Raw genomic sequence first — 56,563 nt, 5'->3', positions numbered from 1 at the left:
GGGGGATGGCCGCAAGTTCACCGAGCTGTTCAACGTGGACCGGCTGACCGGGGCGGGCATGCTGGACTCGTCCGCGGTGGTGATCTCCACGATCCAGCGGCTGTACGGGGCGCTGTGTGGGCGGGAGCTGCCGGACGCCGACATCGACGACGAGGCGTACGACAGCTACCACCTGGACGAACCGGCGCAGGTCGCCTACAACCCGGCCATCCCGCCGGAAGCCTTCGACCTGATCATTGTGGACGAATGCCACCGGTCGATCTACGGCAAGTGGCGGGCGGTGCTGGAATACTTCGACGCGTTCATGGTCGGGCTGACCGCCACGCCGGTGAAGCAGACCCTCGGCTTCTTCCAGCAGAACCTGGTGTCGGAGTACACCTACGAGCAGGCCGTCACCGACGGGGTCAACGTCGACTTCGACGTCTACCGGATCCGCACCGAGATCACCGACGGCGGGTCGATCATCGAGGCCGGGACGGTGGTGCCGCTGCGTGACCGGCGCACCCGCGCCGAGCGCTACCAGGAGCTGGAGGAGGACTTCAGCTACGCCGGCAAGGACGTCGGCCGGTCGGTGATCTCCGAGGGACAGCTGAGACTGGTGCTGGAAACCTTCCGGGAGCGGCTGTTCACCGAGATATTCCCTGGCCGGTCGACCGTACCCAAGACGTTGATCTTCGCCGTGGACGACAACCACGCCGAGGAGATCGTCAAGATGGTCCGACTCGTCTTCGACCGGAGCAACGACTTCGCCACCAAGATCACGTACGCGTCGAAGCGCACCGGCGACAACCCCGACGACCTGATCCAGGCGCTGCGCAACAGCCCCGAGCTACGCATCGCCGTCACCGTCGACATGATCGCCACCGGCACCGACGTCCGGCCGCTGGAATGCCTGCTGTTCCTGCGCCCGGTGCGCACGGCCACTTACTTCGAGCAGATGAAAGGCCGGGGTGCCCGCACCATCGACCCCGCCGACTTCCAGGCCGTCACCCCGGACGCCCAGGTCAAGGACCGGTTCGTCCTCGTCGACGCGGTCGGCGTCACCGAGCAGGAGCTGGACGAGGCGGTGCCGCTGCACCGGCGCACCGAAGCGCAGATCTCGCTGAAGGAGCTGCTCGGCAAGGCCGGCACCCTCACCGCCAACCAACACGAGGTCGCCACCCTCGCCGCCCGGCTGGCCCGACTCGACCGGCAACTCAAACCGGAGGAACGCGCCGAGCTGACCGACCTCGCCGACGGCCAACCCCTGGCCGCGATCGCCCGCCGGCTCGCCGACGCCGTCGCCCCCGAATCGCTCATCCCCGCGCACGCCGCCGGCCCCGACGCGGTACGCGACCTGCTCGCCGAAGCCCTCCGGCCGCTGGCCGCCGCACCGGAGCTGCGGCACCGCATCCTGGAGATCCGCCGCGCCCACGACATCACCATCGACGAGGTCAACACCGACCGGCTGATCTCCGCAGCCGGGGTGCCGGCCGCCGAACGCGCCCAGAAGGTCGTCCGCAGCTGGCACGCCTACCTGAAGGAGCACCGCGACGAGATCACCGCGTTGCAGATCTTCTTCGACGGCAAAGGTCGGGTCGACTTCGACCAGCTAAAGGACCTGGCGGCGCGGATCTCCCGACCTCCGCAGGCGTGGACCCCGGCCCGGCTGTGGGAGGCGTACGAGATGCTCGGCCGCACTGCCGAAGCGCCCGGCGACCGGGGCGTCACCGACCTGATCACCCTGGTCCGCTACGAGCTGGGCCTCGACCAGGAGCTGCGCCCCTACCGGTCGGTCGTCGAGGAACGCTTCCACGGCTGGTTGCTGCGCCAGGAGCAGGCCGGCACCGCCTTCACCCCCGAACAACTCTGGTGGCTGGAAAGGATCAAGAACGTGATAGCGGCAAGCGTTGCCGTCACTCCCGACGACCTGGACGGTGCCCCGTTCACCGAACGCGGCGGCATCGACGGCTACCTCAGCGCCTTCGGCAACGACCGTGCTCAACCCCTCCTCACCGAACTCAACCGGGAACTGACCGCATGAGCGACCTCCCCTCAGGCTGGGAGTTGGCACCTCTCTCGGAACTAGTTGCCATCAACCAACGGCGCTTCGACGCCGAGCCAGACGACGATGAGCACATCTCGTTCGTTCCGATGGCGTCCGTCGAGGCTGAGTCTGGGCGATTGGACGCTTCGCAGACCGCTCCCTACGGCGAACTGAAGCAGCGATCCTTGACGCGGTTTCAGGAAGGCGATGTCCTCTTCGCCAAAGTGACTCCGTGTATGGAGAACGGCAAGATTGCGGTCGCACGTGGTCTGGCATCTGGTCGGGGGATGGGGAGCACCGAGCTGTTTTCGCTGCGATCCCACGGTGCAATCGACCCTGACCATCTTGCTTACTACCTCTTGCAGGACTCGGTCCGGCGGGACGCTGCACGTGCGATGACCGGTGCCGTAGGGCTCAGGCGAGTTCCGCGCGGCTACCTGGAAGATCTCGCGATCCCGGTCCCACCGCTCGCCGAGCAGCGCCGCATCGCCGAGGCTCTGGATACGCACCTGTCTTCGCTCCAGGCAGGTGTGCAGCAGCTTGCCCGTACAGCTCGGCGGGTGAGCCGGTTCCGGGACCAAGTGATGTTGCTTGTCAGCACAGGACAGTTGGAACGTGGCCGGGCGGCTGGCCAGGCCGCGTTGGAACCTGACGGCGTTGACGATGGGGAACTGCCCGATCTTCCCGACTCCTGGTCGTGGCACCGTTTACACGAGATCGCCGACGTCACTGGTGGTGTGACCAAGGACAGCAAGAAGCAGTCGGATCCTGACTACGTCGAGGTTCCATACCTGCGGGTGGCGAACGTGCAACGTGCGCAGCTCGACTTGACCGAGGTAGCCCGGATCAGGGTTCCTGAGAAGAAGGCGCAGCAGCTCCGCCTGCTTCCGGGGGATGTACTCCTCAACGAGGGCGGCGACCGAGACAAGCTGGGGCGCGGGTGGATCTGGGAGGGGCAGATCCCCGACTGCATCCACCAGAACCACGTGTTTCGTGCACGGATTCGGGACCAGGCGCTGCACCCGAAGCTGCTTGCCTGGCACGCGAACGGGTTCGGCAGAAGGTGGTTCGAGGTCAACGGACTGCAGAGCGTGAACCTTGCCTCGATCAGCCTCGGGAAGATGAAGAAGTTCCCGGTACCGGTGCCGCCGGTGGAGGAGCAAGGCGAGTTGGTGCGGCAGGCCGAGACGTACCTCTCCCTGCTGGATCAGTTGGAAACCGCAATTTCCGACGGGCTGCGTAAGGCGAGCACGCTGAGAACTTCGTTGCTGGCGGAGGCGTTTGCGGGGCGGTTGGTGGAGCAGGATCCGGCGGATGAGCCGGCGTCGGAGCTGCTGGCGAGGATTCGGGCGCAACGGGTGGTGGTGCCGAAGCAGCGGGGTCGGCGTACGGCCAAGGAGCTGGCAGCGCCCGCGACCAGGGCGATTGGGACCGATTTTCAGCAGGGAGAGTTGCCGCTGTGAGCAACGTGGATTCGCGCCGGCTGGTGCAGAAGCTGTGGAACTACTGCGACGTGCTGCGCGACGACGGGGTTTCCACGATCGACTACGTGGAGCAGCTGACGTACCTGCTGTTCTTGAAGATGGCCGACGAGCGGGCGCGCCGACCGCTCAAGCCGGAGCAGATCGTGCCGGCGGAGCTGAGCTGGCAGACGCTGCTTGACAGCGACGGAGTCCGGCTGGAAGTGCAGTACCGCAACATCCTGAGCGGGCTCGGGCAGGAGTCCGGCACGCTCGGCACGATCTTCCGCAAGGCGCAGAACAAGATCCAGGACCCGGCGAAGCTCAAGAAGCTGATCGTCGACCTGATCGACAAGGAGCAGTGGTCGCAGGCCGGCGTCGACGTCAAGGGCGACGCGTACGAGGAGTTGCTGGCCAAGGGCGCGGAGGATGCCAAGTCGGGAGCCGGGCAGTACTTCACCCCGCGTGCGCTGATCGAGGCGATCGTCGACTGCGTGCAGCCGACCCCGGGCGACACGATCACCGACCCGGCGTGCGGCACCGGTGGGTTCCTGCTTTCGGCGTACGACCATATCCAGCGGCACCACGGCGACAGCCTGACCCGGGACCAGGCCCGGCACCTGGCCAACGGCGGGATCACCGGCACCGAGCTGGTCGACGGCACCGCGCGGCTTGCGGCCATGAACATGCTGCTGCACGGCATCGGTACGCCGAGCGGCCCGTCGCTGATCGACGTCCGCGACTCGCTCGGGCGGGAGCCGTCGAGCAAGGTCAGCCTGGTGCTGGCCAACCCGCCGTTCGGGCGTAGCTCGTCGATCCGCATGATCGGCGAGGACGGGCGGGCGAGCCGCGAGGAGCGGGAGATCGAGCGCGCCGACTTCTGGGCTACGACGTCGAACAAGCAGCTCAACTTCGTGCAGCACATCGCCTCGATGCTGGAAATCGACGGGCGGGCCGCGGTGGTGCTGCCCGACAACGTGCTCTTCGAAGGCGGGGCGGGGGAGACGATCCGGCGGCGGCTGCTCAAGCAGTACGACCTGCACACCATGCTGCGGCTGCCGACCGGCATCTTCTACGCCGGTGGGGTCAAGGCCAACGTGCTGTTCTTCGAGCGCAAGCGCGCCCGTGAGGAGCCGTGGACCAGCAAACTCTGGGTGTACGACTTCCGGACCAACCAGCACTTCACGCTCAAGCAGAACCCGCTGCGCCGGGAGCATCTGCAGGAGTTCGTCGACTGCTACCTGCCGGGCAAGGACCGGGCCGAGCGGGTGGAGAGCGAGCGGTTCCGCGCGTACGACTACGACGAGCTGCTGAGCCGGGACAAGGTCAACCTGGACATCACCTGGTTGAAGGACGCCTCGCTGGAGGACGCCGACGCGCTGCTGCCACCCGAGGTCATCGCCCAGGAGATCGTCGAAGACCTCCAAGCCGCCCTACGCGAGTTCGCCGCGATCGCGGAAGCCCTCACGGGAAGCACTTATCCGAGGGTCGCGTCCCCTCCTGACTGATCAAGGATGGCATTTTCGATCATGAGTCAGCCTCCTTCAGCTCGTGAACCACCCTCCGATTCTTGCTATTGAGTCGCGCAACCGGCTAAAATTCGGCAAAGTTGAGAATTGCGAAGATATCCCGAGTTCCGAGTCTGGCCTGAGGTATTTAAAATTGTCGTCTAAGTCGGTTCCGTTTGGTTCGGCTCGGCCAGCTGTATGAGTGGTCAGTCTTGCCGCTTAATGTTGATCAGATTAGATCTCGCGCCAGTCTTCTAGCAGAAATGCTGATGCTGTGTAGTCGCAATTTCGTTTGGAGGTTATCTTCAGTGAAGATGAATATTTTTCGGATTCCCGAAGCTAACGTGGCTGCTTTGGAAGGGAAGCTTAGTTCGGTTGGATTGAGGGTAATTCATCAAGGTGAGCTAGAAGGCTGGGAGGGAAAGTTCTATTTTTCGAAGGATGAAGGGCCGAGTTCGATACCCTGGGTTGAAACGTTCAGCGAATTTTTCATGGATGAAGGGCGGCCCGCCAATCTGATCTACTTTGCGGTCTACTTCTTTCGGAAGGGGCGAGAATGTTTCGTTCTGAGTTACGGCAAGAGTCACTTCTACGTGCGTCAGTACTGTGATCATGACTTCGGTATTGAGATGGCTAAGAGGCTGGGAAATAAGCGAGATGTGAAGCAAACTTCTTCGAAACGATTCGCAGGGCGGAAGCGGAAGGAAATCAAGAGCTATACGACCAACTCACCTCTCAGTGTAGAGAGCGGTGAGTCGGTTGATTATCTCAGGATAACCATCGACCCAGGGATGCAAGACAAGTTTGGTCGTTCCGGCAAGTTTGGATCCTCCATGCTTATCGGAGCACCGGTTACTAAGGACAGACTCGGACTTCTTCTGGACGAGATTGTAGCGGTTATGGGGCGAGAGGAGAAATTTCAACTCCCTCGCACGAGTGTTATTCGAGATGGTGACGAAGTTGCAAAGTACGATAAGAAGCTGTTGGATGCAATTTTTGGGAACGGGGGATACGCCGAGTTCTCGTGTGATACGCATGATATCGTGGGTGTCGATTTCGTGTTCTCGGGGAGCGAGCGTTATTCCTTCTCTCTGAGGGGAAGGAGGGTGGCCGAGCTCGGGGAGCGAGAATTGGACCTGGCTACTTTGCAAGAATACGTGCTAGTCGAGCGGATTCCTGTCAGCGAGATTTTCGATGTTCGGATCCAGGTCGAGAACGAAGGGCAGAGAACTTACTCAAAAGGCCTGCGTGACGCGTTGGAGTTCGTTGTCGACGATGAGAACGTGATGCTATCTCAGGGCCGCTGGGTTCGCTTTAACGAGGATTATATCCATCAGCTTAACTCATCAATTGATGAAATCACGGTTGAGTCGACAGAAACTGATCTGCTTGAAATCGACATGAAAGAGTGTTGCTTCAACGCGGCAGAGTATATAAATAGTTACGGATATGCTAGTGCTGACAGGGACTTTACGAAAATTGGTGTTTCGACAGGTACTCCCGTTGAGGCGTGGGATTTATACCGAGATGGAACTGTTTACGCGGTCAAGTTTGGAACGCCGCAAAAACTTGGCTACGCCTGTGATCAAGCAAGCAATGTGCTGGAGATCTTGCGCAATAAGGCTAATACCAAAGCTCTTGATCAAAAATTTGTAAGCTACTGCCTCTGGTTCGCCTTCTCGGTCAGTCGTACCCCTGCTCGTGTATCAGATACGGGATCGATAATTTTGAAACAAAAGATCGATGCGTGGGCGCGGCGCTGTCGCGACCTTGAGGTCGAGCCAAAGATAAAAATTTCTAAGGGTGCGGCTCTTCTGGAGTGAGGAGTTGATTGCCTATGGTCGCGGAGTGGTTGCGGGGAGTGGTCGCGGGGGTGTTTGGGTCGGTTGGAAGGTTGAAGGGCTCCTTCTCGTAGGTTGATGGGTGGTCTAGATCCACAACCGAAGAAGGAGCCCGGGTGTCAGGGTACGTGGTGGCGGGGGCGTTCGACCGGTCGCGGGAGTGTTTCGAGGAGTTGGTGGAGGGGTTGGCCGGCTCGGACAGTGACGGGTTGACGCACGCCGAGTTGGAGGACCGCCTCGCGGTGCGGGGTCGTGAGCTGCTGCGGTTGTTGTTGCAGGACCATGTGGATCTGCGGGCGGCGCGGGAGGTGCGCCGGGAACGGGTGGTCGGTGCCGATGAGGTGGTCCGTTCCCGGGTGGAGGTGGGGCATGGTCGGGGGCTGGGCACGGTGTTCGGTGCGGTGACGGTGACCAGGATGGCGTACCGGGCGTCGGGAGTGGCCAACCTGTATCCGGCGGACGCGGTGTTGAACCTGCCGGTGGAGAGGCATTCGCACGGGCTGCGCCGGTTGGCGGCGGTGGAGTCGGTACGGGGATCGTTCGACGACGCGGTCGCCGCGATCGACCGGTCGTGCGGGGTGGGTGTGGGGAAACGGCAGGTGCAGGAGTTGGCGGTGGCCGCCGCTGTGGACGTGGCCGCGTTCTACGACACCCGATCGCACCGGCCGGTCGGCGATGGCTGGCTGCTGGTGCTGTCGTTCGACGGTAAGGGTGTCGTGATGATCCCGTCCGCGTTACGGGACGCCACCGCGAAGGCCGCCGCCCGGACAGGCCGTAGGTTGACCACCCGGCTGTCGCCGGGAGAGAAACGTGGCCGTAAACGGATGGCGGAGTTGGCGGTGGTCTACGACGCGGCGCCGGTGCCGCGTACCCCGTCCGAGATCATCACCGGTGACGACGGCCGGCGTCGGCGGGGTCCGGTCGCCCAGGCCAGGTGGTTGACGGCGTCCGTGGTCGACGACATCGCCCCGGTCGTCGCCGCCGGGTTCGACGAGGCGTGTCGCCGTGACCCGCGGCAGGCGCGGACCTGGGTCGTGCTCGTTGACGGTAACCGTGCCCAGATCGACGCGGTCCGGGCCGAGGCGGACCGCCGCCAGGTGAAGGTCCACATCGTGCTGGACTTCGTCCACGTGCTCGAGTACGTGTGGAAAGCGGCGTGGGCGTTCTTCTACACCGGTGACCCCGCCGCCGAGGCGTGGGTCGGCGAGCAGGCGGTCAAGATCCTGTCCGGCAAGGCCGGGCAGGTCGCGGCCGGGATCCGTCGGCGGGCCACCCGGTACGGATACTCGGCCAGGGAACGCGCCGGCGCCGACGAGTGCGCCGACTACCTGACCCGCCACCAGCCCTACCTGGACTACCACACCGCGTTGGCTGCGGGGTGGCCGATCGCCACCGGCGTGATCGAGGGCGCCTGCCGGCATCTGGTCAAGGACCGCATGGACATCACCGGCGCCCGCTGGGGACTGGACACCGCCGAAGCCATCCTCAAGCTACGCGCCGTATCCGCCAACGGCGACTTCAACGCCTACTGGGCCTTCCACCTGCAACAAGAACACCAACGCATACACCAGAACAGATACCAGCAACAACGGGAGGGCTACACCCTCGCCGGATGACCAGCCATCACTCCAAAAGAGCCGCACCCAATTTCTAAGAAGATTTCGGGAGGCTCGGGAAGTTGTCCGCATGGTTCTTCGGCGTCCTGATCGTTCGTCAACCCCGCGAGCGGTCAACCGGCTAATCGCGGTGGGTGCCGGGCGGCCAGATGACAGTCACCGGGATCCCGCGCGCCTCGGCGTAGGCGACGACGTCGGCGGTGCCGCCGTAGCTTCGGGCGGGCATGCCGTCCCAAACGGCGAAGAGCCGATCCGATTGGTCGACCATCAACTCGCTTGCGGCCATGTGGGCAGTCGAGTCGGAGATGCGGTAGTCGCAGCGGTGGAGGGTCACGGCCTGACTGATTAACCTGTCGTATGTGGCGTGGGCATGCTCGGGCAGTCCGTCGCGGTACTCCTGGGCGGGGACGACGACTTCAAGCTGACCGCCGTGCCGGAGCACCGCCTCGGCAAAGAGTTGATCGGCTCCGTCGGCGAGGCAGGTTAGGCCGACGATTTTCTCCTTGACTTCGGACAGCCTCATGTTCAAGGTTTCGGTGACCTTGGCTGTGACTTCGTCGTTCAGTCCGCGATGTCCGGTGATGGCAATCCGCAACTTAGCGATCCTCCTGGTATCTTCCGTAGAGTCGTTCGTCCAGATCGAGCGTCAGTTTTCCGGCCCGTCCTCCGAGGGCTTCGCGGAACCGTGAGACTGATTGGAGGATCTTCTCTGACTCGTACTTCTTGCCTGCGTCGAAAGCCTCACAGGCGATGTTGCATGCCTCGTCGAGGCGTCCAGACTTCGCCAGGATCTGGGCTCGTAGGACGTCTGATAGGGCTTTGGTCTTCGGACTCTGGGCTGGACCGCTGGCTGCTATAGAGAGCGCCCGGCTGGCCAGGCTTGGTTGATCCAGCTTGCTTGCGACTTGCGCTCGAAACGATGCCAGCTTTTGGTGATCGAAGCGGAAGATCCAAGGCCAGACAGGTTCATCATTCCGGGCCTTCGCTAGGCGATCCTCGGCGTGGTTCAAGAGGTGAAGCGACTTTTTGTCGCCAGCCTCAGCGAGCGCGAGTGATTCGATCGCGTCCATCCAGACCGTAGAGATAGCGGGCGCTGAACGGGGAAGGGCGCGGCGAGCGGATGCGACAATCTGGACGGCTTCGCGTGCGTCGCCGCAGTTTGCCGCGAACTGGCCCAGACTGGCCCGCATGTATGCAAGGAGCAGCGGGTGTCCAGACCGATCTGCCGCGTGGACCGCGAGTTGGTAGTGGCGGCGGGCGCTGGCTCGGTCGTCGACATCCACGTACAGCCAGGCGGTCAGCCCGGCGGTTTCGCTGAGCACTGAGTAAAGCTGGCGGGTGTGCACAGGTGAGCGTTCGTTCCGCGATGCGAGTTGGCGGATTAGCGCGAGGTGTGCGCTCACCGGCGGAAGCAGGCTACGCGCAGGCATGCGCTGCTCCAGCCTGCGGTAGGTGGTCGAGGGGATGGTCAGTAGTTGCTCGTCGTCGCGTGATTCGAGGGGAACGCCTCCAGCAGCTGTGCCGACCAGGGCAACCCCCGTGGCTGCTGCGGCTGCGGCGACGAATTGGCGGCGGTTCGTGTCACTCTCCTGTTCATCCAGCAAGCCGGCCAGAGATCGAGGTATCCCCAGGCCGTCGCAAAGTGCACGCACGGTGCGAAGCCCCGGATCTCGGCTCCGTCCGGTGAGCAGGCGGGAAACGTGTGGCTGCGATATGCCAACGGCTTGCGCGATCTCCGTCTGCGACACCCGAGTTTCGGTCGTGACGACCTGAAGGAGGGTAGCCCAGTCGCCGGCCTTCAACGCCTGGCGTACATCCGTTCGCTCCAGGATCTCGGGTGGCAGCTTGATCATTTGCTCATGCCTGCGCAGCTCGGCGCTGGTTCATGCCCTTGCATCTGTCCCTCCTGCTGTGCTGCGAGTCCGTCCGCTAGGGAAGCGAACCGGACTTCCTCTACTATGCCGCTTCCGTGTCGCAGGCGTATGCCTGAAGGTATAGATCTTGATTCCTATGCCGCTGCGAGTGGCGCTGACTATCTGTGATCGCCAAGCTGCGTGTCGTCGCGATCCGCGACAGGGACAACTCAGACGCTCATGAGCACGCCGATTGGCCACGGCCGTACCGGCGTGGTGGGGAGGATCAAGCGTGTTGACCTTGGTAGGAGTCGTGTTGGCGGCGCTGGGCGGGTTGTGCGTCGGCTTTTTCACGTTCCGGTTGAAGCAGCGGTGGTGTCCGGTGTGTGGGGCGAAGTTGCGGTGTCCGGAGTGTGCGCCTCGGCATTCGATGCGGTTCAGCCCGACCGGTCCGGCGGGCGTGCCCGGTGCGGCCGGTGCCGGTCGGTCCGGGGCTGTCGGTCGGGCAGCGGTGGACGCGGCCCAGGCGAACCGGGGCCGGTGGTCGCGGTGAGGGCAGAGTTGCGGGAGCTGGCCGCCGCCGGTGGTGGGGTGCTGGTCGTTCGGCATGACGGGCAACCTGGGGTCGGCCGGGTCGGCGGTGCTGCGTACCGCTGCGATGTTGCCGGCGCGGACCCGGCGGCCGACAGCGGTGGCGGTGGTGGTCATGTGGCGGTGCGGCCGTCTTGGTCGTGTGCCGGCTGCGGCGAGGCGTGGCCGTGTCTGGTGGCGCGGGTCGAGTTGGCGGGGGTGTTCGGGCCGGTCGCGTTGGCGATGTACGCGGTGGAGCGGATGACCGAGGCGGCGTTCGACCTGCCCGACGTGACGGCGGCCGAGTTGTTCGACCGGTTCCTGGTGTGGACGTGGCGGCCATGCTGACCGTACGGGCGGCGACGGCCGCTGACGTGGAGCCGTTGGGGGAGTTGTTGGCACAGGCGTGTGTGGTGGATCCGGTGGTGGCGTGGCTGATCGGCGATCACGCGTTGCGCTACCTGACGATGCATCAGTTCTTCACCGCCGAGTTGGAGTTCGGCGTACGGCACGGGATCGTCGACGTGGTCGGGCACTGTGACGGGGTGGCGATCTGGTATCCGCACCCGTTCGACCGGCTGCTCGGTGCGGAGCATCAGCGGCGCAGGCTACGGGCCTGCGGTGACCGCCACGGCCCGTACGCGCACTACACCTTTACCGCTGGCCGGGTGGAGGCGACCGGTCGGCATCATCATCTGGCGTTCCTGGCGGCGGCACCTTGGCTGAGACGGCAGGGCATCGGGTCGGCGCTGCTGGGTGCACATCATGCCCGGCTGGACCGGATCGGCATGCCGGCGGTGGTCGAGGCGAGCAGTCCACGGTCCCAGGCGTTCTACCTGCGCAACGGCTACCGGATAGTCCGGGTGGCCCACCTGCCGGCGGGTGGGCCGCCGCTGTGGGCGATGCGTCGGGGCGGCGCACCACCCGACCAACCACCTATGACCGCAGCGCTGCGCGTCGGCTGAACCGGAGCCGATCTGCAGTCGAAGGCCGGCGATCGGCAGCGTTGCGTCGAGGCGCGGTCAGCCTACGAGCTGGAGATGCCGGGACAGTTCGTCCAGCTCAGGCTGTCGCCCTGCGGGTACCCGCGCCTTGAGCTCCGCCGTGAGGTCGCGAGCCAGACGGTGATAGCGAATCCACTCGGGCGTCAGGCGGCGTGTCTGATGCAGTGCCGCGATTGCAGGCACGTCGTTGCCTATTTCCGTTTGTGCTTGCGCCAGGGCGAGGAGGTAGCGGGACTCCCAGGTGACCGGAACGCGGCTACCGGCGGCTTCCACCCTGGCGGCGAGTCGGACGGCGGTCTCGAAGTCGCCAAGCTCGGTGGCATTGATGACCGCACTCTGCGCGACCAGCCGTGGCCCGAAGACACTCCATCGATCGACTCTGTCCTGGCCGAGTCGCACCGCTGCGGCGCGGGCGAAGTCGAGTAGCTCGGTGGCGGTGTCGGCGCGGTCGTCCCGTGCGGCGGCACCTGCGGCGTTGACCAGAAGTCCGCCCCAGACGGTGAGTTCGGTCGGGGTAGCTCGGGTTATTCGCGGCTCGTGGGTTTCGGCTGCTCGGGTAGCGGCGGTGAGGCTGTCGCGGTATCGACCCTGCCGGCGCAGGATCCATGCGGCCCAGTACACGGCGGAGGCCCTGGTGACCGGGTCGCCGCACTGTTCCGACGCGGCAACCGCACGCTCAGTGCTGAGCCAGGCAAGGTCCTCGTGACCGAGCATGACAGTGACCCCGGCGGCGAGCTCGAAGACGGTCGCCAGCAGCGAGCAGGCATGTTCCTGTTCGCCGCCCGAGGACTCTTTCGCTGCGTGACGGGCTTCGGCGACGAGCTCGGGGAGCAGCCGGCCGAGGATGCTGTACTCACCGCGCTGCCAGATGTGCCAGGCGCTGTCGACGGAGGCGGCGAGCCGGGTGAGATCGATGTCGGCGTCGCTTTCGGCGAGAGCTGGACCAGCTCGTACTCCGATCACCTGCACCTGTCGGCCGACCTGACCGATGCCGGCGTCCGGCTGTGGCACTGCCCTGACCCCCGCCTCGGCGCGGTCCACCTCAAGTGGGGTGCCGTTGGCCGCTACTCCCTGCACCCCGACGATCTGGCCACCACGTTGCCGATTCTCGACCGGCCGTTGAGCGACCTCGTCACGCTCGCCGCCCAACCTCGGAAAGACACCGGTTGCCGTGTACCGGATTCGGTGTTCCACCAGGAGATGATCGGCAGCTTCTTCGCCTTCTTCGCCGGCCGTAGCCTGCCCGGCGCGACTACGTGGGCGCTGCGCTGTTGGCACGACTTCGTCACAAACGCAGTGGTGTACTCGGCAGCCGTCGCCGAGACCCCGTCGGCCGAGCAGCGGGTCACCGCCTGGCGGGACGGCCTGGCCCGTGGCGCCAGGGTCGCCGCAAGCGGGCGATTGCGTCCGGCACGCACCGCTTCCGAAGTGGCGACAGTGCTCGATCAGGTATGCGCCGAGGTCGGGCAGCCAATGATCACCTTCGACCGGTGAACGCCGCGCTTACCTGCGGACGGTGTCCCGTCCACCAGCTCAGCAACCCCTCAGCCGAACGGAACAGGTGATCACAGGAGGTGTCGGCGTGCTCGTAACGACGACGCAACTGCCAGGTGCCGCACACCCGCTCCCACCACAGCCGATGGACCGCGTCGGCCAACGCCTCATCCGACAGCTCCCGCCGGGACCGGTATCCCGAGACGAAGGCTCCCACCCGCGCCAGATCCAGCCCCTGCGCGTCGCCGAAACCGAACAACAGGGTCGCCGAGCGCACTACTTCCGCCGCAAGCGGGCGTGGCTTGAGCCGATCCCAATCCAGGACCGCGCTCACCTTGTCACCGTCGAACAGTACGTTCAGATGTTGAAAGTCCCCGTGTACCCAGCCGCACGGGCCGACCTCGACCTCGTCGTCCGGACGCAGGTGCCCGACCTGCGCCAGCACCTGCGTACGCAGCCGCAGCCGATCCAGGACGAATTCGTCCATCGCATCCCGGTCCGACCGGGCAGATGCTGCCGACATGTACCGGTCGATCTTGTCCTTGGTCGTCGCCGGCTCAGTCACCGGCTCGCACATCGTTTCCGGCGCTGCCGGCATGATCTGCGCCAGATCGACATGCAGCTCGGCCAGCAGGGCACCCAGCGACTCGACCTCGATCAGCGACAGCTCCAACCCCTCGCGGTGCGTGCCCTGCGCCCAGGCCGTCACCGCGTAGACATCCCCGTCGTACTCCAGCAGCGTGTCACCGCCCGGCACGGTCAGTGGTGCCGGGACGGGCCGGCCGCGTTCGGCCAGTACCCGCGTCGCCGCATGCTGCCGTCGGGCAGCTACCGCGTCGATGTCACGTACCTGCTTCACCGCGAACATTCCGCGGTCTGTGGTCACCCGCCAGTTGCGGTTCATCAGGCCCGCGTCGATCACTTCTATGTCCTGGACCGTGCCGAGATCGAAGGCCGCCGTCACAGCACCGAGCGCACGCGCATCACCGGCCCTAGCTGCTGAGTCCCTCGGCTGCGTCGCCACGGTCTGTTCTTACCGCCAAGCGGAACCCGAACCCAGGAGGCACGCCGTGACAGCCGTCACCCGCACCGGCCCCCGAGACGACGAACTCGTCATCGTCGCAGTCGAAGGACTGTGCTACTCGGGCAAGAGCACTCTCATCCACCATTTGGCGCCCAGACTTGATGCGATCGTCGCCCCCGAGTACACCGAGCTCGCCTCGCTGCCGTCGTGGCCACCCGCCGACAATGCCGAGGTCAGCGCTGCGTTGCGCCGGTTCCTCGACATCGAAGAACAACGCGCCCGTGAGATCCGGGCCCGGACGACGAGCCGCAAGCACCAGAGCGGCCCCGGCCATCGCGAGGTCATCGTCCTGCTGGACCGCAGCCCTCTGACGCTCATTGCTCATGAGTACGGCATGCAGGCACTCGGAGTCCCAGCCGACCCAGACGGCGCGGCGACCCTTTACGCCGACGCCGCAAGCGCCGAACGAATCCTCGTGCCGGCCGCCTACCTGTACTTGTCCGTCCCTGACGCGATCAGCGACGGTCGCCGCGCCAGCCGTGGGCCGATCGCCGCACACCTCGACGACCCTGTTGTCCGCGCCCGGATAGACGAAACCTGCCGTTCGTGGCTACGCCTGATTCCGTCCCGAAGGCAGATGATCCTCGACGGGACCATGACGCCCTCGCTGCTGGCCACCGCCGCCGCCTCGTTCATCACCGACCTCGCTGGGCCGTCGGTGCCTTCTTGGCGGCTCCTTGTCGACGCTGGAGCACAGGCATGAACAGCGTCGCTGCCTACCTCCGCACCCTGTGCCCCGGCTTCGCGCCTACTGCTGCCCCGACCTGCACAGGCACCTCACTCCTGCAACGTGGATTGCTGCATGGTCGCCCCGTGATCGCCAAATATCCCATCGACCCTCGCTCATGGTGGCGCGACCGTTGCCGACACGAAATCGGCATTTATCAGGCCTGGCAACGCATCGGCCAACCACCGGTTCTGGTTCCGTATCTCGTTGCGGCTGACCTACACCTGCCGTTGCTCGTCCTCACCGAACTGCCCGGTAGCCCTCTGCGGCCCGAGCGATATCCGCCGGCCGACACCGTCAGCATGGCGACCACGCAGCGCATGCTCGCCGCACTCACCGCGCTGCACCGGTGGCGACCGACCGCACCGTGCGACATCCCGGACGACACTGACTACCCTGCTCAGCTCGCCCCGTTCGCTGGCGACGTCCTTGAAACAAATACCATCCGCGAGCTCATCCAGCTACACGACCTGGCGAGGACGCAGGTCGAGGTCAGCCACGGGGACGCGCATCTCGGCAACACGAGTCTCATCGGTCGGCAGATCGCGCTGCTTGACTTCGAGTTCACCGCTTGGCGGCCGGCTGGTTACGACCACGCCAAGCTGTACCTCTTCCTCTCCGAGAACCCCGCAGCCCGCCACGCCGTCAAGCGTGACGTCGACTCCGCACCGGCAGCGCAGGCCGGTTTCTGGATCTCAGTGGCCCTTGCCGCCTGCCGCGAAATGACGTCCCATCGCCAACACGCTGACCTGCCGGATCGGGAGCAACGTCTCTACCAGATCGCTACCGATCTCCGGCTCGCGGTCACCGAATGCCGCCGCATACGCGCCCAAATTCAGTAACCCGGAGGAACCGGTGAACCTGCCCCTGCACCCGGTGTCTGACTGCTACGGCTACGACCGAGGAACCCCCGTCGACCGCATCTACATCGATGCCTTCCTCGCCCACCACCGCACATTGATCCACGGTGATGCCGCCGAGGTCAAGGGGCTCTTCGAAGTTGAGCGGGGTTCGCGGTTGACGGCGACCCTGGCGTAGAGGGCTCGCAGCCCTTCGGTGATCATCTGAGTGTCTAGATCGGATGGTCACAAGCGGAGAGCTGCGAGCATGGTCAACGATACGACCCGGCTGCTGGGCCTGGACGGCCTGGTGGTGGATCGGGTCAGGTTGGACCCCGACGGTGTCCCGGTGGTTGCTCTGTCTACCGCCGATGAGCAGGCACAATGCTGCCCGGACTGCGGTGTGCGGGCCCGGCGGGTCAAGGACTGGGTGACGACCCGGCCGAGGGACCTGCCCGTGGCGGGCCGTGCGACGCGGCTACGGTGGCGTAAACGCCGCTGGCATTGCGACCACGGCGGATGTCGGCGCCGGACGTTCACCGAGCAGGTGGCGCAGGTCCCAGCCCGGCATCGGGTGACCGCCCGGTTGCGGCAGGCCGCCGGGGCGGCGGTCGCCGACGGCGCCCGCACGGTCGTACAGTCCGCCCGTGACCATGACCTGTCCTGGCCGGTGGTCGCGGCGGCGTTCACCGCCCACGCGGGCGTGGTGCTGCCCGACGAACCGGAACCGGTGGAGGTCCTCGGGATCGACGAGACCCGCCGGGGCCGGCCGAAGTGGGTCTTCGACCAGGTCAGCCAGGCGTGGCAGAGCAGTGTGGACCGGTGGCACGTCGGGATGTGTGACCTGTCCGGCGGTCAGGGACTACTGGGCCAGGTCGAGGGCCGCACCGCCCAGGTGGTCATCGACTGGCTCGGCCACCGCAGCCAGACGTGGCGCGATCAGGTCCGGTACGTCGCGATCGACATGTGCACGATCTTCAAGTCCGCGGTCCGTGAGGCGCTGCCGCACGCGATCCTCGTCGTCGATCACTTCCACGTCGTGCAACTCGCCCACCAGGCCCTCAACGAGGTCCGCCGCCGGGTCACCGTGCAGGTCCGGGGCCGCCGGGGCCGCGCCGGTGACCGCGAATGGGACCTGCGTAACCGGCTGACCCGCTCCGCGAGGCGGATGCGCGCGGAACGCGTCGACAAGCTCTGCGACGAGATCGCCGGGCTACCCGCCGGCATCAGCGTGCCGGTCCTCGCCGCGTGGAACGCCAAGGAAGACCTCCTCGACCTGCTGGCCCTGGCCCGCACCCACCCGGACCGGGAAAACGTCGCTCGACTGCTGCACCGCTTCTACCAACGCTGCGCCGACAGCGGTCTACCCGAACTCGCCCGCCTCGCGACCACGATCGAGATCTGGTGGCCCCAGATCCTCGCGTTCCTGCACACCGGCATCACCAACGCCGGCTCCGAAGGCACCAACCGAGTCATCAAAACCGTCGCCCGCGACGCCTACGGCTTCCGCAACCCGATCAACCAACGCCTACGAACCCGCTGCGCGACCACCCGGAAAAGCCGCGGACACCTCAACCCCGCTTAACTTCGAAGAGCCGGTCAAGGACGACACCTACCTGCGCAGGTATGGTGACGGCCAGCTTGCTTCCACCGCGATCATCGACATCGACCCCAGTAATCCCCGGGCCACCATCCAAGCCGATCTCACTGTTGTCGGCAGCCTGCAAAGAGCCACCTTCGACTGTCTGATCCTGACCCAGACCCTCCAACTACTGTCCGACCCCTCCGCCGCGCTCCTCACCTGCCGTGACGCGTTGCGCCCCGGCGGGACCCTCCTGATTACCGTTCCCTGCCTCGCCCGGATCAGCCCCAGCGGTGGCCCGGCGGACCGGTGGCGGTGCACACCCGCTGGCCTCCGCCAACTGCTCACCGGCTGGCCCGGGCCCATCCAAGTCCACGGCTATGGCAACCTCCGCACCTGCCTTGCAGCGCTTCTCGGCGAAGCCGCCGAGGAACTCACCGAAACCGAGCGCAATCATCATGATCTTCGGTTTCCACTGCTCGCCGCTGCGGCAGCCCGCCGAACCGGGATCCAGGGGGAATCGTGACGACTGACATCGGACTTCGTCGCGGATGTCCTCATCCGCCCGGTCCCGTGATTTTCGACTGCGACGGCACGCTCGTCGCCACCGAGGGCTTATGGGATGGCGCCTACACCATATTGTTCGACCGCTATCAGACAATGTTGAGCCGACCAGATCGACACCGACTCGTCGGACTCACCCTTGGTGACCTCGGCCGCGAAATCAGCCGCCTGATCGGGCAGCCTCACCGGCATCGGGAACTCGCCACTGAAGTCCTCGACCTCGTCAGCAATAACCTCGGTCGCGGCGTAGCCGCAATGCCGGGCGCGGTCGAACTGGTCACCGCTCTCGCCCGCACTCGACCCATCGGCGTCGCCTCCAACACCCTGCGGAGCGCCGTCGTGGAGTACCTCACCCAGATCGGGATAGGCCGCCTGGTTGACGTTGTGGTCTGTAGCGACGATGTCGCCGCACCCAAGCCCGCACCCGACGTCTACCTAACGGCCTGCGCGCGGCTCGGCTTCAACCCTGGAGCTGCGGTCGCCATCGAGGATTCTGCTGCTGGTGCGCACGCCGCCCACACCGCTGGCCTCTACGTGATCGGTGTACCGTCCCAACCGGATCTGCTGCTGCCGGCCGCAGATGTTGTCTACCCGAGCCTGAACGATCCTGGGTTACGCCAAATCCTCACTGCCGGCGGGTCGATAGTGCGGCGTACGGCGATGTGATCGGTGCGAAGCCGTCGACCGGGCGTGCCGCTTCGTCGGCTCCCTGCCGTAATAGGCTCCTGACACCACCCCGAACAACTCCCGTCCGTACGGAAGGAATCCGGTGTCCTCAACTCCGGCAACGCCCACGCCACGGGTGGTGGTGTACGGCCTCGGCGGCACCATCGCCATGACCAGCAGCACCGGCGGCGGTGCGGTCAGTCCCACCCTGACCGCCCAGCAACTCGTCGACGCCGTACCCGGACTCGCCGACGCCTCAATCGCGGTCGACGTCGTCGACTTCCGCCGCCGACCCGGCGCGAGCCTCACCGTCGCCGACCTCACCGACCTGCACGCCGCCGCGACGCACGCCCTGGCCGGCGGCGCGACCGGTGTCGTCGTCACCCAGGGCACCGACACAATCGAGGAAACCGCCTACCTGCTCGACCTGCTCCACCACCGCCCCGAACCGATCGTGGTCACCGGCGCGATGCGAAACCCCACCCTCGCCGGCGCCGACGGCCCCGCGAACATCCTCGCCGCCATCCGCACCGCCGCCTCCCCGGCGGTGCGGGACCAGGGCTGCCTCGTCGCCTTCGCCGACGAGATTCACGCCGCACGATGGGTGACCAAGACCCACTCCACCAGCGGCGCCACCTTCCGGTCCCTGGACACCGGACCCCTCGGCTACGTCCTCGAAGGCACCGTACGGATGCTCAACCGGGTGCCGCACCGGCTGACCATCCCTGCCCCGCGCCGGACGGACACCGCCACTGTCGCCCTGCACACCGTCACCCTCGACGACGACCCCACGCTCCTCGACGCCATCGGCCGGCACTGCAACGGCCTCGTCATCGCCGGATTCGGCGTCGGCCACGTCCCCGAACCCCTCGTCGACACCCTCACCACCCTCGCCGGACGAATCCCCGTCCTCCTCGCCTCCCGCACCCCCGCCGGACCCACCCTCACCCACACCTACGGCTTCCCCGGCTCCGAGCAGGACCTCATCGGTCGCGGTCTCATCCCCGCAGGCTGGCTCCACCCCTACAAGGCCCGCGTCCTGCTCCGCGCACTCCTCGCCGTCGACACGAAACCACACGACATCGCGCGCGGTCACCACCGCCGGTGGACTCACCGAACCCACCACCTGGCCCTGGACCACCACCAGCGACGACCGGTTGGGAACGAGCCGTACGGATGCGTAGCCACGACCTGACCCCCGGCCGCATGATCGGCGTCGTCCTCGACCACGGCGACGACTTCTTCACCGCCCTCACCGACGCCTGCCGCACCCACGACATCCGACAGGGCTACATCCCGATGTTCATCGCCGGCCTTAGCCAGGCGAAACTCGTCGGCACCTGCCAACGCCTCGACAACCCCGCCGCCCCTGTCTGGTCACACGTCGACCTCACCAACATCGAAGCCCTCGGCGGCGGCACCATCGCCTGGGACGACACCACCGGGACCATCACACCCCACATCCACATAACGGTCGGGCTCAAGGAACACAGCGCCACCGCCTACACCAGCCACCTCCTCGACGCGACCGTCCAGTTCCTCACCGAAATGCTCATCATCGAAATCACCGCACCGACCATGCACCGGCTACCGAACCCCGACCTGTACGACGTACCGCAACTGCACTTCGGACCAACGAGGCACGGAAGCTGATTGCGCCGATCCGGCGGCTCCGTCGACCAACCACCCATGACCGCGGCGCTGCGCGTCGGCTGAGTCGGACGCTGGCCTGCGGGCACGTTGTCGCAGGCCAGCGGGTCACGAAGCGAGAGGGAACTCCGCACGGGTGCTGGTGCCGGTGATCTTGATGTCCAGCTCGCCCTCCAGTGCTCCGGCCAGGCGATGCAGCAGCGGGAGCGTCGGCGTGACCGCGCCGCCTTCGAGCCGCGAGATCACGGTCTGCGTGGTGCCAGCCCGAGCGGCGAGCTCGGCTTGGCTCAGGCCGAGCGCGACCCGGCGGTCGTAGACGGCCTGACCGAGGGCGATGCGGGCACCGGCCTCGACGTACTCAGGACTTGCCCGGTGCTCGTCCGGAACAGTCCACCTGGTGTGGTATCCCTCCATGGCCTCATCCTCTCCCGATCGTAGGAATGCGTCGCTGGCTGATGCAGATGCGTACAACCAACGGCGGATCTGTTGATCAAGGGCGATGCGCCGATCCGGCGACCTGGTCGACGGGTGGACTTGACGTGTAATGCTGACGCCGGTCGGGACGTTGAGGGGGTGGAATGAGCGACATCCGGTTCACCGAGGGAATCCTGAACTTCACCCAGGCCGCACGGCACCTGCGGGTGCCGCAGCAGACATTCCACCGCTGGGCGAAGGGCTACCCCCGGGGTGGGCCGCTGCTGCACATCGCGGACCCTCAGTCGAGTCCGCTGCCGGTCACCTTCATCGCCCTGGCCGAGGCGCACGTGCTGGAGGCGCTGCGTACAGCCGGCGTGCGTCCGCAACGGATCCGTCCCGCGCTCGAAGCCCTGCAGCAGGAGTTCGGCCGCGAGTACGTTCTCGTCGCGCCTGAGCTGGCCACCGACGGAGTCGACGTCCTGTGGGACTTCAACAGGAGCCTGGCCGATCACGGGCTCATCGTGGGCGGCACCAACCAGCACGTGATCCGGGAGATCGTCGCCGATCACATGCAGTACATCGCCTTCGGTGGCGATGGCTTCCCGGAGCGGCTGCAACTGTCCGCCTGGCTTCCGTCGAAGGTCGAGGTCGACGTGCGCCGGGCCTTCGGACAGCCCATCTTCGCCGGCACCGGGACGAGAGTGGCGGACGTCGCAGGCATGATCAAGGCAGGTGAGAGCGCTGAAACGGTCGCGGACGAGTTCGGCCTCTTCATCAGCGACGTCCGTACCTCCGCCCACATCCTCCTGGGCGTCGCCGCCTGAGTTCATCGTCACCCGGTTGCCGCCGAGCCTTGCCAGCCGCGCCGACGCCCGGTGGTAGTCGGCGAAGCGCTTCATCGAGGTGAGGCTGAGATACCTAACGTCCGCGTTTTAAGGTGTCTCAGCCTCACCTCGATGGTGGCGGATGAGAAGCGGGGGCGATGCGGGCACCGGCCTCGATGCACTCGGTGCTACCGGGTGCAGAGTTGGCCCGGTCACAGCCCTAGCTCGGCGCGAAGATCTGACAGCGAGATGGGCTTCTCGCCCGCGTCGATGCGGGCCAGTGCCTCGCGGGCGACCGCGACATCGGCGGCTTCCTCGGTGTGCTCGGTCGCCTCGGCCAGGTAGGCAGGGACGATGTCGGAGAGTTGATCCCGGGCGGCCGAGATGCTCAGCTCCTGATCGGGCTTGATCGGTTCTGCGGTCACGTACAAAACGTACGTCTTGTACGAGCCGGACGTTGTCCAATTGGGAAACTGCCTGATTCCAGTGAGTATGAGCAGCTGGGCTCTTGGCGCCGTGGCTCTCTCGGCGGGCGTTGTGGCGCTGGCGCGCCGCGTTGTCGATCCGGTGACGCTTGTGCGACGCTGCGCAGTCAGTGTTCGACGGCAGGTGGAGGCGTGGTGCGTGAGGTCGAGGTCAAGTACCGCGTCCAGGACCGGGAAGCGCTGCTCGTCGCGCTCACGGCCCGCGGCATCGAGCCGGGTCCGCCGGTCGTGCAGGACGACCAGGCGTACGCCCCGATCACCTGGTCGTACGGTGACAGCAAGACCGGCGTCCCCTTCGTACGGTTGCGGACCGTCGACGGCCGGCACACCTTCACCCTGAAACGCCCCGCCGACAACGCGCTGGCCTGCGACGAGTACGAGACGGCGGTAACCGACCGCGAGCAGATGCACGCCGCCATCCTGGCGATGGGCTTCCGCCCGACCGTACGGATCGCGAAAATACGCCGTACCGCCGATTTGCCCGACGGTGAGCTGTGCGTCGACGACGTCGCCGGGATCGGCACCTTCCTCGAACTGGAACGCATCGTCGGTGACGGCGTGCCCGGCGCGGCGGTGCAGGCCGAATTGGCGGCGTTCGTCGCCGCGCTCGGCGTCGCGGCGTCCCGCACCGACGAGACGTACGACTCGCTGGTCCGCACGGCCCTCGCCTCAGCCTGATCGCTGTGCTGACGACCAGGTGAGGCAGGCCGGTCGTTGGCCGGTCGACACGTACTCGACAACGGCCTGTCTCGCGGTGTCGACGCCGACCCGGGCCAGCCAGGCGGGCACGTCGACGGTCCCGCTGTCCGGCGACTCCAGCACCGCGATCGGCACGGTCGGATCGAGCTGTACGCCGTAGGAGCCGTCCGACCAGCGTAGGGCAGCTCGTCCGACGTCAATGTCCACATCGATGCGTAACTGCGGCGGTGCGTCCGCCGGTCCGAACCAGATTGTCTGGCCACACCCGCCGTGCGGCATGATCGATGACGCCTGCTCGTCGAACCACTCACCGGCGTCATCCGGGCCGGCCAGCGGCTCCCGATGTCCGTGGTAGTCGGTCATGACGAACTTCATCGGATTATCCTCTCGCCCGTGCCCACGTAAGTCCGTTTCCACCAGGTTTTTCCCTGGTCCCGTGTCGTGTAGACCGTGAGCTCGGAGCCTGCGGGAATGATGGATGGCAGGATCTTGTCGCAGGACCATTCATGATCCTGGTCGCGTTGATTGCTTCCACACACGGTGTTGTCGAGCACGAGATCCCCCTTGGCGGTGCCGTCGCGCCGCATCATCGCGGCTACTTTGGACTCGACGTGTTGATAGAAGGTGACGGGCGGGCCCCGCAGCGGATCGGATATCAGGTCCGCTGCAACGCTTTTGTCCCGTCCGCCGGACTCGACCTGGTTGCCCGCGTAGATGCCAGAGGTGGGACGGTTCGCGCCTTCCGGGCGCGGCAGGAACGTCGATCCTGCCTCCGCGACATGTCGGGGGAGGGTTTCCGGAGGTGACCACCAGGCACCCGCCGGAGCGGGTGTCGGAGAGCTTCCGGATTCGATCGAGGATCCGTTGATCCTGGCCGCGTAGCTGCTGAGGTGCTCGCGGGACCTGGACAGGTGCTCCAGCGCGGCGGCGAGGTGCTGTTGTGCACGATGGGCCGCTGCGATTGCGGCGAGTATATGTGGATGGCTGCTTCCTCGGGCGGACCTGCGCAACCCGTCGGTCAGCCGGGCGGTTCTTGTCGCCAGGTCGGCAACTGAGCGCGTCGGTAGTCGCAGCGCCGCTCGTTGAAGGGCGGAGATGACCTTGTCGAGCGCCAACTATGCCCCCATGGCCCGGAGATAGTTTCTGCACTCGCCGGCCGCCGTGTCCAGTTCGACTCGTACGGACTCGAGTTCGTCGATCGCGGCCCGAAGCTCCGCCAAGGCTGCCAAGGCGTCTGGCGCCTGCGCTCCTTGTAGCGTCAGGGTCAGCGCAGTCATGACACCTCGTACCTCCTCGCCGATGCGGCTGGCGGTCGATCGGGTCAGTTCCTCGGCTGCTTGTCTAATGATCTTCGCAACATCCTCTACCGACATAACATGTCCCTGGCTCGGCTTTGGTTGCTGGTGTTGGCTACTTGCGGGCAGTGATGGTAGATCCACGGTAGCTTCTGTTGAAGCTTGTAAATGATCTACCTGGCCCAATGACAGAATTCTGACTACGATTCCCTGGTAACCGTGGAAGTTGCGAGATCATTTCTTGATCCGTGGACTGAGTCGATCAAGAGTCGAGTCGATGATCTTTGCGGATACAACGCATGCTCTCGACGGCCGTCGCTGTCGGCGATGCGCCGGGGCGGCGCATCACCCGGCCCACCACCCATGCGATCCTCGGTCCGTGATGGAGGCGGCGCGGCGCGATCTGGATCTGATGCGGGACTCTCCGGCGGCCTGGCCGCAGCTGCGGTACGAGCCGGCCACCGGTGCCGACGGCTTCGAGTACGACCGCCACGCGGCTCGGCGGGCGGGCCTGCTGTGGGCGATGCAGTACGACAGGCGGGCCGATGATCTGCCGTTGCTGCGCCTGCTGGCCGAGCAGGAGGCGGTGTGTCGCCGCAGCGCACCGTTTCAAGGGCTCACCGAGGAGACCGAACTCGCCGGATTCCTGCTCGCCGAGCACGCTCGGGTCGAGGACGTCTGGCTGCACTGGCAGATCAAGCGGGCCAACTTCGACACCTGGTGCGGCTACGACGTGGAGCACCTGGTCGCCGCCGGGGTGCAGGCTACTGTCGACTTTGTCCGCGTCAGTGCGCACCCGGACCGGGCGGACGTGCTGGAACGCCTGCTCGACGACGACGGCCAGCCGTGCGTCTCCGAGGACGACGTCGACGAGTGGGCAGAGAACGAGCGGTCGCGCTTCCCGGCCGACCTGGCCACCGAGGACCCACTCCGGTGGGTGGAGCGGGCCAAGCTGATCGGCGACACCGCGCTTGCCCGCCGGTGGTTGGACGAGTGGGCGGCCGGCCGTGAGCGGGACAAGTCGACCCTGGGCGTGCTGAGGTACGAGCTGGCGGACCTGGGGGCGTTCGCGCTGGCGGCGCAGGCCCAGCGGGAGAGCCTGCGGTACGCCGACACCGACTGGGAGCGGGCATCAGCGTGGCAGTCCCTGGCCGAGTTGGAGCGCCTGGCCGGTGACCACCGGGCCGCCTGGCAGGCGCTGGGTGAGTGCCGCCGGGCCTTGGCGGATGTGTCCGGCTGGACGGAGGTCGGCCTGGGCCGGATGTACGTCGAGCAGCTGTTCCTGCTGGCCTGCTCCGCTGACGACGAGTTGGCCGGGGTGGTGTTCGCCGAAGCCGACCGGCAGGCCGGCGACGTCCCGCGACTGCCGCTGGTGGTGCTGCGGGCCGCCGCCGACGCCGCCGACAAGGTCGGTGACCAGGCCAGGGCGGAGCACTACCGGCGGCTGCGCGACGCCGAGCAACAGCGGATCGACGTCGAACGCGGCCGAGCGACCCCCTGACCGCTTCCGGTCGGCCATTGCGGGCGGTCTGTTCCGGGCGGTCTGTTCCGGGCGGTCAGCTCAGGTAGCGGTCGAACCAGCCGAGGATGACGTCGTCCGGCCGGGTGAGTACGTCGTCGCGTACCTGGTAGAGCAGCGTCGGAACGGTGACGCTACGAGCGGCCTGGACCGGCGACATCTCGTCGAGCCGGAACCCGGTGTGGACCCGGACCCGCTGTTCCAACTCGTCGATGTACCGAGCCGGAATGCCGGCTGCGGCCAGCGACTGCTCCATGGTGACCCGTGGCGACAGCGGCTGCGGCGCGACCATGGCCCGGACGCCCTCGAACGCTGCCGGTTCAGCCTGCATCGCGAAGATCGTGGCGTTCGCGCCCATGCACCGGCTGAACAGCCCGATGGCCATGTGCGTCAGGTCCGCTCGGCTGCGGACGTACGCCAGCGAGCCCAGCACGTCGCGGGCCTCGTAGACACCGGCGGAGATGACGCCGCCGTTGGCCGCACCGCTCTGTCCGAGGTTGCGCAGGTCGTACGCGAGCACGTTGTACCCGGCGTCATGCAGGATCTTGTAGTCCGGGATGAAGTCGACCTCGTTGTCGTTTCCGGTCGCCGCCCACATCGATTTCCACGGCTCAAGGTGCGCGGGCAGGCCGGAACGGCTGAACCACAGGGGGTGGTTGGCGATGATCAGCTTGTCCGAGCCTGCGGCGGGGATGTACCAGCCCTCCAGCGGCACGCCGTCCTTCGACGGGAACGTGACCTCCTGAAAGTCGAGTCCGGCCTCGGTCGGGCTGTGCCAGACCGGCGACCGCAGGGTGGTGCCGAAGGCAGCGGCGTAGCCGCCGATGAACTGCTCGATCTGCTCCGCCGTGGGGCGGTCGGAGCGGTCGGAGTGGTCGGTGCGTCGGTGTCCGTCATGACGACGACTCTCCGCGCTGCTGGCAGGTGCAGGAAGGCCGACCGATTCATGGTCACCCCGACCGTAGGAGTTCCACACCTACCCTCTCCTGCGGTCACCGCACCTACGCTGGGGAAATGCGCAACGACAACCCGCTCGGCGACTTTCTGCGCGCCCGTCGGGAGCACACCGCGCCCGGCGGCCTCGGTCTGCCGGCTGGCGGCCGTCGTCGGGTGCCGGGCCTGCGGCGCGACGAGGTGGCGGTGCTCGCCGGCATGAGCACCGACTACTACGTACGCCTGGAGCAGGGCCGCGAACGGCACCCGTCGGCCGAGGTGATCAACGCCCTGGGGCGGGTCTTCGGCCTGGACGCTGACGCCCTCGCGCATCTGCACCAACTCGCCCGACCGCAGCACCGGGCCTCGGAATCCGACCACGTCGGTCCCGGCCTCATCGCGCTGCTGCAACGCTGGCACGACACACCGGCGATCGTGCAGAACCGGTACGGCGATGTGCTCGCCTGCACCGGCCTGGCGTTGGCGATCCATCCGAGCCTGACACGCGACCGGAATCTCGTGAGACTACTTTTTCTCGACCCCGCCGAACGGGCGCTCTTCCCCGACTGGGAGGAGCAGGCACGTCAAGGCGTGGCGTGGCTGCGGGCCGACGCCGACCCCGGTAGCCCGCGCCTCGCGGCCCTGATGGGCGAGCTGACGCTCAAGAGCCCGGACTTCGTCCGGCTCTGGGCCCGGCACGACGTCCGCGTCAAGTCCGCCGGCCGCAAGAGGTTCGCGCATCCGGTCGTGGGGGAGTTCGCCGTGAACTTCGAGACGTTCCAGGTCAACGGGAAGGCTGGACAGACGCTCACCGTCTACCACGCGGCACCTGGAACGAGCGACGCTGATGCGCTCACCCTGCTCGCCAGCCACGCGGCCACCGCGTCCACCGACCGCGTCGACGCGCCGCGCGATGTCGTTGTCGTCGACCGCCCGAGGTAACGAATCTGGCGCGGACCGGCCGGTCCTGAGCGGGTGCCCGCTACAGCCGCTCGATCCTGACCGGTGCCCGCTACGGTTGGCCGCCGGTGCCGGTCTGCCAGAAGACCTGCCGGGTGGACCCGGACCGCAGCACCAGGTTCCCGTCGTCGCGCAGCACCAACTCCGGGCTGGGGCCAGCTCCGACGGAATTCGACGCCCACACCGCCGCCGCGTCAGCGGCTGAGCTGTCGTAGACGACGAGGTTGCCGTCGGGCTGCATCCTGGTCTCCCACACGCTCCTGCCGCCGACCACGATCTGGTGTGTGCCGGACGACCAGAGCACGCTGTTGCCGGGCCCGTACAGGACCAGGTTGCCGTCCTGCTGCTGCATCAGGTGGTAGACCTCGTTCGGCGAGGACAGGTACCGCAGGGCGGTGAGCCGGTAGCCGGCCGGCATGGTGCCGGCGTACGACAGGGTGCTGTTCTGTTCGGACAGGCCCGCCAGCATCATCACCGTCGAGCCGTCCCTGCGGGTCAGATGGAAGTGGCCCTGGTTGGTGACCATCACCCTGGTCGCGTCGGAATCCTTGGTGTTCGATGCCCAGGCGACGCCCCCGTCGGGGCGGTAGATGACGAGGTTGCCGTCGCCCTGCATGACGACCCGGCTGCCGGGCTGGCCATCGGTGTTGCTGGCCCACCAGTCGTACGGGCCTTGGCAGATGTCGGGTCGGGGCGCCCCGCAGGGCGACGGACCGTAGGCGACGAGGTTGCCGTCGGTCTGCATCAGCAGGCCGAACCGGCCGTCGGGGGAGAGGATGTACTCGCCTGGGTACATGGTCGTGTTCGCGTTGAGCTGGGTGCCGATCCTGGTCGCGCCGACGAACGCGCCGGTCCGGACCGCGCCGGTGGCGGGTTGCGCCGAGACGGCGGGCGACGCCGTCGCGGCGTCGGCCTGCCGGTCCGGGCCTGCCGGTGACGCCGCCGGCTCGCCGGTCAGCGCCACCGCCCCCGGCGTCTCGATCTCGTCGGACCGGTTCGCGAAGGCCACGGCCGTAGCGATCGTCAGCACCACGGCGACCGTGCCGAGCAGCAGCGCCGGCCGCCGAGGTCGGGTCGGCGGCACGTTGTCGCCCGGGCCGGGCCGCGACACCCCGCCGGCGCCCGTGGTCGCGGCACTGTCGATGCCGACATCGCCGCTGCGCTCACCCGTCGGGGCGCCGGTGACGACGACTGCCGGATCGACATCCGCCCACGGGTCGACCGGATTACCCTGCGACATTGACATCTCCTGACGGACCAGCGACAAGGTACGGGTCGTCCGGAATCCGGACGCGGCGCACCGGGGCCAGGCCACGGTGCCCGGCGCAAACAAGGCACCAGTGGGAAATCCTGCCAATTCGTGCAGGCCGTTGACCAGTCGCGACCGGCGAATCTAGGCAGTCGCCAGGTCTGACTCACCGCCGCCGAACCGTCCGGGACGGCGGCGAGCCGCACCTCCCGGTGCGTCGAGGGTGTCGAGGGCACAACGCGCTCCTTCGCAAGGATGCTGGCGGCAGCAGGGATGCTGACGGCAGACCGTAGACCTTGACCTGCGCGTCAGGGTCAAGCGAAGGCACCCCGGGGCAACTGCGCAATTTCTGCGAAGACTCGACATGATCGACTGGGGAAGATGAGCGAACTTCGCGTACGGCACCGAGCCGGGCGACGTGTTGCTTCCCGGAGGTACGCGTGTACCAGCCGATCCTGGATCCCCTCGCCGACTCGCTGGCGCTGAGCGCCCTCGTCGCCGCACTGCCGATCGTCACCCTGTTCCTGCTGCTCGGCGTGTTCCGGGTACCGGCCTGGTTGGCCGCGCTCGGTGCGCTCGCCGTCGCCCTGCTGGTGTCGATCGTGGCGTACTCGATGCCGACCGGGCAGGCGCTGCTGACCGCGAGCCAGGGAGCGACGTTCGCGCTGTTCCCGCTCGTGTGGACGTTCGGCACCGCGATCTGGATCTACCGGATGACCGTGACGAGCGGACACTTCGATGTGCTCCGGCGTTCATTCGCCCGGGTCAGCGACGACTAGCGGGTGCAGGCGATGGTGATCGCGTTCTGCTTCGGATCGGTGCTGGAAGGGCTGGCCGGACAGGGCACCCCGGTCGCGATCACCACGGTGATGCTGCTGGCGCTGGGCTTCGGCCCGATGAAGGCGGCCACCGTGGCGTTGGTGGCCAACACCGTGCCGGCCGCGTTCGGGCCGCTCGGCCTGCCGATCACCACGCTGGCCGGGGTCACCGACCTGCCAGCGGACGAACTCGGGGCGATGGCCGGGCGTCAGGTCCCGGTGATCGCGCTGCTGATACCGATGCTGGTCGTCGGAATGGTCGGCGGTCGCCGAGCGCTGCGCAGAACCTGGTACGTGGCGCTCGCCTGCGGAATGTCGTTCGCGCTGGCTCAGTTCCTCACCTCGAACTTCTTCTCGGTGGCTTTGGCCGACATCGTCGCCGGGCTGGTCAGCGCCGTGGTCGTGGCCGTGGTCGCGCGGGTGTGGCCGCCGCGGCGTGACGACGACCAGGCGGCCGACTCCGGGTCCGCAGAAGACGTCGTGGAGCGGCCGGATGCGCCGGTCGAGGTCTGGCGGGCGTACGCCCCGTACCTGGTGATTGTGGCGATCTTCGGCCTGTCGCAGGTGCCGGCGGTCGCAGGCGCGCTCAACTCGGTCACCGTGCTGTTCGACTGGCCGGGTCTGCACCTGCTGAACGTGTCCGGCGAGCCGTCGTCGTTGCCGGTCTTCCGGTTCAACTGGCTCTCCTCGACCGGCACCCTGCTGGTGCTGGCCGGTCTGATCACGATGGCGATCCTGCGGGTCACCCCGCGCGTCGCGCTCGTCGCGTACGGGCAGACATTGGCGTCGCTGCGTTGGGCGATCCTCACCGTCTGTGGGTTGCTGGCACTGGCGTTCGTGATGAACGGCAGCGGGCAGACCGCGACGCTCGGCACCTGGATGGCCGGCGCCGGCGGCCTGTTCGCGCTGCTCTCGCCGGTCCTCGGCTGGCTGGGCGTGGCGCTCACCGGCTCGGACACGTCGTCCAACTCGCTGTTCGGCGCGCTCCAGGTCACCGCCGCGCAGCGCGCCGGCCTGGACCCGGTGCTGCTGGCCGCCGCCAACGCCTCCGGCGGCGTGATCGGCAAGATGATCTCGTTGCAGAATCTGACGATCGCGGCGAGCGCGGTCGGGCTCAGCGGCCGGGAGGGTGATCTGTTCCGCCGGATGTTCGGCTGGAGCGTGCTGTTGATCTGCGCGATGGCGTTGCTGGTCGGCTTGCAGACGACCCCGGTGCTCAGCTGGATGGTGCCGTAGCGGCATGGTCCCGGACGCCGGGCCCACTGCGCGATCATTGCTGACCGATCCCGGCGTCGTGGGGCAGCCTGAGCACCGGCCGGCCGAGCATCGGCAGCAGGCTGGCCAACATCCCGACGGCGCACACCCACAGCGCGGTCCGTTCCCCGACGGCCTGGACCAGGAAGCCGCCGAACAACCCGCCGACCGGCATCATGCCCCACATCAGGAACCGCATGGCGGAGTTCATCCGCCCGTGCAGTTCCGGCGGGCAGATGGCCTGACGGTAGGTGATCTGCGCGACGTTCTGGATGGCGCTGCCACCGATGTAGGCGGCGTACCCGATCGGGTAGAGCGCCACCAGCCAGCCCTGACCCACCAGCGGCATGAGCAGCAGCAGCGGGAACGTCACGGCGAACGGCAGCCACAGCGTACGGGCGATGCCGAACGTCGCGACGAAGCGGTTGGCGAACACGCTGCCGACCACCCCGCCGACCGCGACGGCCCCGGTCACCAGGCCGTACGCCGCCGGCGACAGGCCGAGGGTGTTCACCAGCAGCAACGGCTGGACGGTGAGCAGCGCGTACTCGAACAGCAGGGCGATCATGCCGTGCAGCACGACCAGCCGGAGGATCGGTTGACCGGCGACGTACCGCACCCCGATGGTGAGCTCCCGGCCCAGTCGTGGCCGCCCACCGGGCCGGTGGACCTGCGGCTCCCGTGGCCGGATCCGGGCGAGCAGCCAGGCGGAGGCCAGGTGGCAGACCGCGTTGAACGCCAGCGCGCCCGAGGCGGTGATGACCTGGACCAGCGCTCCGCCCAGGGGCGGCCCGGCCAGTTGACTGCCGTTGCCGGCCACCTCCAGTTTGCTGAAGCCGGCCAGCAGCCGGTCCTTGCCCACCAGGTACGTGACGTAGCCCTGCTGCGCCACGTCGAAGAAGACGTTGCCGACCCCGATCACCAGGGCGACCACGTACAGCTGCTCCAGGCTCAGCGCCCCGAACGCCGCTGTCACCGGCACCGACAGCAGCACCAGCGCGCGGACCAGGTCGGCGGCCACCAGCACCGACCGCTGCCGTAGCCGGTCCACCCAGACCCCGGCCGGCAGCGCTACGACGAGGAAGGCGAGCGTGCTCGCCGCCACCAGGAGCCCCACCTGCTGGGCGGAGGCATCCAGCACGAGCACCGCGAGCAGCGGCAGGGCGACGAGTGCGACGTGGCCACCGGTGCGGCTGACCACATCGGAAGCGAGCAGCAGACGGAAACCGCGATGGGAGCGCAGCAGGTCGTCGGCTGGCCGTACCCGCTCGGGCGCATCCACTGTCGTCAAGGGACCAACCTCCGGGATGTCGTCGACCGAGTTGAGCCCGCTCTTGCGGCGGCGTCGGCCAGCCGCCGCACGATCTCGGCGAGAACAGCGGGGGTGGTGGCGAAGTTGAGTCTGACGAACCCCGCGCCCGACGGGCCGAACTCGGAACCGTCCATCACGGTCACCCGCGCGCGGTCGGCGAGGTCTGCGGCCGGCGGGTAGTCGCGCAGGTCGAGCCAGCCCAGGTAGGTGCCTTCGGGCGGGGTGTAGCGGGCCGTCGGCAGGTGTGCGCCGATCAGCTCGGCCAGCAGGTGACGGTTGCGGTCGAGTCGGCCGAGCACCGTGTCGAGCCATGGCCCACCGGTGCGGTACGCGGCCGTGGCGGCCAGCACGCCCAGGGTGGCGGTGCCGTCGGTGTGCAGCCGTCCGAGCTCACTCCACCGCTTGCGGTCGGCGTCGTTGCTGGTCAGCAGCTGGGCGCACTTCAGACCGGCCACGTTCCACGCCTTCGACGTCGACGTGGCCGTCACCGTGTGCCCGGCCGCCGCGTCGCAGCTGGTGGCATACGGGACATGCCGGTGCCCGGGATGCACGAGCGGCGCGTGGACCTCGTCGCTGAACACCCGGCCACCGTGCCGTTCGACGACCTCCGCGACGGCCAACAGCTCACCGGGCTCCATGACCGCGCCGAGGGGGTTGTTGGGGTTGCAGAGGACGAGCAGGTTCCCGCCCGCCGCGAAGGCGCGGTCGAGCGCGTCCAGGTCGTAGCCGTAGCGGCCCCCGGACGCCACCATCTCGACCTGGATGACGCGTCGACCGAGCAGCCGGGGTACGGCCAGGAACGGCGGGTACGCGGGCACCGGCACGATGACGGCCGAGCCGGGCCGGGAGAAGCAGTCGATGGCGACGTGTAGGGCACGGATGACGTCCGGCAGCGGCCGCACGTCCGCCGGCGACAGATCCCATCCGTACCTGTCGTGCTGCCAGGTGGCACACGCCTCGGCCAGCTGTGCCGTCAGCTGCGGCGTCAGGTAGCCGACCTGACTCCGGTCGACCGCGTCGTGCAACGCGTCCGCGATCTCGGGAGCGGTCCCGAAGTCCATCTCGGCCACACACGCCGCCAGCTTTCCCGGGCCGGCGGTGGCCCATTTCAGCCCACCACGCTCGCGCAACGAGTCGACCGTGACGACGTCGGAACCTGTCCACACCTGGGATGTCACCTACTCCGTCAGCACGTGTTTGCCGGCAGCGATGCTCGCTTCCCAGTTTTGCCCGTCGAACTCCACGAACTCGATGTGCTCGGCGGGGGAGAGGTCGAGGCACCGCGCGTTGACGCTGAAATAGCCGGTGGGGTGCGACCGGGGCCGGTAGAACGGCAGCACGCCGCAGACCGCGCAGAACGTGTGGTCCGCGATGCGGTTTCCGAACCGGTACGGCTTGAGGAACTCCTGTCCCTGGTGCAGCTTGAACCGCGCCTCCGGGGTCATCAACTCCTGATGGCCGTGCCGGTGGCAGATGCCGCAGTTGCACAGGGTGATGGTCAGGCTTCGACTGGCCGCTGCGGAAAATACCACCCCGCCGCAGTGGCAACTGCCGTCGTACCAAACGCGTTCGATGGTCTCGGTCGTTTCCGGCGCCGCTTCGGTCATGGCGTCACTCCGATCAGTTGGCGGTGGCGAGCGCGGGGAGGTCGGCGGGCAGGCCGAACGACATGGGCAGCGCGCGGTGCGGGGCGACCGAGTCGTACCGGAACGAGACGTGCCCCTTCTCGGTGGGTTTCCTGGTGAAGAAGATGAGCATGTCCCGGATGGCCGGCTCGGTGTCGTCGATCGGGTAGACCGGCGAGACGCTGTGCTTGTACTCGTGATCGACGACCATCAAGGTGTCCAGGAAGTCACCGTGTCGCGCCCTGCCCTTGAGCAACGTGGGATCCGTCTCGTGCCAGCGGCGGCCGTTGACCTCCCGCATGTCGTGCAGGAAGGTCTCCGCGCTGTCGGCGGTCATGTTCCGCGCGGACAGGAACGTGGTCATGGTGTGATCCACCCCGTCGGAGTGCACGCCCTCCAGCGCGGGTTCGCCCAGCAGGCCGGTGGTCGTGACGGTCCGCAGGTTGAACAGGGTGCAGATCCACTCGGCGCGGTCGTAGTCCAGCCGGGGCCGGTGCGCCACGTCGACGCCGTGGACGACCAGGAACTTGAAGACCAGCATCGCCTGCAGCGCGGTGTTCAGCTGCAGGTCGTCCTGCACCTCGTCGAACGTTCGCAGCGTCTCCGAGTCGTGCCGGACGAAGTCCTCCTCGCGGGAGAGAACGAAGGGCTGCGCCTCCAGTCGGTATCCGCGCCGCGTCTGCGGGTCCAGGCAGATCCGCCCGTTCCTGCTTTTGCGGAAAGGCAGGGTGGGGTCCGACTCCAACTGCTCGCTGACCAGCTTCAGCTGCTCGAAATCTTCGTCTGTCGCACCGAGATATCGCAGCAGCGATACCATTCTCGGCCCGTCGATGAACGCCCATCGGGCGCGGATGTACTCGGATCTTACATCCATGACGTCGGACATGGCGGAATCGTATTTCACAGCCTTCTCCACTCCCTGCAATGACCTTGACAGCAAGCGCTCTGAGGTCCACATCATGGTGCGGGTGGTGGACCATCGCTTCTTCCGAATTGCCCTTACGAAGGGTGATGGGTTACCGGCGGTAGTCGGGACATGAGAGCAACATGGAAGAAGACATCTTCCGTTAGTCGCGGAACCGTGTACACGGCCGAGGGCGCTCGTCAGCCTCACCTATTGCCGTTTCGAGATTTGACAACAACGTGGTAAGCGCCCTGCTCGGGGACACCACGTCAAGCCGAGAGGACGACCGTTGCCAAAGTTGATGTTCGCCAATTCAACCAGCCGTGCGATGGCAGCTCGGCCGGATGACGTCCCGGACGACGCGAAGGACTCCTACCGCTTCCTCGCCAACCGGATGCTGTGGTCGATGGACGAGGGTGACGTAGCTGTTCTTCCGGGCAAGGTCAGTGACGCGTGGCTGGCGTACGTCGCCGATCTGCTCGGCCTCGCGTCGCCCCCCACCGTGCTCTCCCTGCGTGACTACCCCGGCGGTGCCTGGTACCCCGGCGAGCGACCCCAGCTCGCCGAGGCCCTGCGCGGCCTCGTGGCGGCACGCGGCGACGGCGCGAACCCGTGGCGTCTGGAGTGCTACATTCACGACCGGGACATCGCCTCCTGGGAGCGTCTGCTCGGCATCGGCGCGGAGGATTCCGTGCGCTTCGCGCAAGGGACCGCTGAACTGGTCAACTCCAAGTCGGTCTTTCGCTCGATGGCGACAGCGTGCGGGATCCCGGTCGCGGAGGGGCGTGTGGTGGATCGTGGACCGGAGCTGGTCGACGGGGTGTCCGAACTGCTCGCCCGGACCGGGGCCGTCATCGTCAAGCAGGACGTGAACGCCGGCGGGGATGGCAACATCCTGCTGACCACGGTCGAGGGAGGCAAGCAGGCCGGTGCCCACTACGTGGTCCACCTGGCCGCGACCGATCCTGCGACGGTCGCGTCGGCGCTCGATCCGTTCGGCCTGACGGTCCTGCCCGACCTGCCGGCCGGCGCAAGCCCGGCGCGCAACGTCATCGAGGTCTACCACGAGTCGGCCCGTGAGCTGTCCGCCGATATGACCGTGCCGCGCACCGGTGCGCCGACGTTGATGAGCTACAGCGACCTACGAATGGCCGAGACGTGGAAGGGCAGCGTCTACCCGCCGCAGAACCTCACCCCCAGACTGCACGCGCATCTGGGTGCGTACATGCAGCAGGTCGCGATCGTCGCCCAGCAGCTCGGCTACTACGGGCCGATGAACATCGACGCGATCGTCACCAGGTCGGGCGAGCTGCTGTTCAACGAGTTCAACGGGCGGGTCGGCGGTACCACCGGCATCGACATGATCGGGCGTCGACTGCTCGGTCAGGACTACCTTGACCATCACGTCCTCGCCTCGCGGATCGACGTGCCCGCGCCCGGGTGCGACATCCTGGTGAAGGCCCTGACCGAGCAGGGACTGCTGTTCACCCGGGGATCGGACCACGGCGTGGTCATCTACAACGACACCACCGAGGAGACGGGCACGGTCGAGTACGTGGTGGTCGGCCGTAGCTGGGCGGACACGTCCCGCACCGAGGAGCAGCTGACCAGCATGCTGAGCAAGCTCTGAGCGACCCTGAGCGGCTCCGAGCAGGTCCGGCAGGGTGTGGTCCGGCTGTGGTTCGTCCAGCGCTGCGGTGATTTCGTCGACACTATGTGGACGACGCTGGACGCGGCCGGGGCGTGAGTCCGTCGTGCAGGACGGCGAGGATTCGTTGCTGGCCTTGCTGATCGGGGCCGACCTGCTCCAGCGCCCGCGAGGTGCCGATCATCAGCCCGACCAACTCGGCTGGGGCGATGTCCGGGCGTACGGCTCCGGACTGCTGCGCCCTGGTCAGCAGGTCCCCCATCGCGTCGCGCAGGTCCGCGCCGGCTGAGGCGATCGCCGCCCGTACCGCGGCCATCGCCTCGTCGTCGGAGTCGACGGCGTCGGTGAAGGCATGCTTGACCGTCGACTGTTTGACGGCCTCGGTGAAGAACGCGAAGAAGCCGGCGCCGACGTCGCCGGCGGCGGCCATCTCCCGCGCGTACGCGGTGATCTCCCGTAGCCGGGACATGAACACCGCCTCGATGAGAGCGGCCTTCGTGGGGAAGTGACGGAAGACGGTGCCGATCGCCACGCCGGCGAGCTCGGCGAGCTCCTCGGTCGAGGCGGACGGACCGGCCGCCGCGAAGACCTGTTCGGCGGCGGCGAGGATCCGGGCCCGGTTGCGCTGGGCGTCGGCCCGCATCCGTCTGGGCTGCGGCGAAGACGAGGAGGAGGTCACGGAGGCATTATCCAGCGGGAAGAAGATGAGTCGAAGACTCCGGTTGACAACATGAGTCGCTCACTCATATTGTCCTGGTTGTGAAGACGATCGTGATGACCGGCGGCACCTCGGGATTCGGCGCGGACACCCGGAGGCGCCTGGTCGCGCAGCCCGGCACCCGGGTCCTGTCCGGCACCCGCCGCGCCGCGTCGGGCGACCCCGACACCGCGTCGGACGGGCCCGACACCCTGTCCCTGGACCTTGCGCGGCTGGACAGTGTCCGTGCCTTCGCCCGGGCCGTCACCGACCGGCTCGACGGCACCCCGATCGACGCGCTCGTGCTCAACGCCGGTCTCAGCTTCCGTACCGGTGACCGGCGCACCGTCGACGGCTTCGAAACCACCTTCGCGGTCAACCACCTCGCGCACTACCTGCTGATCCGGCTGCTGATGCCCAACCTCGCGCCGAAGGCGACCGTCATCGTCACCACCAGCGGCACCCACGACCCCGACCACGACACGCTGCTGCCGACGCCGCCCCGACACGCCGACGCGCGCCTGCTCGCCCGTCCCGACACCGACCCCGAGCGCGACACCGACCCACGATCGGCCGGCGGTCGCGCGTACACGTCGTCAAAGCTGTGCAACGTGCTGACCGTACGGGCCCTGGCCGCCCGGCCCGAGGCCCGCAGCGGGCAGTGGCGGGTCCTGGCGTTCGACCCCGGACCGACGCCCGGAACCGGTCTGCTGCGCGACACCTCGCCCACGATGCGGCTGGCCTGGCGGATACTCAGCCGGGCGACCCGCCTGATGCCCCGGTTCAACCGCCGGGAGGTGGTGGCAGCGGCCCTGACCGACCTCACCCTCGGCGCCGTCACCGCCCCACCCGGGCACTACTACGCCCGCGTCGTACGCAACCAGCTCACCTGGACCGCCCCGTCCCGCCTGGCGCGCAGTGACGACGCCCGGGACGCCCTGTGGGCCGACAGCGCCGACCTGCTGTCCCTGCCCTGACCGCCCGGACTCACCTGCGACCGGACGGGCCGGAAACCTAGCGAGGCTGCTGGCTCCGTACCGCGACGAACGCCTCCTCGGCCAGGGCGACGGCGACGGCGGGCAGCCGTGCAGCGGCAGGGCCCAACGACTGGTTTCCCCCGATTGCGTTAAGGTCCGCCACGATGACCAGGCCTTCGTGCCGGACGAGCGCCGTGGTCTGTTTGCTGTCCGGGTTGTCGGAGCCGCCGTCCTGAGCGACTCGGATCTCGTCAGCGACCGTGGCCGGCCCGTCGGGCAGCGTGTCTCCGGTTGGCGACGTCGACAGGGACGTCCAGTCGGACACTGGTGATGGTGAGTGCTCCGCGAGTGCCTGCTCCTCGCTGTCGAACAGCGTGACCTCAACGGCCGCGAAGCCTCCCGGCCTGCCCGGCAGGCCACCCATCAGCTGCCCGCATCGGACGGTACCGTCCTCCATCGAAATGAACGAACGGTTGTCGCGGCCGAGGTCTTCGGCGAGGCTGTCGGGCATCGCGCTCTCGCCGAAGACCTCGGCCACGACGGCGAAGTCGATGGATCTGCAGATCTCCGGGCTCACCTGGTACGGCTGGTACGTCGACCCCGTGGCATTGGGCCCGGTGGTCGAGCTCGTGCAGCCGGCCAGCAGGATCGGTGGCAGGACCAGGAACAGTAGGCGGCGAATGTCGACTGTCACGACGATAGTGGTTCCTGTCCTTATCGACTGTTTCACTTTGGGTGTGCGGGCAGTCCGAGCAGCGCGGTGGCCCGCCACAACTCCTTGAGCTCTGGGACCGTCAGCGTACGGTCCACCACCATGGCGTACGCCATCGCCCGCCGCCCCGAGTCCGTCGACCTGCCCGGCGTACGGGTCCTGCCGCTGGATGTCACCGACCCGGACTCGGTCGCCGCCGCCGCGCGGGCCACCGGTGACGTCACCCTGCTGATCAACAACGCCGGGGTCGCCACCGGCACCGACATGGTCGGCGGTGACCTCGATTTGATCCGCCGGGAGATGGACACCCACTTCTGGGGAACGTTGCACATGATCCGGGCCTTCGCGCCACAGCTGGCCGGCGGCGCGATCCTCAACGTTCCGTCGGCGCTGTCCTGGAGCGCCTACCCGGGTGCCGGCGGGTACGCGGCGGCGAAGGCCGCCGAGTGGAACCTCACCAACGCCGTGCGGCTGGAACTGGCCGCCCGGCCAACCCAGGTCACCGGCCTGCTGATGGGGGCTGTCGACACCGACATGATGGCCTCCTACGACGTACCGAAGAACGAGCCTGCGGTGATCGTCAAGGCCGCCCTGGACGGTCTTGAAGCGGGTGAGTGGGAGGTGCTCGCCGACGAGACGGCCCGTGCGGTCAAGGCATCCCTCGCCGGAGACCCCTCCGGCGGTCAGAAAACCTGACCAGAGCGTACGGCGGTGAACAGCAGCGGCGTGCCGACGCCGAGCCGGGCCACGGCGTCGGCGACAGTCTCGGCCAGCCACCCGATCGCGTCGCAGGACCACTCGACCAGCTCACCGCGAAGCGCCACCCCGTGCAGTGGCGGGCCGTTCCAGAAGCTGTCGTCGAACAGCGGAGCCGGGGTGGCGTCGGCGGCCGCGAGGTCGTGTGACCGGTACCCGAACACATCCGGACCCAGGTCGGCGAGTAGCTCGGTGAGCTGGACCGCCACGTCGGGTAGCGACGGCTCCCGGCCGCTGTTGACGGTGACCTCGACCGGCGTCCGGTCCGCCGGACCGTGGCCGGTGAACCACGGCATCGTCCGGGTCGCCGGCACCGGCGCGTACGGCGGGCGGGACGCCGGGTCGAGCCCGTGCACCGGTAGCAGCAGCTGCACCGCGGACAGGTCGAGCGGACCCCGCCGTGCCGTCACCTCTTTGGCGCAGTGCAGGAACGGCTGCACCGGCAGTGGCCGGTCGCCCGCCACCGCGCTGGCGTCGACCTGGAACCAGGACAACAGGTCGGCGTTGGGTGCGGCGGCCGGGTGCTCCCACCCGGCGTCGTTCGTCGCCCACAGGCCACCCGACCGGAGCATGCCGTTGTCGCGATCGCCGCCAGCCGAGGAATCGTCGAGCCAGCCCATGGCGAGTGACCGGTGGTAGAAGAGCGAATAGGCGTCCAGCTCCCCGCCGGTCCCGTGTGGAACATCGTCTGCGGGTCCGGTGAGGAGGCTGCCGTAGAGAGCGGCGAACATGGTGCCGGCGACCCGACGGGTCGCCGGCACCAGGCCCGGCCGTGCATTGATGCTGCGTTCCGGCATGCTGTTTCCTTTCCAGTCGCCGGGCAGCTGAGACGGTACTGCTTTTCGGAAGGGTCAGTATACCCGGCAGGCAACGTCGTTTTGGCGATACGGCCACTCGCCGGTGTCGATTTCGCCGATCACGTCGACGTCGACATGATTGCGCCACGACGTCAACTGAGTGTCGTCACAGTCGTGGCGCGCGACGGTGCGGTCGCCGCTTCCGGTGTAGGGCCGTAGTTCCCTGGTCGACGAGCAGGCCTTCTGCCGCCAGCTGTTGTCCGTGTACCACTCGTAGAGGCAATTGAACACGTTCGCCCGGTCGTTGCTGCAGTTTCCTTGCCGCCACCAGCCGTGGCCCGACACCGCCACTCCGGTGCCGGATCGGTGGGGGTTGTCCCTGCCGCTTTCTGGTGTGCAGCCGATCAGCGCCGTGTCTGCGGTCGTGCCGGCGGCCGTCGTCATCGGGATTACCCGGCCGGCGCTGTCCAGATAGATTGCGGTGCTGGCGGAGTCCGGTGGTGCGATTCCCGGCACCGCGACCGCGGCTTCCGCTGGTCCGGCCACGGCCTGTGCCGGCGCGGCAACAACGCCTCCGAGGGCGAGGGCGGATGCGGCCAGGGCGCTGAGCACCCGTGTTGCTTGTTTCATTGATCCTCCCCGTGCTGGAACAATCGAGTCCGCGTGACTGAGATAGCGCGACCTGCAGCCACGCGGGAATTGTTGGCCGGCGAGTGTGGGTTGATCAATTCGCCCCGTACGACGACCAACAGCCACGACGCTAATCGATTGATTTGCAAGGTGCAACCCGGCGCCGACGTGAATTAAACTGATCATGAAACAGGGTGCGAGGATCGGCGCCGGGCTGCGGAGTTACCTGGCTCGGTGTCAGAGGGGCGCGGTCGGGGCGACGGTCGACGGAGTGAAGGTGTACGGGCGGCCGCAGTAGTCCGGGATCGGGGTGATGTCGAGCAGCGACACCCGGCAGACCTGGATGACGAGGCGGTCGATGCCCCGGTCGTAGGCGTCCGCCCCGAGGACGAACGCGATCTCGACGCGGCCGTTGTCCACCCGGCGGGCGGTCTCGTCGACGACCCGCTCGCCGGCGTACGCGGTGTAGCTGGCAATGGTGTAGCGGCTGTCGTCGCGGCAGACGGCTCCCGGGTCGGTTGGGAACGGCCGGTCGACGACCACCCCGGTCACCCGTACCGCGCTGGCTGGCGGGGCGAGGCGCCATTCGAGCTGACCCTGGGTGTAGCCGTATGTGCAGGTGTCCCCGGACGGGACGGAGAACCGCTGCAGGATCGACGGGCTGGCGGTGGCACCGCTGGCCGCGAGGGCGACGGCGGCGAGCGCGGCGGCGAGGACGGTCGCCGCGCGCAGGACTGTGCGCTTCATCTGCTTCCTTCTGCTGGTCCGGGTGCTTTTTGGACGGTCGTCGGCACCGGTCGCGGTGCGGCGGATATTAAATCCAAGCTTACCGATGTGACGGTTTGAAGTCATCTATTGACTGTCGGCTGGCCCTGTGTGGCGGAGTTGCCGGCTGGGTATCGGCTCGTGCAGCGGCACCGACCCGACGAGTGTCCACCCCTAGCCCGACGAGTCCGCCCCGCGAAGGAGACACGGCATGAGCCAGGTCACCGAGGCTGCGCCGCAGCAGTCGACCGGCGTACCCGAACCACCGACCGGCTGGCGCCGCTTCCGCTACATCGGCCCCGGCGTGCTGTGGGCGCTCGCCGCCCTCGCCACCGGCGAACTGCTGTTCACCCCCCCGGGTCGGCGCCCAGTACGGCTACAGTCTGATGTGGGCACTGGTTGCCGTACTCGTCCTCAAGCTCTTCGTCACCCGGGAGATCGGCCGCTACAGCGTCGTCACCGGCCGCCGGCTGCTCACCGGACTGGCCGGCCTGCCGGGGCCGCGCGGCTGGGCCATCTGGGTGATCCTGGTGCCACAGCTGGTCGTCGGGATCGCCGCGATCGCCGGGATCGCCAGCGCCGCCGGCAGCGCACTCGCGCTCGCCGTACCCGGTGCGATCCAGCTGTGGACCGGCGTGGTCATCGCCGCCGCCGCCGGGCTGGTGCTGGTCGGACACTACACCGGCGTCGAATGGGTGTCCCGGGTCCTCGGCGTCGCGCTCGCCCTCGGTGCCGTCGTCGCCGCGATCCAGGTCGGGCCGGACCTGACCGAGGCCGCCGCCGGGTTCGTTCCGGTGCCGCCGGACGATCTGCGGGTCGCCGAGATCCTGCCCTGGCTCGGTTTCCTGTCCAACGGCGCGGCCGGGCTGATGTGGTACTCGTACTGGATCACCGCCAAGGGCATCGGCCACGCCGGGGTGCCGGCGGCCGACCGCCGCGACCCGCGGCACCTCGACAGCCACCAGATCGACCGGGTACGCGGCTGGCTGCGGACGATGACCCTCGATTCGACGTTCGCCGTGGTCGGCGTCGCGCTGATCACCGTCGCGTTCCTGATCCTCGGCGCCGAACTGCTGCGACCGGAAGGAATCGTGCCTGCCGAAGCCGACGTCGCCCGCGACCTGACCCGCCTGTTCAGTGAGGTGTTCGGCAGCGTCGGCTTCTGGCTGATGGTCGTCGGCCTGGTGTCGGCGTTCTGGACCGCCACGCTCACCAACATCGACGGGTGGCAGCGGCTGTACACCGACGGCGTGCGGCGTGTGCTGCCGGCGCGGCTCGCCGACCACACCCTCACCCGTCCGGCGGTGATCAGCCGGACCGCCATCGTGCTGTGGCTGGCGATCCTTCCGTACGCCGTGTTCCTGGTCTTCGGCAATCCGGTCGCCCTGCTGACCCTCGCCGGGTCGATCGAGGCCGTGCACATCCCGCTGGTCGCCGGACTCGTGCTGTGGCTCAACCGGCGGACCATGCCGCGCGCCCTGCGCGCCGGGCGGGCCGCGACCGCGTTGGTGGTCGCCGCCGTGGTCTTCTTCACCTGGTTCGCGCTCTACTACCTGTGGCAGCAGTTCACCGGCTGACCGGACGTGGCCGACCTGTTGCGGTCGGCAGCGCGATCCGCCACCATGGTGGATATGATCACTTCCTACCGGAAGGGCGGAACCGCCCTCGCGCGGTGACCGCGCCCACGCGGCGTGACGCCGCCCGCTCCACCTCCCCGGCACCAGCTTCCGATCGGCCCGTCGCCTACTGGCGGCTAGCCGAACCTGTCCGGCGCGAATGGCTCGACCACGGGCTCGACACCGAGCCGGCCGACCGGGCCGCCACAGAGGACATCCTGTCCCGGATCTATGCCCGGCACCTCCGTAGCCGACCCCGGTTCCGTTGGGTCGACTCGCCCCGTCAGGCGCTGCCGCTGCTGACCGGCCTGCCCACCCACGACCAGCTCCAGCAGTGGATCAGAGGTCGACAGCCAGCCGGGAAACCCCCGCTGGCCAGCGACATCGCCGCCGGACTGTCCCGGCTGCGCAGCGCCCTGGACACGGGCGCCGACCATCCCGACCTGACCCCACCACCGGCCGGCCGGAAAAAGCACGCCGGGGACAGGGACGCCCGGAAGAAGGACGCCGGCAAGAAACTGGACGGTGCCGGACCGAAATGGCCGGTACTGCCGCCCATCGAGGCGCTCGCGGCCGGCGTACCGCTGCGGGTCGTCCTACAGCAAGGGGTCCGCGACACGTTGCGGACCAGCCTGGTCGACGGTTTCTCCCTACCGGTCCGCGCGGCACTCGCGGCCGTCGGGCGGCAGCCGGTGCCGACCGCCTGGTACGGCCAGCAGGACGCGTACTGGGTGGCGTACTACGACGTGCTGCGCCGACTCGGGCTGGCCTGGTACCGGCGGGCCGACGAGACGCAGCTCGACGAGTGGGCGACGCTGGTCCGGTCCACCGGCTGGTGGTGGCCGGGGGAGCGGACCTGCGTACTCGTCGAACGTCCGGCGGTGATCCGGACCGGGCTGGTGCCGGGCAGCTGCCACGGGGAGCGGCGACCCGCGCGGGACGGCGACGGCCCGATCGGGTACCGGGACGGCTGGCGACCACTCGGGTAGCCACCGGCGGCCGCCGGCCCTTGCCGGCGGTCGACCGGCCGGTGGGTCAGCAGTGGAACTCGCCGGCGTCGTAGACGGCCCGCAGCACCTCCGTCGGCGCCACCAGGATCTTGCCCACCGCGTCCTGAGACACGGTGAAGCCGATCGCCAGCGTGCCGCTGCTGACCAGGTAGTTCTCGGAGTACGGGTTGCTCTCGGCGGTGTGCCGGGTGAGCTGCTCGCCGTACGCCTCGCGCAGCTCGGCACTGGTGCTGCCCACCGTCACCCCCTCGGCGGTCGACAGCGACGACTCCTCGACGACGATCATCGCGGCGATGTCGTCCTCGGCGGTGTAGACGACCACCCCGGCGAACTCCTCGCTGCCGACCAGCCGGTCCGGGCAGAAGTCGCCCGGTTCGGTGCCGAGAGCGCCGGTCGCGGTCAACTCGGCGACGCTGCCGCTGACCCGCAACGGGCCGATTCCGCGCGTCGTGATCAGCAACTCGTCGTCGGCGTCGGACGACCCGGCCGGATCAGCCGGCGGGGTCGCCGACGCGGTCGGCCCGGCGGGCGTCGGCTCCGACGGTGAGCGGCCCACCGCCCACATCGTTGCGGCGACCGTGACCAGCACCGCGACCAGCAGGACGACCAGCGATCTCGCAGGCCGTCGTGTCCAGCGGCGTCGCGAAGACCTGCGTCCAGTCGCCCGCCGCGCAGCCGTACACCCGTAGCTCGGTCTGCCGGAGCTGCCCCGGACCGACGTCTGCGGGCGACACCGCCGCCGCGACGTGCGTCCCGCCGGCGGGCAGTGGGTCGAACGTCGTGCCATGACTCCTGTCGTCCAACCGTCGCGTCGCCAATGCCCGGTCACGCTACCCGGCCGCCAGACCGGCAGGGATCGGCAGGTCAGCGGTTCGCAACCGACCATGTCGGGGAGCCTCGCATCGGGCGGTGACGGCCCGGCGCCGCCGTCCGGACCGTCGCGGCGACCGATCGGCACCTCACCCCAGCAACGGGTACGGCCAGCTGGCGACGCTGTCGACGTCGGCCGCCAGGTTCATCTGCCCGAGGACCAGGTCGACGTCCGCCAGGTCGAACCCCTGCCGGTCGACCTGGCCGATCCGCGCGTTCACCAGCAACTGCGGCAGCCCGAGCAGCGCCACCTCGGTTCCATCGGGGTACCGGAAGGCGGGCCGTCCCCCGGCCGAGTGGTTGGCTCCGTGCACCGAACCCGTCGCATCGTCGCGTGCGCGTTCCGCGTGCACCTGCATCCGGTCGGTGGCGCCGCGTTCCAGGGTGACGCCACCGTCGACGAAGGTGCCGTCGAGGAACCCAACGGAGGCATGGACCGCGCGTGCGTCCGCCGGCACCTCACCGAGCTGGAACGGCAGCATGATCCGTTGCGCGAGATCCAGCCGGAGCGCGGCGAGTACCTGCCGGGCGCGATCGTCCCTGTTGGCCTGAACCCGCAGCTGCAGCCCTGGCACCGGCTCCTCCCGGATGACCACCCCGTAGTCGCCCCGCGTACTGACCTCGTCGAGCAGGGCCATGTCCCGACCGATCGAGGCGTGGACCAGATCCTGTTCACCGAGGCCGATCTCCAACTGCTCGTACCCGTCGCCGCTGGTCCAGCGGTAGTGCCGGGCGGTGGCGGTGAGCTTCGGCGCGGCGAAGTGGACCATGTTGGGGTCGGTGCCGACGCGGGACGGGTCGCTGCTGGCCCCGGGCTCACCGGTTACCCGGGGCAGCTCGGAGGTGCTCGCGCCGCCGGGCGCGAAGGACCCGTCGCCCAGGCCGCCGGTCACGGTGACCGCCCCTGCGGTGACGAGCAGTACGGCCGCGAACACCGCGGTCCCCGTCCACAACCGGCGTCGGCGCCGGTACACCCGACCACGCGACGTGGCGCCGGCGAGTAGACCAGCCGCGTCGACGTCACCGGCGGCACGGCCGCGCAGGCTGTCGGTGAGAAGTTCCTCGACGTCGTTCACGAACAGTGACCTCTCTCGTCAGTGGGTGACCAGGTGGCGGGTACGCAGCTTCGCCAGCGCCCGCATCGCGTGGGTCCGGACCGTGGCCGCCGAACAGTCGAGGATCTCGGCGATCGACGCGTCGTCGAGATCCTCGTAGTAACGCAGCACCAGCACGGCGCGTTGCCGTTCGGGCAGTCCGGAGACGAGCCGCCACATCGCGTCGTGTTCGGCGGCGGCCGTACCCGGGTCGTGACCGGGCCGGTGCACCGCCGACCGGTCCAACGCGGTGTTGATCAGCTCAGCGGTGGCGGGCGTCTCTCGGCTGGAGCGGCGCCGCCACCATGAGGTATTGGCGTTTACCAGCATCCGCCGGATGTAGATGTCCGGCCGGTCGGTGCGGCTGATCGACCGCCACCGGACGTACGCGCGGCCGAGGACCTCCTGCGTGAGATCCTCTGCGCGGTGCCGGTCCCCGGTGAGTAGGCGGGCCAGGCGTACCAGTGCTGGGCCGCGTGCCGCCACATAGTCCTCGAACGTCATCGCTGCGGTGATCCCTTCGGTTGCCTACCCGTACAGACGCAACCGCATGCGGGACCTGTTGACGCTGTCGACCCGTACCACCCGGTCTCCGCCCGGCCGGATACGGATCAGCCGGCCATGCCCTGCGGCGGATCAGCCGGTCACGCCTTGGAGTTGGGGACCAGGAAGTGCGGGCCGACGAACCCGACGTGGACGCGGCGGGTCGCCCCGTCCGTATCGTCGTAGAAGTAGATGCGGGGGGCGAGACCGCCGCCGCCCTCGCTGACCTTCAGGTGGGCCTCCATGTAGATTCGCTGGCCCTGGCCGACCGCCGGATCGACGTCGAACACCCGTGAGTCGGCCTGCCGGCTGTTGCGCAGCGTCTCCGATTCGCGCATCGCGAGCCGCTTGCTGGTGGCCGGCCAACTGAGTGGGTCGCCGCGCTCGCACCACGACCAGAAGTTGCCGCCGCCGCCGCGCTGTTTCAGCTGGGCGTACGCCGCCAGCGCCTGCAGCCCGCGCCAGGCCGAGTTGCCCCACGCGTACGCGCTGGGGGCGGTGTCGATCCCGTCCAGCTCCCGGGCCGCGGTCGGGGCGATGCTCACCCATTCGGCCAAGTGCTGCTGTGCGGCGGCGACCGCCTCCGATACGTCCTGCACGGTCTCCGGCCGGCTCGGCGCGCCGTTGGTTGAGCTCGGGACCTGGGACAGCCCCCAGAACAGATCGGACTGGCCGTTCGCCTCCATCGCCTGGCGCAGCCGGCCGAGGTGGCCGTTGGCCCGGGCGAGTTCGCGCTGCACCTCGGCGAGTTCCTCCTGGCCGATGTCGATCTCGAGTTGCAGGTCCTCGCAGAGGCGTTCGAGCTTGTCGTAGTCGGCGGTGGCGTGCTCCTCGCCGGAGAAGACCTGCAGCTCGGCGGGGATCCGGCGTCTGGTGGACAGCTGCGCGACCGCGTAGACGATCCGGTTCACGGCCGCCTTGCCACTGCTGCTGTTCAACACCGACGCCGGTACATACCGGTGCCGCCATCCGTCGGCCGTGGTCTGCAACGGTGCGGGCAGGTATGTACGTACGGCACCGGGCCAGACGGCGAGCGGGCCCAGTTCCGTCTTGAACGCGGCGGTGGCCGTTTCGTCGAGCGTGACGACGGTGGCGATGCCCCGGGTGCGGTGGGCGATCCGCCGGGCGCGCTCCGTCCAGTGCGGGTCGGCGTGTTCGACCGGCGCGGCGCAGACGATGAACGGGATGCGCCGTTCGGCGCAGCGCAGCAGCTCGATGAGGCCGGGGATCCCGGCGGTGGTGATCGTCGCGACGTCCGAGACGATGTCGGTGGCCCCCAGCGACGGTCGGTCGGACAGGGCCAGCAGGTCATGGACGACGCGCGGTGGGCCGACGGTGACCGGTTGGGACGGTTCGTCCGTCTCCATGCCGAGATCCACCCACATATGGACCACGCCGCCGGTGGCGAGAGCGCGCAGGGTCACCGACCAGACGGCTGATCCCTGGCTGACCCGGGACTGCGCCTCGATCCCGTACATGTCGTCGCTGTCGAGGACGCGCAGGTGCAGTACCTTGTCACGGACGACGGTTTCACCGGGGCCGATTGGTGTCGCATCAGGATCGTCCAGTGCCCACCGGCTGAAACTCTCGTGTGCCAGCTCCACGACGGCCCGCTGGTCGGATTCGTCGGTGCAGTCCTTCCAAATGGCTCGGTAGAGGAGACTCATCTGCTGCTCCCGAGTCACTCGGCGACGGCGCGTGGGCGGCGGACGAGCCCATCGCGTATCGCAGAGAGTACCGAGCTGATGCACGCACCGGCATCGACCGTACTTCCATGCCTGGCCGACCCCGGCGGACGCCGGTACGGCGCCGAAGCGGCTACGTTGCCCCGACCCGATGCGGTGCCGACTAGCGGTAGAACGGGTAGCCCGGGTACACGTACCCGACGCCCCAGAACGGCGGGTATCCGTAGTAGCCGTACAGCTCCTCGTAGTACTTGTCCTGTGACACGAGCTCCGGGTCGTAGGGCGGGGCACCGGCCACCCGCTCACTCGACTCGTTGATGTGCACGACGTCGTCGGTGATCCGGACGATCGCGTCGACCGGGACGAACGACGGGGTGGCCCCGAAACCGAGGATGCCGCCGTGCTCGACCCGCAGCAGCCGGACCTTGTGTTCGGCTTCGTCGATCAGCAGGTCGTCGACCTTGCCGATGTCGTTGTCGTCCGCGTCGCGTACCTTCCGGCCGCGAATGTCCTCGGCCGGATCGGCGACCATTTCGTGGGCGTCGCTCATTCTGACCAGCTTTGCCAACCCCTCGGTCATGGTGGCCCCCTTCCGCTCGCCAACTGCCTCACCCCTTCCGGGTTACCACTTCCGCCGGCTGGCAAACCCGCCGGCCGGCGGTCACAGCAGCAGGGCCCTTGGATCGGCGTCCATGGTGTGCAGGAGATGGGCGGCGTCGTGTGCGCCGGGGCAGGAAGCGGCGGAGAACGCCCGGGCCAGCGCGATCATCTCGGCGGCGGGTAGCAGGGTGCCCTCCCGGTTGCGCAGCGGCAGCCGGACGGTGCCGTCCGGGCCGCTGACGGTGAGTACCGGGTTGCTGGCGGCGCCGCCGCTCTTCGGCTCCGTGCCGTTGTTCGGTTTCCTGCCGTTGTTCGGCTCCGTGTCGCTGTTCGGTTCCGCATCGGTGGTCGCGGGGGAGCCGAGCGAGATCGTCACGGTCTCGGCCGTACGCAGGTCGACGGTGCGGGTGGCGAGTCCCCGTACGGTGAGCCGGGTGCCGGACAGCCACGCTCCGGTCCGGGTGACCCGGGCGATCGGCAGGCCGATACCGGCCGACGCAGCCAGGGCGAGCCCGGTGCCGAGCAGTACCGGCAGGGTCGGCTGGTCCCCGCCGCCCGCGACCACCAGCCCGAGCAGGCTGCCGAGGCAGCACCCGGCGGTGACCAGCCCGACGCCCAGTACCGACAGCACCGCGAGCCGGGTCGGCCGGCTGGTCGGGTATCCGATGGACAGTTCGAGTCTGCCGTGCCCGTGATCCATGGCGGAGATCGTGCCATTGTCGATCAAGGTCGACGACGGCGGTGGTGGCGACCGGTCGCGACAGCGGTGGCGGTGGCCGACGGGACGGTGATGGGGAGGGATCCCGCCGGCCACCGGGATCACCCGCGCGAGGCGTGGGACGTACCAGCGTATCGGACGTCCGCCAGTGTCGGGATCGGCCGGTGCGTCCACCGTCCTCGTTGGTCGGCGTCTTGATGGTGGCCGATCGGGGCGCCGCCAGCGGAATCCGGACGACCTCCGAGGAGTCGACGAAGGCGAACCCGCAGCTATTTCGGGTTTTCAAACTTTCGGCGTGGTTTCACCGGCGCGTTGAGCATTGCACCACTGTGGGTACCCTGGCAGACTCAATCTGCGTCCGCCGATGGCGGTCAATCGATGGTGTCCCAGGGTGAGGAGTCCGCGATGGCGAGAAGCCGTGGCACGCGCTGGGAGATCACCGCCGGTGCCGAGCTGAATGATGCTCGGGTCGCCGCTCCCAATACGTCGCCCGGTGGCTATCCGTCACCACTGGCCGGCCTACTCTTCTGTGCAACTTGCGAACGGCAAATGATTCCGATGGCCAGGCTCAACGGCTGGGTGTACGGTGCCCCGTGCGGCTGCCGGCTGAGTCCGGTGGACGCGCTCACCGTCGAACGTCTCGTGTTCAACGCCGTGGCGGCTCATCATCCGGATCTGTTGGCCGGCACCGCCGTCGGGGATCTTTCCTCGGCGTTCCGGGAGGTGCTGTCCGAGGTTCGGATCGGTGGTGCCGCAGACGAGTTGGAATTCATCTGGTCCACGTGACCAATGTCCGCCAAGTGCTCTCCCCGACCTGGATCTTCACGTTAGGAAAAACGTCGTCCGGATCGCCTGCCGCGCTCCGGGTGGCGACGCGTGCCCCGCTGGCGCGTCCGATGATTCCGGCTGGACTGATATATATGACGTACAATGTTGAGAACGTGGAAGTTCCGGAGCTGCCGCCGGGTACGGTGCTCCGCTTCGCCGTCTCCGAATGGCGGTACGGGCGAGGTCCGGTGCCCGGCGAACCCTTCGATCTGCTGATCACCCACGTCCGGACCAGCTCCGCCCGCAGCTACGGCGGGCAATGGGTCTGGGCCGACGGCCACCACGTCGACTGTCGACCCGACCATCCACCTTGCCAACAGGCGCTGGTCAGCGTGGCCGCGGTGCGGCGGGCCGCCGTCGGCGGACATGCTGGCGTCCAGCCGCCGCCCGCCGAGCAGGTGGTGGTCGACGGTGCCGCTGCTCGCCGATGAGTTCTTCCTGCTAGCCCATCACGACGTCACCGGGCGCGCCCGGCTGCACCCCCGGGCGGTCGGGCTCGGTCTGGCCAGCGCGGTCCTCGCCGAGCTGGTCACCGCGCAGGCCGTCGTCGTCGACGCCGGTCACGTCTGGGTGGTCGATCCGACGGCGCCGGCCGACGCGCTCGGTCGTTCCGCGCTGCGGCTGCTGCTCGACGAGCCGGAACACACCAGCGTACGGGTCTGGCTGACCGTGCTGTCGGAACGTGCCCCAGACCATGTCGCCCAGCGGCTGACCGCCGCCGGCGTGGTCCGACCCGAGCAGGTCCGCCGGCTGATGCGCACCCGGACGATCCACGTACCGGTCGACATCAACCTCGCGGCCTGGCCGTGGGCGCGGTTGTCGCTGCGGCTGCGCCGGATGGAACCGCTCGACGAACCCGACCTGTTCCTCGCCGGACTGGCCGTGGCGACCGGACTGGACACCTACCTGCTCGACGGTGCCGAGCCCGAGGTGGTCCGGCACCTCGACGTCCTGCTGCGGGCGCTGCGCCCGGCGCTGCGTGACCTGCTGGGCCAGACCGGCGCGGCGGTCGGCAACGCGGTGCTGAGCGGGCGTACCTGAGCCGGCCCCGCCCAGCCACGGCCGGCTCGACCTGCCCACCGCACGATTCTCCTACCGCGCGATTCTCACCTACCGCGCAATCCAGCTGTTTCATTCCACCCACACTCTCACCCTCCTGGAGCGTGCCGATGAACGCGACCACACCCGCGATGACCGTCCGGGCCGCCACCCACGACGACATCCCTCAAGCGGCGACGCTGCTCACCGAGGCGTTTCTGATCGCACCGGTCTCCCAGTGGCTGGTGGGGGACATCGATGCCCGGGTGACCACGTTCCGGTCGCTGTTCATCATCGAACTCGAACACGCCATCGACACCGGTGCCGACGTGTACGTGGCGGGACCGTTCACCGGGGTGGCGATCTGGTACCAGCGTGACCAGCCGGAGTCGGCCAACCACATCACCGTCCACCAGCGTCGACTGATGCTCGCCGCCGGCATCTGGCAGCACCGCGTCGCCGCCCTGCACGGGGTTCTCAGCGGACACCGGCCGGACCGGCCGCACCGGTATCTCGCGTACCTCGGCGTCACACCCTGGCTGCAGGGCCGGGGCGTGGGCACCGCACTGCTGACCCACCAGCACCGGCAGCTCGACGCATCGGCCACCCCGGCGTACCTGGAAGCCACCACGCCGCGCAACCGCGGCCTCTACCTTAGGCACGGGTACGTCGCCGACGAGCCGGTCCAGCTGCCGGACGGCCCGCCGATCTGGCCGATGTGGCGCGCGCCGGCTCAGGGCGACCAGCCGCCCGGCGACCGCGACGGCGACCAGCCGCCCGGCCATGACGGCGACCAGAGTCGGGACCAGCGACCCGGACCCGGGTGACGATCGACTCTGGCCGGATCATCGGAGCCGCCGGGAACCAACCGGCGTCGGCGGCCGACCAATGCACCAAGCCCCGCCCAGAGGCACCCTCGGCGGCCCGATGATCGAGAGGTAACCCGTCCATGCACTCCACCCTTCGTCGCGTCGCCCGCGCCGGTGCCGTCGCCGCAATCGCCGGTGGCGCCGTCCTGCTCGCCAGCTCCCCGGCGGCGGCGCACGTCACCGTCACCCCCACCGTGACCACCGCCGACTCCTACACCGTGCTGACGGTGTCGGTGCCGCACGGCTGCGACGGCTCGGCCACCACCAAGGTCGCCATCCAGATCCCCGACCTGATCAACTCGGTGACACCCACCATCAACCAGGGCTGGACGGTCGAGAAGGTGATGGCCACCCTCGACCCGCCGGTCACCGACAGCCACGGCAACGAGCTCACCGAGCGGGTCGCGGAGATCGTCTACACCGCCAAGACCCCGCTGCCCGAAGGCCACCGCGACGTGTTCGAGCTGTCCCTGCGGCTGCCCGACGCGGCCGGCGAGACCCTCGTCTTCCCCGCCATCCAGACCTGTGAGCAGGGCGAGACCGCCTGGGCGCAGGTGCCGGCGGACGGCCAGGACAGCCACGAACTGGACTACCCGGCACCGTCGTTCGTCGTCACCGCCGCCGACGCCGACGGCACCGCCGCCGGTGACGAGCCCGCCGACGACGCCGAGCCGACCGAGCTCACCACCGCCGGTTCCACCACCAGCGACGGCGGCTCCGTCGTCGGCTGGATCGGCCTGATCCTCGGCCTGTTCGGCTTCATCGCCGGCGGCCTGGCGCTGCAGCGCACCCGGAAGACCACATAGGCGTGTGGTCGCCGCACCGGGTACGGCGGGTCGTACTGCTCGCCGTACCCGGACTGTTGTCCGGAGCCCTGCTCGGTCTGCTGCTCGCGCTCGCCAATGCCGGCCCGGCCGCCGCGCACGCCACGCTGCTGGCCAACGACCCGGCGGACGGCGCGCTGCTCGCCGAGGCGCCGCCGTCGGTCACCCTGACCTTCGACGAGCCGGTCCAGGTCCGCGCCGAGGGCGTGCAGGTGCTCGACGCCGCCGGGTCCACCGTCGACGTCACCGCCAGGTCGGTGGACAGCACCGTGGTCGTCGACCTGCCGACCGGCCTGGCCGACGGCACGTACGTGGTCAGCTGGCGGGTGATCTCCGCGGACAGCCACCCGGTGGCCGGTGGGTTCAGCTTCGCGATCGGCGCGCCCACCGCCGGCAGCGTCGCGATCCCGGTCACCGAGCCGGACCTCGCCCTGCGGGTGCTCCGCCCGGTCACCGAGGCGCTGCTGTACGTCGGCGTGCTCGGCGGCACCGGGCTGGCCGTGTTCGGCCTGTCGTTCCTGCCGATCCCGGCGCGTCGACGACAGTTGCCCACGGTGCTCGGGCTCGGGGTCGTCGCACTCGTCGCGGTGGCGGTGATGCCGCCGGTCACCGCCGCCTGGCAGGACGCGGCCGACGTCGCCGCGTTGGCCGGCCCGGCCACCTGGCGGACCGGCTACCTGTCCGACCTCGGCCTGGCCGCCGGGCTCACCGCCGCCGGCGTGCTCGCGGTCCTGGCCGGAGCCCGGCTGGAGACCGGCGGTACCGGGGCGGCCCGCCGCCCGGCCGGTGTGGCGGTGTTCGCCGGGGCCGGGTTGGCTCTCGGCGCGTTGGCGCTGGTCGGCCACACCCGCAGCTTCGGCCCGGTCTGGCTGACCCTGGGTAGCGACCTGCTGCACCTGGTCACGGCTGCGGTGTGGCTCGGCGGCATCCTCGGCCTTGGCTACCTGCTGTCCCGCCGCGCCGCCCCACCGGCCGGCGGCAGCGTCGACACCCCTGCCGGCGGCAGCGTCGGTGCGCCGTCGGCCGTGCAGCGGGCCGGCATCGTGGCCAGGTTCTCCCAGACCGCCGCGTTCCTGGTCGCCCTGCTGGCGGTGGCCGGAGTCCTGCTCGGCTGGCGGATCGTCGGCTCCTGGTCGGCGTTGTTCGGCACCACGTACGGTCTGGTGCTGCTCGGCAAGGTCGCGGCGGTGGGGGTGCTCGTCGGCATCGCCGGCTGGAACCGGTACCGGCTGGTGCCCCGTACCCGCCGACCTGACACCGAGACGGCCGCCCTGCGTTCGCTGCGCCGCACCGTCCGGGCGGAGGCGGTGCTGCTGGTCGGGGTACTCGCCGTCACCGGTGTGCTGGTCACCCGGGACCCGACGGAACGGGCCTCCGACACCACCGCCACCGGCTCGGCCGACGGCCGTACCAGCGCCCTCGAGCAGTCCGTCGTCGCGGACGCCGCGCTCGGCGACGGCCGGGTGCAGATCCGGATAACCCCGGGTGCCACCGGGATCAACGCGCTGGAGTTGGCGCTGTTCGACGCCGCCGGGCAGCCGTTGGAGCCGGTCGCGCCGCCGACGGTGACCGTGACGCTGCCCGAGGTCGGGGTCGGGCCGTTGGACCGCCGGCTCGCCCAGACCGGCCCCGGACGCTACGAGGCGGTCGCCGACTTCCCGTTGCCCGGCGGCTGGGAGGTCACCGTCAACGCCCGTACCTCCCGGTTCGACAGCCCGATCGCGACGATCCCGGTGGAGATCCGATGAACAGGTTCCGACGACGTGCCGCGGCACTATCCGGCGTGGCACTGCTGGGGCTGCTCGGCGCGGTGCTGCTGGGGCTGGCACCGGCGGCGCTGGTGACGCTCTGGTCGGCGGCGCCGGCGGCGGCCCACACCCAGTTGGCCGGCGCGGCCCCGAACGGTGCCGGTGCCACCACGTTGACCTTCACCTTCGACCACGGCTGCGACAACGCGGACACCAACGAACTGGTGGTCGAGATGCCGGCCGGGGCGATCGCCGGTTCGACGACCGGACAGCCGCCCGGATGGGCTGCCGAGGTCACCCCCAGCCGAGTCAGCTGGACCGGGCCGGCGATCAGCGCCGAGCAGATCGCCGCCGGGGTCGCCGAGTTCTCGGTGCTGGTCCGGTTGACCGGGACGGTCGGGCAGACCTTCTGGTTCCCGGCGGTGCAGCGGTGCGTCGACGGCGACAGCTACGAGTGGTCGGACACCGGGCCGGGTGCCGAGCGGCCCGCCCCGTCGCTGATCGCCACCAACGCGGTGCTCGCGCCGGCACCACCGGCGGCTCCGGCCGATCAGCCGGCCGGCGGCGGTGGCGGCGCCAGTGTCGCGCAGGCGCTGACCGCCGTAGGGCTGCTGGTGGTCGGTGCCGGTCTGGTCGGCTACCGACTGACCGGACGGTGACGGTCGGAACCTCATCGTGGCCAGTGGCCCCGGTTGATCGGCACCCGATGCAGGGTGCGGCAGGGAAGTTCGGCGCCACACCGGCAGGTCCGCCGCCACCGGCGCCATGACCACTGTGGGCGGTGCCGGCGGGCCAGCGTCGCCGCGACGGCGAAGAGGTACTCGTCGTACGAGACCATGTCCCTCCCTTCACGGCAGTCCTTACACGACAGCCATTCGTGACAGTGCGAGCGCAACGGGACCGGCGAGCGGAGCCACGGGTGCGACCCGAAAGCCGGGGTGCGACGCCGGGGGCTCTCCACTGACACCCGGCACCGCACCCCGTACTCATGACGCTACGAGACCGTACGCGGATTTTGCGTAACGAGCGGTTACGTCGGTTGATCCTCTGGCGAGAGTGGATCGATTCCCATCCGTACCGCGAGTTGCCGCAGCTCGTCGGAGCCGCCACGGGGCGACGAGTCCCGCACGATGTGCGCGATGATCTCCCGTACGGTGGCCCGACTGCGGGTCTCGTGCGGGGCGATCGCCTCGGCCCGCAGGAACGCCCGTACCGCCTCTTCGTTGCGCTTGGCGGCGTGGAACCCGCGCCCGGCGTCCATGTGCAACCTGGCCCGGCGCTGCGGGGTCCGCAGCGCGCTCTGGTCCACTTTGCGGGCGAGTTCCGGGGCGCGGCCCGGCTCGCCGTTCTCCAGCACCAC

General features: G+C 68.4%; 60 protein-coding genes and 2 pseudogenes (2 of these 62 cut by a window edge). 33 read left to right on the top strand and 29 right to left on the bottom strand.

The window, feature by feature from the left end; all coding sequences use genetic code 11:
- The 5 genes from EDC02_RS27825 to EDC02_RS27805 form a co-directional block, all read left to right on the top strand.
- Positions 1–2,023, top strand: partial view of a type I restriction-modification enzyme R subunit C-terminal domain-containing protein gene (locus EDC02_RS27825; RefSeq protein WP_199757939.1) — the 3' portion only. The gene continues 1,418 nt to the left of window position 1, outside the view; only the last 2,023 of its 3,441 coding nucleotides appear in the window; the start codon falls outside the window, past its left edge; the stop codon is at positions 2,021–2,023.
- The gene (locus tag EDC02_RS27820; RefSeq protein ID WP_123605311.1) at positions 2,020–3,489 is read left to right on the top strand and encodes a restriction endonuclease subunit S; all 1,470 of its coding nucleotides are present in this window, start codon (positions 2,020–2,022) and stop codon (positions 3,487–3,489) included. The genes EDC02_RS27825 and EDC02_RS27820 overlap by 4 nt, the downstream gene beginning before the upstream one ends.
- Entirely contained in the window at positions 3,486–4,994 is a 1,509-nt protein-coding gene (locus EDC02_RS27815; protein WP_123605310.1) for a class I SAM-dependent DNA methyltransferase, read from the top strand. Before EDC02_RS27820 ends, EDC02_RS27815 begins: the two co-directional genes overlap by 4 nt.
- A 314-nt stretch (positions 4,995–5,308) precedes the next feature.
- Positions 5,309–6,817, top strand: coding sequence for a DUF6119 family protein (locus EDC02_RS27810; RefSeq protein ID WP_233606683.1), 1,509 nt, complete (start codon positions 5,309–5,311; stop codon positions 6,815–6,817).
- A 146-nt stretch (positions 6,818–6,963) separates the two neighbouring features.
- Positions 6,964–8,451 carry an ISKra4 family transposase gene (locus EDC02_RS27805; RefSeq protein WP_370461507.1) on the top strand — a complete coding sequence of 496 codons (1,488 nt, stop codon included), beginning with the start codon at positions 6,964–6,966 and terminating at the stop codon, positions 8,449–8,451.
- 121 nt (positions 8,452–8,572) lie between these two features.
- Here EDC02_RS27805 and EDC02_RS27800 read toward each other — a convergent pair whose 3' ends face one another.
- Complete coding sequence (locus EDC02_RS27800; RefSeq protein ID WP_199757938.1) at positions 8,573–9,046, bottom strand: hypothetical protein; 474 nt, start codon at positions 9,044–9,046, stop codon at positions 8,573–8,575.
- A gap of 1 nt (position 9,047) precedes the next feature.
- Positions 9,048–10,304, bottom strand: coding sequence for a helix-turn-helix transcriptional regulator (locus EDC02_RS27795; RefSeq protein WP_123605308.1), 1,257 nt, complete (start codon positions 10,302–10,304; stop codon positions 9,048–9,050).
- 549 nt (positions 10,305–10,853) lie between these two features.
- On the opposite strand from EDC02_RS27795, the gene EDC02_RS41935 reads away from it, so the two are divergent.
- Both EDC02_RS41935 and EDC02_RS27785 read left to right on the top strand, forming a co-directional pair.
- Entirely contained in the window at positions 10,854–11,222 is a 369-nt protein-coding gene (locus tag EDC02_RS41935) for a hypothetical protein (protein ID WP_233606475.1), read from the top strand.
- On the top strand, positions 11,216–11,839 hold the full coding sequence (locus EDC02_RS27785; RefSeq protein ID WP_123607158.1) for a GNAT family N-acetyltransferase: 624 nt from the start codon (positions 11,216–11,218) through the stop codon (positions 11,837–11,839). Before EDC02_RS41935 ends, EDC02_RS27785 begins: the two co-directional genes overlap by 7 nt.
- A 57-nt stretch (positions 11,840–11,896) precedes the next feature.
- On the opposite strand, the gene EDC02_RS27780 is transcribed toward EDC02_RS27785, so the two are convergent.
- Complete coding sequence (locus EDC02_RS27780) at positions 11,897–13,072, bottom strand: hypothetical protein (RefSeq protein ID WP_123605307.1); 1,176 nt, start codon at positions 13,070–13,072, stop codon at positions 11,897–11,899.
- A 6-nt stretch (positions 13,073–13,078) separates the two neighbouring features.
- On the opposite strand from EDC02_RS27780, the gene EDC02_RS27775 reads away from it, so the two are divergent.
- A complete protein-coding gene (locus tag EDC02_RS27775; RefSeq protein WP_148083659.1) occupies positions 13,079–13,372 on the top strand; it encodes a hypothetical protein in 294 nt (97 codons plus the stop codon).
- Here EDC02_RS27775 and EDC02_RS27770 read toward each other — a convergent pair.
- Entirely contained in the window at positions 13,356–14,336 is a 981-nt protein-coding gene (locus EDC02_RS27770; protein ID WP_123605305.1) for a phosphotransferase, read from the bottom strand. The two genes, EDC02_RS27775 and EDC02_RS27770, sit on opposite strands and share 17 nt — an antisense overlap.
- A 106-nt stretch (positions 14,337–14,442) precedes the next feature.
- Here EDC02_RS27770 and EDC02_RS27765 point away from each other — a divergent pair, with 106 nt between their 5' ends.
- The 8 genes and pseudogenes from EDC02_RS27765 (at position 14,443) to EDC02_RS27735 (ending at position 20,487) form a co-directional block, all read left to right on the top strand.
- On the top strand, positions 14,443–15,159 hold the full coding sequence (locus EDC02_RS27765; protein ID WP_123605304.1) for a hypothetical protein: 717 nt from the start codon (positions 14,443–14,445) through the stop codon (positions 15,157–15,159).
- A 110-nt stretch (positions 15,160–15,269) separates the two neighbouring features.
- Positions 15,270–16,025, top strand: coding sequence for a phosphotransferase (locus EDC02_RS27760; RefSeq protein WP_148083658.1), 756 nt, complete (start codon positions 15,270–15,272; stop codon positions 16,023–16,025).
- A 13-nt stretch (positions 16,026–16,038) separates the two neighbouring features.
- The gene (locus EDC02_RS39780; protein ID WP_148083657.1) at positions 16,039–16,221 is read left to right on the top strand and encodes a hypothetical protein; all 183 of its coding nucleotides are present in this window, start codon (positions 16,039–16,041) and stop codon (positions 16,219–16,221) included.
- Positions 16,222–16,290: 69 nt separating this feature from the next.
- Positions 16,291–17,607, top strand: coding sequence for an ISL3 family transposase (locus EDC02_RS27755; protein WP_123605302.1), 1,317 nt, complete (start codon positions 16,291–16,293; stop codon positions 17,605–17,607).
- 31 nt (positions 17,608–17,638) lie between these two features.
- Positions 17,639–18,130 (top strand): methyltransferase domain-containing protein, encoded by a 492-nt coding sequence (locus EDC02_RS42930; protein WP_123605301.1) that lies wholly within the window; start codon positions 17,639–17,641, stop codon positions 18,128–18,130.
- Complete coding sequence (locus EDC02_RS27745) at positions 18,127–18,834, top strand: HAD family phosphatase (RefSeq protein ID WP_158632334.1); 708 nt, start codon at positions 18,127–18,129, stop codon at positions 18,832–18,834. Before EDC02_RS42930 ends, EDC02_RS27745 begins: the two co-directional genes overlap by 4 nt.
- A gap of 169 nt (positions 18,835–19,003) precedes the next feature.
- Positions 19,004–20,018 (top strand): annotated as a pseudogene (locus EDC02_RS27740) (asparaginase).
- Positions 20,011–20,487: a PPC domain-containing DNA-binding protein gene (locus EDC02_RS27735; RefSeq protein ID WP_123605299.1), complete on the top strand. Its 477-nt coding sequence runs from the start codon at positions 20,011–20,013 to the stop codon at positions 20,485–20,487. The pseudogene EDC02_RS27740 and the gene EDC02_RS27735 overlap by 8 nt, the downstream one beginning before the upstream one ends.
- Before the next feature lie 105 nt (positions 20,488–20,592).
- On the opposite strand, the gene EDC02_RS27730 is transcribed toward EDC02_RS27735, so the two are convergent.
- Positions 20,593–20,898 (bottom strand): helix-turn-helix domain-containing protein, encoded by a 306-nt coding sequence (locus EDC02_RS27730; protein ID WP_123605298.1) that lies wholly within the window; start codon positions 20,896–20,898, stop codon positions 20,593–20,595.
- A 164-nt stretch (positions 20,899–21,062) separates the two neighbouring features.
- Between EDC02_RS27730 and EDC02_RS27725 the strand changes: the two genes are divergently transcribed.
- Positions 21,063–21,725, top strand: coding sequence for a DUF433 domain-containing protein (locus tag EDC02_RS27725; RefSeq protein ID WP_123605297.1), 663 nt, complete (start codon positions 21,063–21,065; stop codon positions 21,723–21,725).
- Positions 21,726–21,937: 212 nt separating this feature from the next.
- Here EDC02_RS27725 and EDC02_RS27720 read toward each other — a convergent pair whose 3' ends face one another.
- Complete coding sequence (locus tag EDC02_RS27720; RefSeq protein ID WP_148083656.1) at positions 21,938–22,150, bottom strand: prevent-host-death protein; 213 nt, start codon at positions 22,148–22,150, stop codon at positions 21,938–21,940.
- 195 nt (positions 22,151–22,345) lie between these two features.
- Here EDC02_RS27720 and EDC02_RS27715 point away from each other — a divergent pair, with 195 nt between their 5' ends.
- Entirely contained in the window at positions 22,346–22,888 is a 543-nt protein-coding gene (locus EDC02_RS27715; RefSeq protein ID WP_123607157.1) for a class IV adenylate cyclase, read from the top strand.
- Here the strand turns inward: EDC02_RS27715 and EDC02_RS27710 are convergent.
- From EDC02_RS27710 to EDC02_RS39775, 3 genes are read right to left on the bottom strand one after another with little or no spacing between them, the layout of a single operon-like run.
- Entirely contained in the window at positions 22,880–23,284 is a 405-nt protein-coding gene (locus tag EDC02_RS27710) for an Imm1 family immunity protein (protein ID WP_158632333.1), read from the bottom strand. The two genes, EDC02_RS27715 and EDC02_RS27710, sit on opposite strands and share 9 nt — an antisense overlap.
- Positions 23,281–24,024, bottom strand: coding sequence for a DddA-like double-stranded DNA deaminase toxin (locus tag EDC02_RS27705; protein WP_123607156.1), 744 nt, complete (start codon positions 24,022–24,024; stop codon positions 23,281–23,283). Before EDC02_RS27705 ends, EDC02_RS27710 begins: the two co-directional genes overlap by 4 nt.
- On the bottom strand, positions 24,025–24,282 hold the full coding sequence (locus tag EDC02_RS39775) for a hypothetical protein (protein WP_148083655.1): 258 nt from the start codon (positions 24,280–24,282) through the stop codon (positions 24,025–24,027).
- 304 nt (positions 24,283–24,586) lie between these two features.
- Between EDC02_RS39775 and EDC02_RS27700 the strand changes: the two genes are divergently transcribed.
- Entirely contained in the window at positions 24,587–25,705 is a 1,119-nt protein-coding gene (locus EDC02_RS27700) for a hypothetical protein (RefSeq protein WP_123605294.1), read from the top strand.
- 55 nt (positions 25,706–25,760) lie between these two features.
- Here the strand turns inward: EDC02_RS27700 and EDC02_RS40450 are convergent, their stop codons facing one another.
- Positions 25,761–26,699 (bottom strand): S9 family peptidase, encoded by a 939-nt coding sequence (locus tag EDC02_RS40450; protein WP_158632332.1) that lies wholly within the window; start codon positions 26,697–26,699, stop codon positions 25,761–25,763.
- Positions 26,700–26,737: 38 nt separating this feature from the next.
- Between EDC02_RS40450 and EDC02_RS27690 the strand changes: the two genes are divergently transcribed.
- Positions 26,738–27,598: a helix-turn-helix transcriptional regulator gene (locus EDC02_RS27690; RefSeq protein WP_123605292.1), complete on the top strand. Its 861-nt coding sequence runs from the start codon at positions 26,738–26,740 to the stop codon at positions 27,596–27,598.
- A 70-nt stretch (positions 27,599–27,668) separates the two neighbouring features.
- Here EDC02_RS27690 and EDC02_RS27685 read toward each other — a convergent pair whose 3' ends face one another.
- Positions 27,669–28,856 (bottom strand): hypothetical protein, encoded by a 1,188-nt coding sequence (locus EDC02_RS27685; protein WP_123605291.1) that lies wholly within the window; start codon positions 28,854–28,856, stop codon positions 27,669–27,671.
- A 449-nt stretch (positions 28,857–29,305) separates the two neighbouring features.
- Between EDC02_RS27685 and EDC02_RS27680 the strand changes: the two are divergent.
- A pseudogene (locus EDC02_RS27680) lies at positions 29,306–30,919 on the top strand (L-lactate permease).
- Positions 30,920–30,953: 34 nt separating this feature from the next.
- On the opposite strand, the gene EDC02_RS27675 reads toward EDC02_RS27680, so the two are convergent.
- Genes EDC02_RS27675 through EDC02_RS27660 form a run of 4 tightly spaced genes read right to left on the bottom strand, consistent with a single transcriptional unit; the run spans position 30,954 to position 34,760 of the window.
- Positions 30,954–32,219, bottom strand: coding sequence for an MFS transporter (locus EDC02_RS27675; RefSeq protein ID WP_233606682.1), 1,266 nt, complete (start codon positions 32,217–32,219; stop codon positions 30,954–30,956).
- A 5-nt stretch (positions 32,220–32,224) separates the two neighbouring features.
- The gene (locus EDC02_RS27670) at positions 32,225–33,415 is read right to left on the bottom strand and encodes a MalY/PatB family protein (RefSeq protein WP_233606473.1); all 1,191 of its coding nucleotides are present in this window, start codon (positions 33,413–33,415) and stop codon (positions 32,225–32,227) included.
- Positions 33,416–33,427: 12 nt separating this feature from the next.
- Positions 33,428–33,856 carry a GFA family protein gene (locus EDC02_RS27665; protein WP_123605289.1) on the bottom strand — a complete coding sequence of 143 codons (429 nt, stop codon included), beginning with the start codon at positions 33,854–33,856 and terminating at the stop codon, positions 33,428–33,430.
- A gap of 13 nt (positions 33,857–33,869) precedes the next feature.
- Positions 33,870–34,760: a 2OG-Fe dioxygenase family protein gene (locus EDC02_RS27660; protein WP_199757936.1), complete on the bottom strand. Its 891-nt coding sequence runs from the start codon at positions 34,758–34,760 to the stop codon at positions 33,870–33,872.
- Between the two features lie 346 nt (positions 34,761–35,106).
- Here EDC02_RS27660 and EDC02_RS27650 point away from each other — a divergent pair, with 346 nt between their 5' ends.
- Positions 35,107–36,408: a peptide ligase PGM1-related protein gene (locus EDC02_RS27650; RefSeq protein WP_123605286.1), complete on the top strand. Its 1,302-nt coding sequence runs from the start codon at positions 35,107–35,109 to the stop codon at positions 36,406–36,408.
- 82 nt (positions 36,409–36,490) lie between these two features.
- On the opposite strand, the gene EDC02_RS27645 is transcribed toward EDC02_RS27650, so the two are convergent.
- Positions 36,491–37,105 carry a TetR/AcrR family transcriptional regulator gene (locus tag EDC02_RS27645; RefSeq protein ID WP_199757935.1) on the bottom strand — a complete coding sequence of 205 codons (615 nt, stop codon included), beginning with the start codon at positions 37,103–37,105 and terminating at the stop codon, positions 36,491–36,493.
- Between the two features lie 80 nt (positions 37,106–37,185).
- Between EDC02_RS27645 and EDC02_RS27640 the strand changes: the two genes are divergently transcribed.
- The gene (locus tag EDC02_RS27640; RefSeq protein ID WP_199757934.1) at positions 37,186–38,100 is read left to right on the top strand and encodes an SDR family NAD(P)-dependent oxidoreductase; all 915 of its coding nucleotides are present in this window, start codon (positions 37,186–37,188) and stop codon (positions 38,098–38,100) included.
- 37 nt (positions 38,101–38,137) lie between these two features.
- Here the strand turns inward: EDC02_RS27640 and EDC02_RS27635 are convergent, their stop codons facing one another.
- Positions 38,138–38,794, bottom strand: coding sequence for a hypothetical protein (locus tag EDC02_RS27635; RefSeq protein ID WP_123605283.1), 657 nt, complete (start codon positions 38,792–38,794; stop codon positions 38,138–38,140).
- Positions 38,795–38,914: 120 nt separating this feature from the next.
- On the opposite strand from EDC02_RS27635, the gene EDC02_RS27630 reads away from it, so the two are divergent.
- Positions 38,915–39,508 carry an SDR family NAD(P)-dependent oxidoreductase gene (locus EDC02_RS27630; RefSeq protein WP_123605282.1) on the top strand — a complete coding sequence of 198 codons (594 nt, stop codon included), beginning with the start codon at positions 38,915–38,917 and terminating at the stop codon, positions 39,506–39,508.
- Here the strand turns inward: EDC02_RS27630 and EDC02_RS27625 are convergent.
- The 3 genes from EDC02_RS27625 to EDC02_RS27615 all read right to left on the bottom strand — a co-directional run bounded on the left by EDC02_RS27625 (position 39,496) and on the right by EDC02_RS27615 (position 41,742).
- Positions 39,496–40,365, bottom strand: a complete 870-nt coding sequence (locus EDC02_RS27625; RefSeq protein ID WP_123605281.1) for a hypothetical protein — start codon at positions 40,363–40,365, stop codon at positions 39,496–39,498. The two genes, EDC02_RS27630 and EDC02_RS27625, sit on opposite strands and share 13 nt — an antisense overlap.
- Before the next feature lie 54 nt (positions 40,366–40,419).
- Complete coding sequence (locus tag EDC02_RS41930) at positions 40,420–40,977, bottom strand: hypothetical protein (RefSeq protein WP_233606472.1); 558 nt, start codon at positions 40,975–40,977, stop codon at positions 40,420–40,422.
- A gap of 255 nt (positions 40,978–41,232) precedes the next feature.
- Positions 41,233–41,742, bottom strand: coding sequence for a hypothetical protein (locus EDC02_RS27615; protein WP_123605280.1), 510 nt, complete (start codon positions 41,740–41,742; stop codon positions 41,233–41,235).
- 248 nt (positions 41,743–41,990) lie between these two features.
- On the opposite strand from EDC02_RS27615, the gene EDC02_RS27610 reads away from it, so the two are divergent.
- Positions 41,991–43,337: an Nramp family divalent metal transporter gene (locus tag EDC02_RS27610; RefSeq protein ID WP_255500657.1), complete on the top strand. Its 1,347-nt coding sequence runs from the start codon at positions 41,991–41,993 to the stop codon at positions 43,335–43,337.
- 95 nt (positions 43,338–43,432) lie between these two features.
- The gene (locus EDC02_RS27605) at positions 43,433–44,365 is read left to right on the top strand and encodes a DUF6745 domain-containing protein (protein ID WP_123605278.1); all 933 of its coding nucleotides are present in this window, start codon (positions 43,433–43,435) and stop codon (positions 44,363–44,365) included.
- A 46-nt stretch (positions 44,366–44,411) separates the two neighbouring features.
- Here the strand turns inward: EDC02_RS27605 and EDC02_RS27600 are convergent, their stop codons facing one another.
- The 7 genes from EDC02_RS27600 to EDC02_RS27570 all read right to left on the bottom strand — a co-directional run bounded on the left by EDC02_RS27600 (position 44,412) and on the right by EDC02_RS27570 (position 49,878).
- Entirely contained in the window at positions 44,412–44,942 is a 531-nt protein-coding gene (locus tag EDC02_RS27600) for a hypothetical protein (protein WP_123605277.1), read from the bottom strand.
- On the bottom strand, positions 44,878–45,204 hold the full coding sequence (locus tag EDC02_RS27595; RefSeq protein ID WP_148083653.1) for a hypothetical protein: 327 nt from the start codon (positions 45,202–45,204) through the stop codon (positions 44,878–44,880). The genes EDC02_RS27600 and EDC02_RS27595 overlap by 65 nt, the downstream gene beginning before the upstream one ends.
- 141 nt (positions 45,205–45,345) lie before the next feature.
- Complete coding sequence (locus EDC02_RS27590; protein ID WP_123605275.1) at positions 45,346–46,332, bottom strand: hypothetical protein; 987 nt, start codon at positions 46,330–46,332, stop codon at positions 45,346–45,348.
- Between the two features lie 18 nt (positions 46,333–46,350).
- The gene (locus EDC02_RS27585) at positions 46,351–46,854 is read right to left on the bottom strand and encodes a SigE family RNA polymerase sigma factor (protein ID WP_123605274.1); all 504 of its coding nucleotides are present in this window, start codon (positions 46,852–46,854) and stop codon (positions 46,351–46,353) included.
- A 140-nt stretch (positions 46,855–46,994) separates the two neighbouring features.
- Positions 46,995–48,560 carry a hypothetical protein gene (locus EDC02_RS27580; protein ID WP_123605273.1) on the bottom strand — a complete coding sequence of 522 codons (1,566 nt, stop codon included), beginning with the start codon at positions 48,558–48,560 and terminating at the stop codon, positions 46,995–46,997.
- Positions 48,561–48,741: 181 nt separating this feature from the next.
- Positions 48,742–49,158: a PRC-barrel domain-containing protein gene (locus EDC02_RS27575; RefSeq protein WP_123605272.1), complete on the bottom strand. Its 417-nt coding sequence runs from the start codon at positions 49,156–49,158 to the stop codon at positions 48,742–48,744.
- An 81-nt stretch (positions 49,159–49,239) separates the two neighbouring features.
- Entirely contained in the window at positions 49,240–49,878 is a 639-nt protein-coding gene (locus EDC02_RS27570) for a hypothetical protein (RefSeq protein ID WP_123605271.1), read from the bottom strand.
- A gap of 576 nt (positions 49,879–50,454) precedes the next feature.
- Between EDC02_RS27570 and EDC02_RS27565 the strand changes: the two genes are divergently transcribed.
- The 7 genes from EDC02_RS27565 (at position 50,455) to EDC02_RS27535 (ending at position 55,862) form a co-directional block, all read left to right on the top strand.
- Positions 50,455–50,682 (top strand): hypothetical protein, encoded by a 228-nt coding sequence (locus tag EDC02_RS27565; protein WP_148083652.1) that lies wholly within the window; start codon positions 50,455–50,457, stop codon positions 50,680–50,682.
- 155 nt (positions 50,683–50,837) lie between these two features.
- Complete coding sequence (locus tag EDC02_RS27560; protein WP_123605269.1) at positions 50,838–51,155, top strand: hypothetical protein; 318 nt, start codon at positions 50,838–50,840, stop codon at positions 51,153–51,155.
- On the top strand, positions 51,136–51,765 hold the full coding sequence (locus EDC02_RS27555; RefSeq protein WP_233606471.1) for a GPP34 family phosphoprotein: 630 nt from the start codon (positions 51,136–51,138) through the stop codon (positions 51,763–51,765). The genes EDC02_RS27560 and EDC02_RS27555 overlap by 20 nt, the downstream gene beginning before the upstream one ends.
- A 128-nt stretch (positions 51,766–51,893) precedes the next feature.
- Complete coding sequence (locus EDC02_RS27550) at positions 51,894–52,589, top strand: GNAT family N-acetyltransferase (RefSeq protein WP_123607152.1); 696 nt, start codon at positions 51,894–51,896, stop codon at positions 52,587–52,589.
- 122 nt (positions 52,590–52,711) lie between these two features.
- Entirely contained in the window at positions 52,712–53,437 is a 726-nt protein-coding gene (locus EDC02_RS27545; RefSeq protein ID WP_123605268.1) for a YcnI family protein, read from the top strand.
- Positions 53,438–53,439: 2 nt separating this feature from the next.
- Positions 53,440–55,203 carry a CopD family protein gene (locus tag EDC02_RS27540; RefSeq protein WP_123605267.1) on the top strand — a complete coding sequence of 588 codons (1,764 nt, stop codon included), beginning with the start codon at positions 53,440–53,442 and terminating at the stop codon, positions 55,201–55,203.
- On the top strand, positions 55,200–55,862 hold the full coding sequence (locus EDC02_RS27535; protein WP_123605266.1) for a DUF1775 domain-containing protein: 663 nt from the start codon (positions 55,200–55,202) through the stop codon (positions 55,860–55,862). Before EDC02_RS27540 ends, EDC02_RS27535 begins: the two co-directional genes overlap by 4 nt.
- 11 nt (positions 55,863–55,873) lie before the next feature.
- Here the strand turns inward: EDC02_RS27535 and EDC02_RS41025 are convergent, their stop codons facing one another.
- On the bottom strand, positions 55,874–56,041 hold the full coding sequence (locus tag EDC02_RS41025) for a hypothetical protein (protein ID WP_199757933.1): 168 nt from the start codon (positions 56,039–56,041) through the stop codon (positions 55,874–55,876).
- A 192-nt stretch (positions 56,042–56,233) separates the two neighbouring features.
- On the bottom strand, positions 56,234–56,563 hold the 3' portion of the coding sequence (locus EDC02_RS27530; RefSeq protein ID WP_123605265.1) for a helix-turn-helix domain-containing protein. It continues 867 nt past the right edge of the window; only the last 330 of its 1,197 coding nucleotides appear in the window; its start codon lies off the right edge, out of view; it ends in the stop codon at positions 56,234–56,236.

The organism is Micromonospora sp. Llam0 (assembly GCF_003751085.1).
GTDB lineage: Bacteria > Actinomycetota > Actinomycetes > Mycobacteriales > Micromonosporaceae > Micromonospora_E.
Note: the sequence above shows the minus strand (reverse complement) of the source record. Positions and strands in the feature narration are given on the sequence as shown.

Coding starts and splice junctions, on each gene's coding strand:
- EDC02_RS27820 (WP_123605311.1), top strand. CDS start 2,020: ATGAGCGACCTCCCCTCAGGCTGGGAGTTGGCACCTCTCTCGGAACTA.
- EDC02_RS27810 (WP_233606683.1), top strand. CDS start 5,309: ATGAATATTTTTCGGATTCCCGAAGCTAACGTGGCTGCTTTGGAAGGG.
- EDC02_RS27795 (WP_123605308.1), bottom strand. CDS start 10,304: ATGATCAAGCTGCCACCCGAGATCCTGGAGCGAACGGATGTACGCCAG.
- EDC02_RS27785 (WP_123607158.1), top strand. CDS start 11,216: ATGCTGACCGTACGGGCGGCGACGGCCGCTGACGTGGAGCCGTTGGGG.
- EDC02_RS27775 (WP_148083659.1), top strand. CDS start 13,079: ATGATCGGCAGCTTCTTCGCCTTCTTCGCCGGCCGTAGCCTGCCCGGC.
- EDC02_RS27755 (WP_123605302.1), top strand. CDS start 16,291: ATGGTCAACGATACGACCCGGCTGCTGGGCCTGGACGGCCTGGTGGTG.
- EDC02_RS27735 (WP_123605299.1), top strand. CDS start 20,011: ATGCGTAGCCACGACCTGACCCCCGGCCGCATGATCGGCGTCGTCCTC.
- EDC02_RS27730 (WP_123605298.1), bottom strand. CDS start 20,898: ATGGAGGGATACCACACCAGGTGGACTGTTCCGGACGAGCACCGGGCA.
- EDC02_RS27725 (WP_123605297.1), top strand. CDS start 21,063: ATGAGCGACATCCGGTTCACCGAGGGAATCCTGAACTTCACCCAGGCC.
- EDC02_RS27710 (WP_158632333.1), bottom strand. CDS start 23,284: ATGAAGTTCGTCATGACCGACTACCACGGACATCGGGAGCCGCTGGCC.
- EDC02_RS39775 (WP_148083655.1), bottom strand. CDS start 24,282: ATGTCGGTAGAGGATGTTGCGAAGATCATTAGACAAGCAGCCGAGGAA.
- EDC02_RS27700 (WP_123605294.1), top strand. CDS start 24,587: ATGGAGGCGGCGCGGCGCGATCTGGATCTGATGCGGGACTCTCCGGCG.
- EDC02_RS27690 (WP_123605292.1), top strand. CDS start 26,738: ATGCGCAACGACAACCCGCTCGGCGACTTTCTGCGCGCCCGTCGGGAG.
- EDC02_RS27685 (WP_123605291.1), bottom strand. CDS start 28,856: ATGTCGCAGGGTAATCCGGTCGACCCGTGGGCGGATGTCGATCCGGCA.
- EDC02_RS27665 (WP_123605289.1), bottom strand. CDS start 33,856: ATGACCGAAGCGGCGCCGGAAACGACCGAGACCATCGAACGCGTTTGG.
- EDC02_RS27660 (WP_199757936.1), bottom strand. CDS start 34,760: ATGTCCGACGTCATGGATGTAAGATCCGAGTACATCCGCGCCCGATGG.
- EDC02_RS27650 (WP_123605286.1), top strand. CDS start 35,107: ATGGCAGCTCGGCCGGATGACGTCCCGGACGACGCGAAGGACTCCTAC.
- EDC02_RS27630 (WP_123605282.1), top strand. CDS start 38,915: ATGGCGTACGCCATCGCCCGCCGCCCCGAGTCCGTCGACCTGCCCGGC.
- EDC02_RS27625 (WP_123605281.1), bottom strand. CDS start 40,365: ATGCCGGAACGCAGCATCAATGCACGGCCGGGCCTGGTGCCGGCGACC.
- EDC02_RS27615 (WP_123605280.1), bottom strand. CDS start 41,742: ATGAAGCGCACAGTCCTGCGCGCGGCGACCGTCCTCGCCGCCGCGCTC.
- EDC02_RS27585 (WP_123605274.1), bottom strand. CDS start 46,854: ATGACGTTCGAGGACTATGTGGCGGCACGCGGCCCAGCACTGGTACGC.
- EDC02_RS27580 (WP_123605273.1), bottom strand. CDS start 48,560: ATGAGTCTCCTCTACCGAGCCATTTGGAAGGACTGCACCGACGAATCC.
- EDC02_RS27575 (WP_123605272.1), bottom strand. CDS start 49,158: ATGACCGAGGGGTTGGCAAAGCTGGTCAGAATGAGCGACGCCCACGAA.
- EDC02_RS27570 (WP_123605271.1), bottom strand. CDS start 49,878: ATGGATCACGGGCACGGCAGACTCGAACTGTCCATCGGATACCCGACC.
- EDC02_RS27565 (WP_148083652.1), top strand. CDS start 50,455: ATGGCCAGGCTCAACGGCTGGGTGTACGGTGCCCCGTGCGGCTGCCGG.
- EDC02_RS27550 (WP_123607152.1), top strand. CDS start 51,894: ATGAACGCGACCACACCCGCGATGACCGTCCGGGCCGCCACCCACGAC.
- EDC02_RS27545 (WP_123605268.1), top strand. CDS start 52,712: ATGCACTCCACCCTTCGTCGCGTCGCCCGCGCCGGTGCCGTCGCCGCA.
- EDC02_RS27535 (WP_123605266.1), top strand. CDS start 55,200: ATGAACAGGTTCCGACGACGTGCCGCGGCACTATCCGGCGTGGCACTG.
- EDC02_RS41025 (WP_199757933.1), bottom strand. CDS start 56,041: ATGGTCTCGTACGACGAGTACCTCTTCGCCGTCGCGGCGACGCTGGCC.